Origin of the sequence: Streptomyces luteolus (genome assembly GCF_029968015.1) — a bacterium.
Lineage (GTDB): Bacteria > Actinomycetota > Actinomycetes > Streptomycetales > Streptomycetaceae > Streptomyces > Streptomyces luteolus.
The window spans coordinates 1-55,559 of the sequence record NZ_JASCIS010000028.1 but is presented as its reverse complement, the minus strand read 5'-3'; the positions used below and the strand labels follow the sequence as shown (position 1 = coordinate 55,559).

Genomic DNA, 55,559 nt, shown 5'->3' with positions numbered 1-55,559 from the left:
GCTGGTTGACCTCCCGCCAGGCGCGCTGGTCGCGCAGCTTTATGGGGCGGAGGACGACATCGCCGTCCGCGAGGCGCGCGGGCCAGGCAGGGCTGTTCAGCTCGGGCTCCCGGTGGCTCCGGTGCCGTGGCCGGCGTCGGGGACTGCGTCCGGTCTGGGGTGGTCGCCGCCGCGGATCTGGTCGACGGCGTGCACGAGCAGCGGTTCCAGTACGGCGAGTCCGTCCCGTACGCCGCCCGTGGAGCCCGGCAGGTTCACGATCAGGGTGCCGCCCGCGAGGCCGGCGAGGCCGCGGGAGAGGGCGGCCGTGGGCACCTTGTCCCGGCCGTACGCGCGGATGGCCTCGGCGATGCCGGGGACCTCGTGGTCGAGGACGCGGCGGGTGGCCTCGGGGGTGCGGTCGGTGGGCGAGAGGCCGGTGCCGCCGGTGGTGAGCACCACGTCGTACCCGGCGTCGACGGCGGCGCGCAGGGCCTGCTCGACCGGGTCGCCGTCGGGCACGATCTGCGGGCCCTCGACCTCGAAGCCGAGCTCGCGCAGGCCCGCGGCGAGGATCGGGCCGCCCTTGTCCGCGTACACCCCGGCGGAGGCGCGGTTGGAGGCGGTGACGACGAGGGCCGTCATGCCCCGCTCGGCCTTCATGCCCGGCTCGGCCTTCATGCCCGGCTCGGCCTTCATGCCCGGCTCGGCCTTCATGCCCCGCTCGGCCTTCATGCCCCGCTCGGCCTTCATGCCCCGCTCGGCCTTCATGCCCGGCTCGGCCTTCATGCGCGGCTCCAGTCCCCGGACTTGCCGCCCGTCTTCTCCTCGACGCGGACGTCGGTGATGACGGCGGCCTTGTCGACCGCCTTCACCATGTCGATCACCGTGAGCGCGGCGACGGTGACGGCGGTCAGGGCCTCCATCTCGACGCCGGTGCGGTCGGTGGTCTTCACGGTGGCGAGGATCTCCACCGCGTCGTCGGCGACGGCGAGTTCGACCTTCACCCCGGAGACCGCGAGCGGGTGGCAGAGCGGGATCAGGTCGGGGGTGCGCTTGGCGCCCATGATGCCCGCGATCCGGGCGGTGGCGAGGGCGTCCCCCTTGGGCACGCCCTCGCCCCTGAGGAGTTCGATCACGCGCGGTGACACCAGGACCCGGCCGCTCGCACGCGCGGTGCGCGCGGTGACGTCCTTCTCCGATACGTCGACCATCCGGGCGGCGCCCGCCTCGTCGATGTGCGTCAGTCGGTCCTGCGTACTCATCTGCTGTGCGCTCCCCGGTCAGGGCTCGGGCGGGCCGTGGTGGGCCTCGTGTGGGCAGCCACGGTACCCGCACGGGGCGGGGCTCAGCGGAGCAGGATCACGTCGAGCTCGGTGCCCGGGGCGACCTCGGCGGTGTCCTCGGGGACGACGATCAGGGCGTCCGCGTGCGCCAGGGCCGCGATCAGGTGGGAGCCGGAACCACCCACGGGGGCGACGGTGCCCTTCTCCTCGTCGTACCTCCCGCGCAGGAACTGGCGCTTGCCGGAGGGGGAGGTCAGCGGCTCGCGGCTGTCGAGGGCGGCGCGGACGGTGGGGCGGCTGACGTCCTTCAGGCCCATGAGGGCGCGGATCGCGGGGCGGACGAACAGCTCGAAGGAGACGTACGAGCTGACCGGGTTGCCGGGGAGGGCGAGCAGCGGGGTGTGGTCGGGGCCGATGGAGCCGAAGCCCTGGGGCTTGCCGGGCTGCATGGCGAGCTTGCGGAACTCGATGCCGCTGCCGGACTCGCTGCCCTCCTCCCAGTCACCGGCGCCCTGGAGGGCCTCCTTCACGACGTCGTACGCCCCTACGGAGACGCCGCCCGTGGTGACCAGGAGGTCGGCGCGGATCAGCTGGTCCTCGATGGTGGCGCGCAGGGTCTCGGCGTCGTCGGCGACGGCGCCCACGCGGTAGGCGATCGCGCCGGCGTCCCGGGCGGCGGCGGTGAGGGCGAAGCTGTTGGAGTCGTAGATCCGGCCCTCGGTCAACTCCTCGCCGGGCTGGGTCAGTTCGCTGCCGGTGGAGAGGACGACCACGCGCGGGCGGGGGCGCACCCGGACCGTGCCGCGGCCGATGGCGGCGAGCAGGGAGATCTGCGGCGGGCCGAGCACGGTGCCGGCGGCGAGTGCGCGCTCGCCGGACCGGACGTCGCTGCCGCGCGCGCGGACGTGGGCGCGGGCCTTCGCGGGGCGGTGCACGCGGACCTCTCCGGAGGCGCCCTCGGGGGCCAGGCTGTGCGGCGTCATCGTGCCGACCGGGCCCTCGCCGAGGCCGCCGTCGGTCCACTCCACCGGGACGACGGCCTCGGCGCCGGGCGGGAGCGGGGCGCCGGTCATGATGCGGGCGGCCTGGCCGGGGCCGACGGTGAGATTGCCGGGGGCGCCCGCGGCGACGTCGCCGATGACCTCCAGGACGGCGGGGAACTCTTCGGTGGCGCCGGCCACATCGGCGGTGCGGACCGCGTACCCGTCCATCGAGCTGTTGTCGAAGGGCGGCAGCGAGACGGGCACCGTGACGTCCTCGACCAGGACGCAGCCCTGGGCGTCGAGGAGTTGCAGCTCGATGGGGTCCAGCGGGTGGACCGTCGCGAGAATGTCCTCAAGGTGCTCGGACACCGACCAGATGGGGGCCCGGCCGGTGTCCTCTGCCGTCGTGCTGCTGCTCAAGGTGCTACATCTCCTCGGTGACGTAACTGCGAAGCCAGGCCCGGAAGTCCGGGCCCAGGTCTTCACGTTCGCACGCGAGTCTGACAATGGCACGCAGATAGTCGCCGCGGTCTCCGGTGTCATAGCGGCGGCCCTTGAAGACGACGCCGTGCACGGGGCCGCCGATCTTCTCGTCCGCGGCCAGTTGCTGGAGCGCGTCGGTCAGCTGGATCTCGCCGCCGCGGCCGGGCTCGGTCTTGCGGAGGACGTCGAAGACGGCGGGGTCGAGGACGTACCGGCCGATGATCGCGAGGTTGCTGGGGGCGTCGGCGGGCTCGGGCTTCTCGACGAGGCCGGTGACCTTGACCACGTCGCCCTCGCCGGTGGGGTCGGCGGCGGCACAGCCGTAGAGGTGGATCTGGGCCGGGTCGACCTCCATGAGCGCGATGACGCTGCCGCCCTCGCGGGCCTGGATGTCGACCATGCGCTGGAGCAGGGGGTCCCGGGCGTCGATCAGGTCGTCGCCGAGGAGGACCGCGAAGGGTTCGCTGCCGACGTGCGGGGCCGCGCAGAGGACGGCGTGGCCGAGGCCCTTGGGGTCGCCCTGCCGGACGTAGTGCATGGTCGCCAGGTCGCTGGACTCCTGGACCTTGGCGAGGCGGCCCTGGTCGCCCTTGCGGCGGAGGGCCTCTTCCAGCTCGTAGTTGCGGTCGAAGTGGTCCTCGAGGGGGCGCTTGTTGCGGCCCGTGACCATCAGCACGTCGGACAGACCGGCTGCCACGGCCTCCTCGACCACGTACTGGATCGCCGGCTTGTCGACGACCGGCAGCATCTCCTTCGGGGTGGCCTTCGTGGCCGGGAGGAAGCGCGTGCCGAGGCCTGCTGCCGGGATGACAGCCTTGGTGATCGTGGGGTGCGACTCAGTCATGCCCTGCACCCTAACCGGTGCGATTGTTCGGAACATGTGCGTCCGGTTAATTGATTCGCTTAGGCCAGGATATGAGGGGTTTGTGAGTTGGCTGTGAGCCACAACAGCACCGGCGACAAGACTGACAAGGCTGACAAGGCGACGTTGCGCGGAGAACTCCTCGAAGCGAGGCGCCGGTTGACAGCAGATGACGCGCAGGAGGCGGCGGCGGTTCTCGCCCGGCGGGCCCTCGAACTCGATGAGCTGGCTCAGGCGCACACGGTCGCCGCGTACGTGTCGGTCGGCCGCGAACCCGGCACCCGCGCGCTGCTCGATGCCCTGCACGCGCGCGGGGTGCGGGTTCTGCTGCCGGTGCTCCTGCCGGACAACGACCTCGACTGGGGCCTCTACGCGGGCACTGAGCACCTCGTACGCGCGGGGCGCGGGCTCCTGGAGCCGGACGGGGCGCGGCTCGGGCCCGACGCCGTCCTCGGCGCCGACGCGGTGCTGCTCCCCGGTCTCGCCGTGGACGGCCGCGGGATGCGCCTGGGGCGCGGCGGCGGCTCGTACGACCGGGTGCTCGCCCGGCTCTCGCACGCGCGCGTGCAGCCGCCGCTCGTCGTACTCCTCTACGACGACGAGGTGGTCGCGCGGGTCCCGGAGGAACCGCACGACCACCCCGTGCACGCGGTGGTGACCCCTTCCGGGGTCCGGAGATTCAGGTCCTGATCGGAACGGGGTCGGTCACGGCCTGAGCACCAGGTCGTTCTCCGCCTCCGCCTCGACCGCCTTCTCCGAGTAGGCCCAGTCGAGCAGCTCGCCCTTGACCCACTTCTCGGTCTGGTCGGTGTAGTTGGGGCTGTACGCGTGCCCCGACGCACCGGTGAGGTTGATCCACTTCGACTTGTCGAAGTCGCCGAGGTTCACCACCATCCGCATCGACGGGACCCAGATCACGCTGTACCCGCCGGCCGCGTTCCAGCCCGTGGCGTTGACCGCGGCCTCGCCGCCGCCGAGCTCCCAGGGGCCGCGGTTGAGCAGCCACTGGATGAAGCCGGGGCCCTCGGTGCCGAGGGTCTGGTTGTCCAGCTGCAGGCGGTGCAGACGGCCCCAGCTCCAGCTGTCGATGTCCTTGCCGAGCTTCGCGGTCAGCTCCCAGCGGGCGTCCTCCATGGCACGCGCGAAGAGCTGGTCACGGGTCTTGGTCTCGGAGTCCGTACGCGTGGAGGGCGACTGCCACCACTCGTTGTCCTCGTCGTCGAGGATGGAGCGGACCACCTCGAACCAGCGGTCACCGCCGTCCGGCTGCGCCGCGTCCGCCGCCCGCTCGCCGCACTCGCGCACGCGCTCGTCCGGGTCGTCGACCGGGCCGGTCTTGTCGGCGGGCGGCACGTTGATGCAGGACCCTTCGACGCGCAGCTCCTTGGGCAGCTTGTTGCCGAAGGACAGCTTCAGGATGTTGCGCCAGACCGCGTTGAAGTACGCGGCCGCCGCCGAGTCGGCGTCCTGGGTGTAGTCCCAGCCCTCCAGGAGCTGCTGCGCCTCGCGGACGTACGGGTCGGACACGTCGATCTTGAGCAGCTTGGGCGTGAGCATCTTGGCGATCTCACTGCTGTTGTCCAGCTGCATCGTGCGCATGTCCTCGGTCGAGATCTTGCCGCCGTTCTCCAGCTTCGACTCGATGAGGTCGTTGATGCGCTGGCTGCGCGCTCCGTAGCCCCAGTCCTTGGTGAGCTCGTAGGGGTACTTGGAGTCGGTCACCGCCTGGTTGGCCGTCACGATGTACCCGCGCTCGGGGTTGTACTCGTACGGCAGGGCGCTCTGCGGGATGTATCCGGTCCAGCGGTACGCCGGGTCCCAGCCGGGGGCGGGGAGCGTGCCGTCGTGGTTCTTCGCGCGCGTGGGGATCTTTCCGGGGGCCTGGTAGCCGATGTTGCCCTCGGTGTCGGCGTAGATCAGGTTCTGCGAGGGGACCTCGAAGTCGGCCGCCGCCTTGCGGAAGTCCTGGAAGTTCTTCGCCTTGTTGAGCGCGAACACGGCGTCCATGGACTTGCCGGGGCTCAGCGCCGTCCAGCGCAGGGAGACCGCGTACCCGTCGGCGCGGTCGGGGGCGGAGCTGCTCACCGGCGCCTCCTGGCCGACCTTGCCCAGCTCGTCGTTGCGGTCCGAGACCACCGGGCCGTTGTTGGTCTCTCTGACCACGATGTCCTTGTCCTCGCCGCCCGCGACCTTGATGGTCTCCTTGCGGGTCTTGAACGGCTCGACCTTGCTGCCGTACTGGTAGCCGTCGCCCTGGATCTTCTCCAGGTAGAGGTCGGTGACGTCGGCGCCGAGGTTGGTCATGCCCCAGGCGATGTCCTGGTTGTGGCCGATGACCACGCCCGGCATGCCGGAGAAGGTGTAACCCGAGACGTCGTACTGGCACTTCGCCGAGACGCCGCGGCAGTGCAGGCCCATCTGGTACCAGATCGACGGCAGCTGGGGCGCGAGGTGGGGGTCGTTGGCGAGCAGCGGCTTGCCGGTGGTGGTGTGGTCGCCGGACACGACCCAGGAGTTGGAGCCGATGCCGTTGCCGTTCGGACCTATGGCGTCGGGGAGTTTGTCGAGGACGTCGGAGAGGCCGGACATCTGCGTGGTCAGGCCGCCCGCCGTACTGCCGCCACCCGCGATGCCGTTGCCGGTTCCGGTTCCGGTGCCCGCGCCGGTTCCTGTGCCTGTGCCTGTCCCTGTCCCTATGCCTGTCCCGGTTTCGGTTCCCGTGCCGCCCGCGGCGGACTGCTCCTCGACCGAACTGCCCTCGGGGTCGTACGTCTTGGAGTCCCCGGAGAGCCCGCCCTCTTCGACGATCGGCTTGTGCAGGTCGTACGGGTAGTCCGGGTACAGGTCCTGGATCTGCTTCGGGCCGAGGCGGCCGTGCATCAGGGAGCGGTCGATCTCGTCCTGCATGTTGCCGCGCAGGTCCCAGGCCATGGCCTTTAGCCAGGCCACCGAGTCGACCGGGGTCCACTCCTCGATCTTGTAGTCGTTGGTGAACCCCAGGGCCGCGTACTCGACGGAGACGTCGGCACCGTCCTTGCCCTTCAGATAGGCGTTGACCCCCTTGGCGTACGCCTGGAGGTACTTCTTGGTCTCCGGGTTCAGCTTGGTGTCGTACTCCCGCTGCGCGACGTGGTGCCAGCCGAGGGTGCGCAGGAATTCATCGGTCTCGACCTGGCTCTTGCCGAACATCTCGGAGAGCCGACCGGAGGTCATGTGACGCCGGACGTCCATCTCCCAGAAGCGGTCCTGCGCCTGCACATAGCCCTGGGCCATGAACAGGTCCTCGTCCGACGAGGCGTAGACCTGCGGGATGCCGCTGCTGTCACGGCGGACGTCGACCGGTCCCGCCAGGCCGTCGAGCTGGATCGAGCCCTTGGTCTGCGGCAGCGAGGCGCGCACCGTACTGATGCTCCAGTACGAACCGAAGGCCACACCCGCGACGACGGCAAGGACCAGTGCGATCACGACGAGGCGGGCACGTCGCCCCTTCTTCTTGCCGGTCTTCTGGCCGGAAGAGGCGCTTTCATTGGCGGGCATCGCTGTCCTTGCTGTCCTTCGAGCGGCTGGTCGGCCGAGCTGGCCGTGCGGTCCGGGAAGTGCTGGGAGCAACCATAGGACGAGGGCATGACGGCCATGGACGCGGTGTGGATAACTCAGGCCCGCGACGGCTGTTGAGCCCGGACCGGCATCAAGGAAGCGTTAACGATTAGGTAAGGTAACGAAGTACCCGCTCTTCCGCGCCTTGTCTCGCGCCCCTGAAAGGAACAGCCACTGACTGTCCATCAGCTCAACGAGCTCCTTCTCGTCTGCTCCCTCGTACTGCTCCTCGCGGTCGCGGCCGTGCGCGTCTCCTCGCGCAGCGGTCTGCCGAGCCTGCTCCTGTACTTGGGGATCGGCATCGCGATCGGTCAGGACGGATTCGGCAACGTCGTCTTCGACAACGCCGAGTTGACCCAGGTGATGGGCTACGCCGCGCTTGTGGTGATCCTGGCCGAGGGTGGTCTGGGGACGAAGTGGAAGGAGATCAAACCCGCGTTGCCGGCGGCGGCCGTCCTGTCGCTGTTCGGTGTCGCGGTGAGCGTGGGCATCACGGCGGCGGGCGCGCACTACCTCGTCGGGCTCGACTGGCGGCAGTCACTGATCATCGGAGCGGTCGTCTCCTCGACCGACGCCGCCGCCGTCTTCTCCGTACTGCGCAAGGTGCCGCTGCCCTCGCGCATCACCGGCGTCCTCGAAGCGGAATCCGGCTTCAACGACGCCCCCGTGGTCATCCTGGTCGTGGCGTTCTCCACCACGGGCGCCATCGGCGAGTGGTACGTCCTGGTCGGCAAGATCGCCCTCGAACTCGCCATCGGCGCCGCCATCGGGCTCGCGGTGGGCTGGCTCGGCGCGTACGGCATCCGGCACGTCGCGCTGCCCGCCTCCGGCCTCTACCCGATCGCCGTGATGGCCATCGCGGTGTCCGCGTACGCCGCCGGCGCACTGGCGCACGGAAGCGGATTCCTCGCCGTCTATCTGGCCTCGGTGGTGCTCGGCAACTCCAAGCTGCCGCACTGGCCCGCCACCCGCGGCTTCGCGGACGGGCTCGGCTGGATCGCGCAGATCGGCATGTTCGTCCTGCTCGGCCTGCTCGTCACGCCCAGCACCCTGCTCGACGACATCTGGCCGGCCATCCTCATCGGCCTGGTCCTGACCCTCTTGGCGCGGCCCGTCTCGGTGTTCCTCGCCCTGGTGCCGTTCCGCCTGCCCTGGCGGGAGAGGGCCCTGATGTCCTGGGCCGGACTGCGCGGCGCGGTGCCCATCATCCTGTCGACCATCCCGATGGTGACCGGCGTCGAGGGCAGCGAGCGGATCTTCAACCTCGTCTTCGTCCTGGTCGTCGTCTACACCCTCATCCAGGGCCCGACCCTGCCCTGGCTGGCCAAGGCTCTCGGGATCGGCCGGGGCGAGGAGGCGGCCGACCTGGGCGTGGAATCCGCGCCCCTGGAGCAGCTGCGCGGGCATCTGCTCTCGGTGGCGATCCCCGAGGAGTCCAAGATGCACGGCGTCGAGGTCGCGGAACTGCGACTGCCCGCGGGTGCCGCCGTCACCCTCGTCGTCCGGGACAACGAATCGTTTGTGCCGTCCCCGACCACCGTGCTCCGGCACGGCGACGAGCTGCTCGTCGTCGCCACGAACCCGGTGCGGGACGCCACCGAGCGCCGCCTGCGCGCGGTCGCCCAGGGCGGCAAGCTGGCGGGTTGGCTGGGGACGGGCGGGTCTTCCTCGTAGAGGTGGTCCTCCTCGTAGAGGTGCGGGTTTTCCGGGTGAGGGGGTGCGGGTTTACGGGTGAGGGGTGCGGGTTTTGCGGCCTGCCCCGGCAATCACAGGTGGCTGGTGTGTGATCCCCCTCATTCGGAGGCGTACGTGACCACTTCCCCGTACAATCGAGGGACAACGAATAGAACCACCTCTGTCTGACGCAGAGCTGGCGCGACCGCACGGCGGCCGCGGTCCTCGCAGTGGGCCGGGTATCACCGACGTTCTTCTGCGCAAGAGGACAGCTCTCGGCGCCGCCACACGGGCCCGCCACCAGGCAGCAGAAAGGCAAGGACCGTGGAGTCCGCGGTCAACTCGACTTCCCGCCCCGGGTACGGGCAACTCCTGCGCACGCCCCGTGCCCTCTCGTTCGTCCTGCCCGGCTTCGCCGCGCGGCAGCCGTTCGCGATGCTGACCATGTCGATCGTGCTGCTGGTGCAGCACACCACCGGCTCGTTCGGCACCGCGGGCGCCGTGGCCGCCGTCGCGGGCGTCTCCATGGCGCTGTGCGCGCCGCAGAGCGGCAAACTCACCGACCGCTTCGGCCAGGCCGCCGTCCTGATCCCCGGCGTCCTCGTGAACGCCGTCTCGGTGATCGCCCTCGCCGCCCTCGCCCTCGCCGACGCCCCGCTGTGGGCCCTTTTCGTCGCCGCCGTGCCGGTCGGCGCCTCGGTGCCGCAGGTCGGGCCGATGGTGCGGGCCCGCTGGGCGGCCGTACTGGACCACCCCGAGCGGCGCGCCCTGACGCCCACCGCGGCGGCTTTCGAGTCCGTCACGGACGAGTTCACGTTCGTCGTCGGCCCGGTGCTCGCCACCGCCCTGTGCACCTGGGTGCACCCCGGTGCCGGCCTCGCGACCCAGGCCGTGCTGACCCTGGCGGGCGGCCTGCTCTTCGCCGCGCAGCGCGACACCCAGCCCAAGGCGCACGGTGCGCTCGCGGGCCACGCGCGCGTGGAGCACGTTTCCGCGTTCTCCGTGCCCGGGGCTCGCGTCCTCGCGGTGGCGTTCCTCGGCATCGGCTCGGTCTTCGGCGGCATGCAGGTCGCCCTCACCGCCTTCGCCGAAGAAGTCGGCCAGCCCGGGGTCAACGGCCTCCTGTACGGCATCTTCGCCGGGGGGAACATGCTCGCCGGTGTCGCCTGCGGAGCCATCGCCTGGAAGGTCGGCCCGCGCCGCCGCCTCCTCGTCGGGTACACCGCCCTGGCGGTCACCGCCTCCATGCTGTGGACCGTGCACTCGGTGGCGCTCTTCGCCGTACTGGGACTGCTTATCGGCATGTGCATCGCGCCCGCGCTGATCTCCGGGTTCACGCTCGTCGAGAGCCTGGTTCCCGCCTCCGCGCGGACCGAGGCGTTCACGCTCCTCACGGGTGCGGTCGCGCTCGGCCAGGCCGCCGCCGTCACGCTGACCGGCCGGCTTGCCGACGCCCACGGTGCGAGCGCCGGATTCCTGGTGCCCATGGCCGGTACGGTGCTCGCGCTGCTGACCCTCGTGGCGCTGCGCTCCCGCCTCGCTCCGCTCGCCAGGAGCCGGACCGTGGCACGTGGCGTCGGTCACCGCTCGCCGGTGGCAGTGGACTGATTCCGAGGAATACGTCACTATGGACCGTCGTTAGCACTCATCGAGTGAGAGTGCCAGGAGGAAGCAAGTGCCGACCTATCAGTACCAGTGCACCCAGTGTGGCGAGGGCCTCGAGGCGGTGCAGAAGTTCACCGACGACGCCCTGACCGAGTGCCCCAGCTGCGACGGACGCCTCAAGAAGGTGTTCTCGGCGGTCGGCATCGTCTTCAAGGGTTCCGGCTTCTACCGCAATGACAGCCGCAACTCGTCGTCGAGCAGCACGCCCGCGTCGTCCGCGTCGAAGTCCGCCTCGACGACGTCCACGACGTCCTCGGCATCTGACTCCTCGTCCTCGTCGAGCGCTTCGAAGGCCGGTTCCTCGTCGTCCTCCAGCTCCTCCGGAAGCAGCAGCTCCGCGGCCTGACCGGCCGCACGGCACCTTCGCACTTCCCGGAAAGCCCCGCAGTCGCGCGCGACTGCGGGGCTTTCGGTTATGTGCTGCGGGCCTTCGGTTGCGTAATGCGGGGCTTTCGGTTCTGTGACGGTCGCGGCCGCGGACCGAACAGACCGAACCCGGAAGTCAGGGCTCGACTACGCTGCTGCGCATGGCGAACCCACACAACGGTGGCGCTGCGGCGTCCGCGGACATAGGCGTGATCGGCGGCTCGGGGTTCTACTCGTTCCTCGACGACGTCACCGAGATCCAGGTGAGCACCCCTTACGGCGAGCCGAGCGACTCCCTGTTCCTCGGTGAGATCGCCGGACGGAAAGTGGCGTTCCTGCCCCGCCACGGCCGAGGCCACCACCTTCCGCCGCACCGGATCAACTACCGCGCCAACCTGTGGGCGCTGCGCTCCGTGGGCGTGCGCCAGGTGTTCGGCCCCTGCGCGGTGGGCGGGCTGCGCCCCGAGTACGGTCCGGGGACGCTGCTGGTACCGGACCAGCTCGTCGACCGTACGAAGAGCCGCGTACAGACGTACTTCGACGGGGTGCCGATGCCCGACGGCAGCATCCCGAACGTGGTGCACACGACGTTCGCCGACCCGTACTGCCCCGAGGGCCGCAGCATCGCCCTGAAGGCCGCCCGCGCACGCGACTGGGCCGCGGTCGACGGCGGCACCATGGTCGTCGTGGAGGGCCCGCGCTTCTCCACCCGCGCCGAGTCGCAATGGCACGCGGCCGCCGGCTGGTCGGTGGTGGGCATGACCGGTCACCCCGAGGCCGTGCTCGCCCGAGAACTGGCGCTCTGCTACACGTCGTTGTCCCTCGTGACCGACGTGGACGCGGGGGCGGAGACCGGCGAGGGCGTCTCCCACGCGGAGGTGCTCAAGGTGTTCGGCGAGAACGTGTCCAGGCTGCGGGACGTGCTGTTCGACGCGGTGGCGGGTCTTCCGGCCACCGACGAGCGGGACTGCCTGTGCACGCGGGCGCACGACGGGTGGGACTTGGGGATCGAGCTGCCCTGAGCTGAGAGGTCGGGGCCGCGCTGTGGGGCGGAGTTTCCGGTTCGGGTGAGCGGAAACACCGGTTCGGCTGAGCGGAATCTCCGGTTCGGGTGAGGGAGTTGTCCACAACCGCGAGGTTGTCCACAGGGCTGAGCGGGATCGGCCGGGACCGTGGATCGTGAGGGGCGTTCAGGCGAATTCCCCCACGGCAGGCGGTGGTTGCCATGTCCTCGCGCTCCAGCGCCCACACCTCTCCCCCGGGCTCTCCGCCCTCCGTCCCTTCCGTCCCCTCCATCCCCTCCACTCCGACGCCGGTTCCTCCCCCGTGCGAGGTTCCGGCCTTCCCTCCCCTGCGTGTGCGCGGCGGGCGGCTGCGGTTCCGGGGTGCGCTGCGCCACGGCCGTAACCGCCGCACCGTGGCCGCCGGGCTCGCGATGGCCGCAGCCGCGCTCGCGGCCGCGGGACCACAGGGCTTCGCGGGCTCGACGGGCCCGACGAGCTCCGGAAGCGAAGCGGAGGGCGAGCACACCGCGTCCCCGGCGGAGCCGGACGATCACCCCGGGTCCGTACGACAACTCGTGCGCGCCCCCGTACGCATCGCGGACGCGGAGACCGTACGGCTGCTGCGTCCCGGCGACCGTGTGGACGTCATCGCGGCCCCACCGTCCGGGGCTCGCGCCCGCCGGATCGCCGCAGGCGCACGCGTCGTCGACGTCGCGGCCGGCGGGCAGGCGTCCATGGAGAACGGCGCGCTGATCGTGCTCTCCGTACCGCCCGCGGAGGCGGTGCAGTTGGCCGGCGCGAGCGCCAACTCCCGTCTGGTGGTGGTCTTGTGCTGATCCGTACGGACTTCTTGTCAACTCACCTGATCGTGTCGGCGAATTGGACGCACCTGACCTGTGCCGGGCCTAATGACACGGTCAATCGAACGTACGAGGAAGGGCTCCCTGGTGAGCGAGGAGAAGAAGCCGGGCGTGTGGGAAGGCTTCAAGGCGTTCCTGACGCGCGGAAACGTGATCGATCTGGCCGTCGCGGTCGTCATCGGTGCGGCGTTCACGAACATCGTGAACGCCGTGGTGAAGGGCGTCATCAACCCGCTGGTCGGCGCCTTCGGCACGAAGGACCTGGAGAGCTACCGGTCCTGCCTCAAGGGCCCGTGCGAGATCGACCCGGCGACGGGGGAGGCCACCAGCGGCATCCCGATCAGCTGGGGCACGGTCCTGAGCGCCACGCTCAGCTTCCTGATCACCGCGGCCGTCGTGTACTTCCTCATGGTGCTGCCGATGGCGAAGTACCTCGCCAAGGCGGAGGCGCGGCGCAAGGCGAAGGAGGGCGCGCAGGAAACGATCGAGGTCTCCGAGCTCGAGGTACTCAAGGAGATCCGGGACGTGCTGGTCGCCCAGCGCGGTGGTGCCGGTGGTCCTGGTGGTCCCGGTGGTGCCGGTGGTCCCGGTTCTGGGACCGGCGATGCCGGGGACAGCGGTGGTTCCGGCGGCGGCCCCGTGGACACCGGCAAGTAGCGGAAGTTCAGAGGTGGTGGGGCGGCTTCTCGTCGAGGAAGCGCGCCAGGTCGGCGGCGCTGTCGCCGCCGCTGGGCCGCTCACCCCACCCTCGGTCCGTGTCGTCCGCGGACTGCTGGTCCAGCGGATCGTCGAAGTTCAGGGCCGGGGCCGGCTTGGCCTTCGGTTCGGGCCCGGTCTTCGCGTCTCGCGGTCCGGGTGCGGGGGCGGCGCTGCTCATACCTCCAGGATACGGCGCCTGCGACCTGCCGGGCTCTGCCCCGGATGCGGCCCTGGAGGCGGCCCTGGCTCCGGGTCCGGCTCCGGCTCCGGCTCCGGCTCCAGCGGCAGCGGCAGCGGCTCCGGGGGCAGCGGCAGCGGCAGCGGCTCCGGGGGCAGCTCCTCCACCTCCAGGATCACACCGCTTTCAGGCCATGGGCCTCGAAGATCTCCTTCGCCAGAGTGACCTGCCCGGGGGTGGGCGACGGGGTGTCGTGCAGCGTGAAGTTCCTGCCGAGCGCCTGCCACTTCCCCTCGCCCAGCTTGTGGAAGGGCAGCACGTCCACGCGCGAGACGTTGCCGAGCCCGCCGGCGAAGGCGGCCACGCCCTCGATGTTCGCCGGATCGTCGGTAAGCCCGGGGACGAGCACGAACCTGACGTGCACCTCCTTGCCGAGGTCGGCGAGGCGCCGGGCGAAGTCCAGGGTGGGCTGCAGAGGGCGTCCGGTCACCTTCTCGTACGTCTGCCGGTCCCAGGACTTGATGTCGAGCAGCACCAGGTCGACGTCCCGCAGCAGGGCAGCGGTGGCGCGGACACCGAGGAAGCCCGAGGTGTCCAGGGCGGTGTGCAGGCCGAGTTCGTGCTTGAAGCGGTGCAGCAGTTCCCCGGCGAAGACGGGCTGCAGCAGCGGCTCGCCCCCGCTGACGGTGGCACCGCCACGAGCCGCGGCGATGAAGCTGGTGTACTTCGCGGCCTCCTCGACCACGTCGTCCGCCGAGGTGCGCTTGCCGTTGCGCATCCGCCAGGTGTCGGGGTTGTGGCAGTAGAGGCAGGTGAGCGGACAGCCGGAGAGGAACACGACGAATCGGCTGCCCGGCCCGTCCACGCCGGTCGACAGGTCCCAGGAGTGCACCGTGCCCTCGATCGGACGGTGCATGGCGGCTCCCGCGGGGGTGGCGGCACCGAGGGGGGCGAGATTCTGGTCCAGCAGAACGGTCATGGCGTAACTCCGGTGTTCCTCGCGGGAGTCGATGTCCGCGGCGCCCGGAGCCGGGGTGAGGGCCCGGCTCCGGGGCCGCAGCTGAGGGGCGGCTCCCCGGGACGTGCTCGGCACCGGGGAGCCGGAGGCTCACAGGGAGCCGTGGAAGGTGCGGTTGATGACGTCCAACTGCTGCTCGCGGGTGAGGCGGACGAAGTTCACCGCGTAGCCGGAGACCCTGATGGTCAGCTGCGGGTAGTTCTCCGGGTGCTCCATGGCGTCCCGCAGGGTCGCCTTGTCGAGGACGTTGACGTTCATGTGGAAGCCGTCGCTGGCCATGAACCCGTCGAGCACGCCCGCGAGGTTGTCGATCCGCTCCTCAGGAGTGCGTCCCAGGGCGTCCGGGGTGATGGTGTTGGTCAGCGAGATGCCGTCCTCGGCGTCGTCGTAGTCGAGCTTGGCGACCGACAGCGCGGAGGCGATGTAGCCGTGCTGGTCCCGTCCGTTCATCGGGTTGGCACCGGGGGCGAACGGCGCTCCGGCCCGGCGGCCGTCGGGGGTGTTGCCGGTCTTCTTGCCGTAGACCACGTTCGAGGTGATCGTCAGGACGGACTGCGTGTGCACGGCGTCGCGGTACGTCGGGTACTCGCGGATCTTCCGCATGAACCCGGAGACGATCCTCCGCGCGATCTCGTCGGCGCGGTCGTCGTTGTTGCCGTAGGCCGGGTAGTCGCCCTCGATCTCGTAGTCGACGGCGAGGCCGGTGGCGTCGCGGATCACCTTCACGCGGGCGTGCTTGACGGCCGAGAGCGAGTCCGCGGCGACCGAGAGCCCGGCGATGCCGCAGGCCATGGTGCGCAGGATCGCCCGGTCGTGCAGCGCCATCTCGATGCGCTCGTAGGCGTACTTGTCGTGCATGTAGTGGATGACGTTGAGGGCGTGGACGTACGTCCTGGCCAGCCACTCCAGCATCGCCTCGTACTGCGCGGCGACCTGCTCGTAGTCGAGGTACTCACTCTCGATCGGCTCGAAGCCCTCGACGACGAGCGCGCCGGTCTTCTCGTCGCGGCCGCCGTTGATCGCGTACAGGAGGGCCTTGGCGACGTTGACGCGGGCGCCGAAGAACTGCATCTGCTTGCCGACGGCCATCGCCGAGACGCAGCAGGCGATCGCGGTGTCGTCGCCGTACTTGGGGCGCATCAGCTCGTCGGACTCGAACTGGAGGGCCGAGGTGTCGATGGCCACCTGCGCGGCGAAGTCCTTGAAGCCCCGCGGGAGTTGCCGCGACCAGAAGACGGTCAGGTTCGGCTCGGGGGCCGGGCCCAGGTTGTAGAGGGTCTGCAGCGCGCGGAACGTGGTCCGGGAGACCAGCGGGCGGCCGTCCTCGCCGATCCCGGCCATGGACCAGGTGACCCAGGTCGGGTCGCCGGAGTAGAGCTCGTTGTACTCGGGGGTGCGCAGGAAGCGGACGATGCGGAGCTTGATGACGAAGTCGTCGATGAACTCCTGCGCCTGCTCCTCGGTGAGGAGGCCGTTCTCGATGTCGCGCTGCAGGTAGATGTCGAGGAAGTTGTCGATGCGGCCGATCGACATGGCCGCGCCGTTCTGCTCCTTCACGGCGGCGAGATAGGCGAAGTACAGCCACTGGACGGCCTCGCGGCCGGTGGCGGCGGGGCGGGAGATGTCGTAGCCGTACGACAGGGCCATGGCCTTGAGTTCGCCGAGGGCCTTGATCTGCTCGGAGGTCTCCTCCCGTTCGCGGATCACGTCCTCGGTGGGCCACTCGGCGTCGAGTTCGGCCTTGACGGACTTCTTGTCCTCGATGAGGCGGTCGACGCCGTAGAGGGCGACGCGGCGGTAGTCGCCGATGATGCGGCCGCGGCCGTAGGCGTCCGGGAGGCCGGTGATGATGCCGGAGGAGCGGCAGGCGCGGATCTCGGGGGTGTACGCGTCGAAGACACCGTCGTTGTGGGTCTTGCGCAGGTGGGTGTAGATCTCGCGGACCTCGGGGTCGGCCTCGTAACCGTAGGCGTTGAGTGCGCCCTCGACCATGCGCCAGCCGCCGTTGGGCATGATGGCGCGCTTGAGCGGGGCGTCCGTCTGGAGGCCGACGATCAGGTCCTTGCCGGGGTCGATGTAGCCGGGCCGGAAGGCGTCGATGCGCGAGGGGGTCCTCACGTCGACGTCGTGGACGCCCTGCTCGATCTCCTGCGGGAACATCGCGAGGAGCCGGTCCCAGAGTGCGGTGGTGCGCTCGGTGGGGCCGGTGAGGAAGGCGCCGTCACCCTCGTACGGGGTGTAGTTCTGCTGCACGAAGTCGCGGACGTCGATGGCGTCGCGCCACAGCCCGCCCTTGAAGCCCTCCCAGGCCTCGCCGTTCGCCGTCTTCTCCAAGGGAGTCGCGGTCATGGTGCACACCTTCCGATCGCTGTGCCATCGCTCCCTTCCATTGCACTCCCGCTGATCGATCATTTACGTCGGCGATGGTCCCCTGTTTCGGACCGGAGGGCCCGAGCCCCTCCCTCACCGAGTCGTCACTACCGCCCTGACCTGCGGGTTCGCCGAGGACTTTAGACCCAGGAGGCTTTGTGAAGGCATTCACAAAATCCTTTTCGGCGGTCTCGCTCGTCGGCCGAACAGCGACGAGGCGAGCCCCCGAAGGGACCCGCCTCGCGGCTGAAGGCGCTGAGGTCAGGACGGCGACTCGGCACCCTTGCGGGCGTAGAACCACCAGGTGACCACGATGCAGCTGGCGTAGAAGGCGACGAAGCCCCACATCGCGCTGGTGACCTGGAAGTTGGCGAAGAGCGCCGGGATGAAGAAGAAGCCGTAGGCGGCGATGGCGGCGGTGAAGCCGGTGACGGCGCCGGACTCCATCTCGGTCTGCTTCAGAGCCTTGGCGTACTCCGGGGTGCCTTCGGTCAGGCCCTTCAGGTGCTGGTTGCGGAAGATCACCGGGATCTGGCGGAAGGTCGAGCCGTTGCCGATGCCGGAGAAGAAGAACGCCGCGAGGAAGCAGAGGAAGAAGCCGGTGAAGTTGCCCGAACCGGAGCCCGCGGGCAGGAAGTTGATGACACCGATGATCGAGAGGGCCATGCCCACGAAGGACAGGATGGTGACGCGGGCGCCGCCCAGCTTGTCGGCGATCCAGCCGCCGGCCCAGCGCGCCAGGGCGCCGAGGGCGGGGCCCATCCAGGCGTAGGTGGCGACCGAGTAGTCCGGGAAGGTCGTCTTGATCAGCATCGGCAGGGCGGCGGCGAAACCGATGAAGGAGCCGAAGGTGCCGATGTAGAGCCAGGTCATCAGCCAGTTGTGCTTGCGCTTGAAGATGATCTTCTGCTGGCTGAAGGAGGTCGAGGCGGACTTCAGGTTGTTCTGGCCGAACCAGGCGACAAGGGCCAGGACGATCAGGACCGGGACCCAGACGAACGCGGCGTTCTGCAGGTACACCGGCGAGCCGTCCGCCTTGTGCTGGGCCGAGCCGATGGCGACGACCGAGCTGGTGATGACGATCGGGGTGAGCAACTGGACGACGGAGACACCGAGGTTGCCGAGGCCGCCGTTGATGCCGGTGGCGTTGCCCTTCTGCGACTTCGGGAAGAAGAAGCCGATGTTGGCGAGGGAGGAGGAGAAGTTGGCTCCGCCGACACCGCAGAGGGCGGCGATCATCGCCATCTCCGTGAAGGAGGTCGAGGTGTCCTGGATCGCGAAGCCCAGCCAGATCAGCGGGACGATCAGAACGACCGTGGAAAGGGCGGTGAAGGTGCGCTGGCCGATCTTCGGGCCGAGGAAGGTGTAGAAGATCCGGGCCGTACCGCCAGTCAGACCCGGGATCGCCGTCAGCCAGAACAGCTGCGAAGTGCTGAAGCCGAAGCCGACGTCCTTGAGGTTCGTTGCGGTGACGCTCCACACCTGCCACACCACGAAGGCGACGAGAAGAGCGGGGACGGCTATCCACAGGTTGCGGGTGGCGACCCGCTTGCCGATGGACTTCCAGAAGAGTTCGTTCTCCGGCTCCCAGTCGGTGATGGTGCGTCCGGGCCGGTATTGCGCGGGGTCGTAGGACCGACCTGCGCTGGTGGCCACTTCTTCCTTTACGTCAGGACTCATGGCGTCGTTCCTGGGGGTGAGGAGGATTCCTTACTCATCCAGGGTGTCTGCGAAAAAGGAGAGGAATCAGAGTAATTGGTCGCCATTGTGGCTTGCCTTAGGGCCCTTTTATGGCGGCGCCTTTGGTCCCGACCCCGGCTCGGTCGGGCCCGGCCCAGCTCGGCCGGCCCCGGCCACAGCTCGGCCGCGGCCCCCTCGGCGTGCGCCTGCCGAGGCACGCGGGAGGAGCGAAGACGCGGCCCTCAACTCCCTTGATCCGTAGGGTGCGTCCATGGACTCCAGGGATTCCTCAAGCAGCTCGAAGACCGCCGCGGGCCGGATCGGCGGCAAGGATTCGCTCACCGATGTGCCCGGTCTCCGGGTGGGACACGCGACACGGGACGGAGACGGCTGGCTGACGGGTACGACCGTCGTCCTCGCTCCGGCAGGCGGGGCGGTCGCGGCCGTGGACGTACGCGGTGGCGGCCCCGGCACTCGGGAGACGGACGCGCTCGACCCGCGCAACCTCGTGCAGCGCATCGACGCGGTGGTGCTCACGGGCGGCAGTGCGTACGGGCTCGACTCGGCGGCCGGCGTCATGGCGTGGCTGGAGGAGCAGGGGCGCGGCGTGCCGGTGGGCGGGCCCGACCGGGTCGTACCGGTGGTGCCCGCGGCCTGCCTCTTCGACCTCGGCCGGGGCGGCGACTGGCGGGCCCGCCCGACTGCGGTGCTCGGCCGGGAGGCGGTGGAGCGGGCGACAGCGGAGGTGGCGCAGGGCAGCGTTGGCGCGGGTACCGGGGCCGTGGCGGGTGGGATGAAAGGGGGCGTGGGCACGGCGAGCGTGCGCCTGGCGTCGGGGCACACCGTCGGAGCGCTGGTGGTGGTGAACGCCGTCGGTTCGGTGACCGATCCGAAGTCCGGTTTGCTGTACGGGCGTCATTTCGAGGACGGCGACGGCGCGGAACCCGTCGAGCGCCCGACCCCGGAGGTGCACGCCCGCGCGCAAGCCCGGCTCGCGGAGGCGCAGGCGGAGACCGCACGCCGACAGAACAGCGGCGGCGAGCCGAGCATCGCGACGGCGGGACCTGTAGGAACAGTGGGCCCAGTAGGCCCAGTAGGCCCAGTAGGCCCAGCAGGAACAGCAGGAACAGCAGGAACAGCAGGGCCAAGGCTCAACACCACCCTCGCTGTCGTCGCCACCGATGCCGGGCTCAGCCGCGCCCAGGCGCAGAAGCTCGCGGGCACCAGCCACGACGGCTTCGCCCGCGCCATCCGGCCGGTGCACCTCCTGCACGACGGGGACACGGTGTTCACCCTGGCCACCGGCGAACGCTCGTTGCCCGAGGGCGAGTTGGTGCAGATGACCGTGGTCAACGCGATCCTGGCGGCGGGCGCGGACACGGTGACCCGAGCGATCGTCCGGGCGATCGAAGCCGCGGAGACGGTCGACGGCGCGGGCGGGGTGTTCCCCTCGTACGGGGATCTCTACGGGGATCTCGGAGGGAATCTCGGAGGGAATCTCTGAGGGGACCTCCAAGGGCAGAGGATCTCCCAGGGCAGGAGTAGGGGGCGCACGGGGCTCCTGTGGGCGCAACGGCCGGCCGCGGGCGGCGCGAACTGCCTGTGGGGCGCGGGAACTTCCAGGGGCGCCCGGGCGTTTTTCAGAACCCCGGGCACGATGTTCCACCGAGGGGCTACGGTGAGCGGTCACAAGGTGACATGCAGCGACGCGAGCGACGCCGGGAGTATGCCTTGAGCGTTCCGTACGAGACGCCGAAGACACCGGAGGAGCACCTCGAAGGGCTCCTCGGTCGGGCTCTGAACTCCTTCGAGCTGCCCGACGAGACGATAGCCCTGCTCGAATCGGCCCTCACGTTCGACAGTTCGCTGCGCTCCGCCCACCACAGCGCCGGCCTGCACCGCGAGACGCATCGGCACACTTTCCTGCTCGCCGACGGCCACGCGCTGACGCTCTGGGAGTTGCGGCACAACACCGGGCCGGGCGGCAATCGGAGCGAGGAGACCCTCCACGAGCTGTACGCGGACGAGGAAGAGGCGCACATCGCGGCGTCCCGGCTGCTCCCCAGCGGCACCTGCGGCCCCGAGTGCCCGGACTCGACGGGCGCCCGCATCCCCGGCTGCGAACCCCTCGCGCTCGACACCGTCCGGCTGATCGTCTCCCCCGCTCCGCTCCAGCGCTCGTACGCCCCGGACGACTCCGCCGACCACGCCAGGCGCCTCCTGCGCCGCGCGGAGAACGCCGACCAGCCGGGCACGGACACGGCGTCGCTGCTGCGCACCGCGCTGGCGCACCAGATCACGCAGGCCTTCGGCAACCCGTGCCGGACGGGCACGGCCGGCCTGTGCTTCGCGCTCTACGAGCACGCGTTCCTGCTCGCCGACGGCCGCGAGATCAGCCTCTGGGAGGTCGAGCACACGGCCACGCCGGACGGCCGTCACATGTGCGAGGTGTACGTGAGCGAGACGACGGCGCGTGCGGCTATGGAGCGGCGGGCTTCCCGTACGAGCTGAGCGGATCGGCGTACGAGCTGAGCGGCTCGGCGTACGAGAAGAGCGGATCGGCGTACGAGGCTCAGCCGCGTCGGCTCATCAGCTGGCGGACCAGGTCGGCGAAGGCGTCGCGTTCGGCGGCCGAGAGTTCCACCGTCTCGCCGGCGTGCGAGGGCTGTCGGGGCACGGCGTGCAGGGAGGCGCCGGACACGTACGGGAGCGTCGGCTCCGTGCGGTCGCGGTGCAGCATGCGGACCAGCCGCACGGCCCAGACGGCGCCCGCCGCGGCGAGCACGGTCAGGCCGACCTGCTGAAGGGGCGATATCTGCTCGAACATGCGGGTCAGTAGACAACACGGAGCAGGCCGCACGACACCCCCAGAAAGGGACTTAGGTCCCGAAGTGACCTATCTCGCAGACCACCCGCTCCCGCGAACCACCCGTTCCCGCAGACCGCCCGTACGCCCTGCACGCCACCCGCAACTCCCCCGCCCCCTCCCCCGCCCACTCCACCGGCCTCACGCGAAAGCCCTTGCTGCTGCGGTGCGATGCGCACCGCAGCAGCAAGGGCTCTCCTGGACCGGGGCCGGGACCGGGACCGTTCAGGCCGAGCCGTCAGGCCGCCGCCACCGGCTCCTTCTTCGACTCGGCCGCCTTCGCGGACACCGCCTCGCCCGCCTTGGCCGGAGCCTGCTCGGGGCCGGTCCGGCGCATCCCCTTCAGGAGGATGACCAGGCCCGCCGTGACGCACGTACCGGCGACGATCGCCACCAGGTACAGCAGCGGCTGGCCGATCAGCGGGACCACGAAGATGCCGCCGTGAGGGGCCCGCAGGGTCGCGCCGAAGCCCATCGTCAGGGCACCGGTGACCGCGCCGCCCGCCATCGAGGCGGGGATGACGCGCAGCGGGTCGGCCGCGGCGAACGGAATGGCGCCCTCCGTGATGAACGAGGCACCGAGCACCCAGGCCGCCTTCCCGTTCTCGCGCTCGGCCTTGGTGAACAGCTTGCCGCGCACGGTCGTCGCCAGGGCCATCGCCAGCGGCGGCACCATGCCGGCCGCCATCACGGCCGCCATGACCTTCAGGTTGCCCTCGGTGGCGTTGGCACCGAGGCCGCCGACAGCGAAGGCGTACGCGACCTTGTTCAGCGGACCGCCCAGGTCGAAGCACATCATCAGGCCGAGGATGACGCCGAGGATGATCGCGTTGGCGCCGGTGAGGGACTCCAGCCAGTCGCTGAGGCCGCTCTGCAGGGAGGCGATCGGCTTGCCGACCACCAGGAACATCAGGAAGCCGACCACCGCCGAGGAGATCAGCGGGATCACCACCACCGGCATGATGCCGCGCAGCACGGCCGGTATCCGTACCTTCTGGATCGCCATGACGGTGGCGCCCGCGATGAGACCGGCCGCCAGACCGCCGAGGAACCCGGCGTTGATCTGCACGGCGACCGCGCCGCCGACGAAGCCGGGCACCAGACCCGGCCGGTCCGCCATGCCGTACGCGATGTAGCCCGCGAGCACCGGCACCAGGAACGAGAAGGCGAGCCCGCCGACCTGGAACAGCAGCGCGGCCCAGCTCGCTGCCTCGGTCCAGACGAAGTGCTCGGCGACGGACTGGGCCTCGCTGATCTCGTAGCCGCCGATCGCGAAGCCGAGGGCGATGAGGAGGCCGCCCGCCGCGACGAACGGGACCATGTAACTCACACCGGACATCAGCCACTTGCGCAGCTTCGTGCCGTAGCTGTCACCCTCGTCACCCGCCCTGTCGACGGGGGCCGCGGCGGCGCCCGAGGAGACCTCGCCGCGCTCGGCCTTGCCGCGCACCTCGGCGATCAGTTCGGTGGGGCGGTTGATGCCCGCCTTCACACCGACGTCGACGGTGGGCTTTCCGGCGAACCGCTCCTTGTCCCGTACGGGCACGTCGTGCGCGAAGATCACGCCGTCGGCGGCGGCCACGACGGCAGGGTCGAGGCGGGTGAACCCGGCCGAGCCCTGGGTCTCCACGACGACCTCGACTCCGGCCTCGCGACCGGCGTTCTCCAGGGACTCGGCGGCCATGTACGTGTGGGCGATGCCGGTCGGGCAGGAGGTCACGGCGACGATCTTGAAGGGGGTGCCCCCATCCTCGCCGGTCGGCTCGTCAGCCCGTTCGCCCGCCCGCTCGTCGGTCGGCCCGTCGGTCGGCCCCTCGGTCAGCCCGCCGGTCACCTCGTCCGTATAGGCCGCCTCGGCCGCCTCGGCCGCCTCGGCCGCCTCGGTCACCTCGTCCGCCTGCTCCGCCACCTCCGCGTCTCCGCGGATCAGCGCCGCGGCACGTTCCGCGTCGTCCGCCGACCGGAGGGCGCCCGTGAACTCGGCGTCCATCAACTGGCGGGCGAGCGACGACAGGATCGTCAGGTGGTCGCTGTCCGCGCCCGCGGGTGCGGCGATGAGAAAGACCAGGTCGGCGGGGCCGTCGGCGGCGCCGAAGTCGATGCCCTGGGCCGCGCGCCCGAACGCCAGCGTCGGTTCGGTGACATGGGCGCTGCGGCAGTGCGGGATGCCGATGCCGCCGTCGAGACCGGTCGGCATCTGCGCCTCGCGGGCGGCCACATCGGCGAGGAAGCCGTCAAGATCCGTGACCCGGCCCTGAGCGACCATCCGCTCGGCCAGGGAGCGGGCCGCCGCTTCCTTGGTGTCGGCGGACAGGTCGAGGTCGACCAGGTCCGCGGTGATCATCTCGCTCATCGCGGGCTCCTTCGCGCGCATATCACCCGACGGGCGGGGGTGGGGAGGGGGGACGGGGAGGTGAGGAGAGCGTTCGTACGCATCGGGCGCCGGCCCTGGACGGGGGTCATGAGACGGGCTCCGTCAGCGCACGGTCCAGCGGTACGTCGGCCGTGACGGTCACGGCGGACGGGTCCAGGTCGGCGGGCGTGGGCATCACGCTGCCGGGGAGCTGCACGGCGGCCGCGCCGTGCGCCACCGCGGAGGCGAGCGCCTCGGGGCCGCCGCCGCCCGCGACGAGGAATCCGGCGAGCGAGGAGTCACCCGCACCGACGTTGCTGCGTACGGTCTCGACGCGGGCGCTCGCGAAGTGCGCACCGGAGTCGTCGACGAGCAACTGGCCGTCGGCGCCCAGGCTGGCGAGCACGGCGCGGGCGCCGAGCTGCCGCAGCTCCTCGGCCGCCTTGACCGCGTCGCCGACGGTGGCGAGCGGGCGGCCGACCGCCTCGGCCAGTTCCTCCGCGTTGGGCTTGACCACGTCCGGGCGCTCGCGGAGCGCGGCGAGCAGCGCCGGTCCGGAGGTGTCGAGGGCGATCCGCGCACCCGCGGCGTGCGCGCGGGCCACCAACTCGGCGTACCAGGAAGGTTCGAGGCCGCGCGGCAGGCTCCCGCAGCAGGCGATCCAGGTGGCGCCCGCGGACCGGTCACGGACCGTGGCGAGCAGCGCCTCGGACTCGTCGGCGGAGAGCTCCGGCCCGGAGGCGTTGATCTTGGTGAGGGTGCCGTCGGGCTCGGCGAGCGAGATATTGGACCGGGTCTGGCCCGCGACGGTGACCGGCGCCACCTCGATGCCCTGCTCACCGAGGAGTTCGGCGACGAAGTCACCGGGCGTGCCGCCGAGCGGCAGCACCGCGAGGGTGCGCTGCCCGGCCGCGGCGACGGCCCGGGAGACGTTCACGCCCTTGCCGCCCGGGTCCATCCGATCACCGGTGGCCCGGATGACCTCGCCTCGATCGAGCATCGGGACCTCGTAGGTCCGGTCGAGGGAGGGGTTCGGGGTAACGGTGAGGATCATCCCTGCACTTGCTTTCTCGTACGGGCAGTGGGGCGCGGAGCGCGGTGCGGTACCGGAGGCGGGCGGTCCGGGGGCGGTCGTTCCGGGCCCGGGGGTTCCGGGGGCGGTCGTTTCGGGGGCGGTCGTTTCGGGCGCGGGCGTACCGGACGCGTGCGTACCGGACGCGGGCGTACCGGACGCGTGCGTACCGGACGCGGGCGTACCGGACGCGTGCGTACCGGACGCGGGCGTACCGGACGCGTGCGTACCGGACGCGTGCGGTCCGGGGGCGGGCGGTCCGGGGGCGGCAGGCGGGGTCATACGCGTATGACCTCCGTGCCGCCGCGCTCGATCGCGGCGGTGTCGTCGTCGCTGAGGCCCTTGTCCGTGATCAGCAGGTCGACGTCGGCGAGGTCGCCGAAGCGCGCGAAGTGCTCCTGCCCGTGCTTCGCCGAGTCGGCGAGCAGCACCACGCGGCGGGCCGAGGTGACGGCGGCGCGCTTGACGGCGGCCTCGGCGAGGTCCGGCGTGGTCAGTCCGTGCTCGGGCGAGAATCCGTTCGCCGCGAGGAAGACGACATCGGCGCGGATCTCCCCGTACGCCCGCAGTGCCCAGGCGTCGACGGCGGCGCGGGTGCGGTGCCGGACGCGGCCGCCGATGAGGTGCAGCTGCACCCCGGGGTGGTCGGCGAGCCGCGCCGCGGTCGGCAGCGAGTGCGTGACGACGGTGAGGCCGGACTCCAGCGGCAGCGCCGCCGCGAGCCGGGAGACCGTCGTACCCGCGTCGAGCACCACGCTGCCGTCGGCGGGCAGCTCGGCGAGGGCGGCCTGCGCGATGCGGTCCTTCTCGTCGGCCGCGGTGGACTCGCGCTCGGCGAGGTCGGGCTCGAAGTCGAGCCGCCCGGCCGGTATGGCACCGCCGTGCACCCGGCGTACGAGACCGGCGCGGTCGAGGGCCTTCAGGTCCCGCCGGATGGTCTCGGCGGTGACCTGGAACTCCTCGGCGAGCGACAGCACGTCGACCCGGCCGCTGTCGCGTGCGAAGCGGAGGATCTCCTGCTGCCGCTCCGGTGCGTACATGGGTTCAGCTCCGATTCATGCCCGAGCGTGTTGTTTCACGCCCAGAGTACGACTGGGTTTCCCTGAAGTAAACACATTCGGGCGCAGCTCGGGCAGAAACAGACTTCGGTCCCGCTGTATGCCGGACTTCCGTCCCCGGACTTCCGCGCGCGGCAGAGAGGGCGCCCAGGACCGGTCGCGGGCCCTGCGGGCACCCCCTCCCCCGCACGAAAGGGGATGGCTGGGGGAGGGAAAGGGGACTGGGGCAGGGCCTAACGCACCAGCTCAGCCTCGCGCGCGCCACCGACCGACGGCTCCCGGTCGACCGGCTCCCCGTCGACCGGCTCCCCGCTCGCCGAAGCCACCTCCGCTCCCGCCGCCCCCTCCACGTGCTGCGCAGGCCGCGCCGGCAGAGCGAACATCAGCAGGAAGATCGCACCGAGCACCCCCGCGACCCACCACAGCGCGTGCTGGAACGCGTCCGCGTACGCCGCGCCCACGGAAGCCGCGGCCAACGGCTCGTCGATGACGCCGAAGAACACCACCGACACCAGGCCGAGGCCGAGCGCATTGCCCATCTGCATCACGGTGTTGACCAGACCGGACGCCGAACCGGAGTGCTCGCGCGGCACCTCCGACAGGACCGCGTCGGTCAGCGGCGCCACGATCAGGCCCATGCCGATGCCCATCACCAGGAGCGGCAGCGCCATCTGCCAGGACGTGATGCCCTGCCCGTACCGCTCGGCCTCCCAGATGTAGAGCACGACACCGGCGGCCATGGTCAACGCGCCCGCCTGCAGCACCTTGCGTCCGAACCGGGGCACGAGGCGCTGCACCGATATCCCGGCCGCCACGGACACCGCGAGCGAGAACGGAATACCCGTCGCCCCCGCGCGCAGCGGGCTCCAGCCGAGGCCGACCTGCATGTACAGCGTCCACACCAGGAAGAACACCCCGCAGACCAGGCCGAACGTGAGCTGAACAGCAGCGCCCGCGGCGAAGCTCTTCACCTTGAACAGCGACAGCTCGATCAGCGGCGAACCGTCCTTGCGCGTCTTGTGCCGCTCGTACGCGACCAGCGCCGCGAACACCACGAGCGCGCCACCCATCAACACGTACCCCCACAGCGGCCAGCCCAGCTCGCGGCCGCGCGTCAGCGGGTAGAGCAGCATGAGCAGACCGGCCACGACGAGCACGACGCCGACCGGATCCAGGCGGAGCGCCTTCGGGGCCTTGGACTCGGTGATGAACTTACGGCCGAGAAGCAGTCCGGCTATGCCCACCGGCAGGTTGATCAGGAAGATCGGGCGCCATTCGAGACCGAACAGATTCCACTCGGTGAGCAGCGCGCCGAGCATCGGCCCCGACACCGCGCCGAGCCCGACGATCGCGCCGAACAGGCCGAAGACCTTGCCGCGTTCGTGCGCGGGGAAGGTGGCGTGCACGATCGACAGCACCTGGGGAACCATCAGCGCGGCCGTCGCCCCTTGCAGAATGCGTGAGCCGACCAGCATCTCCGGGTTCGCGGCGAATCCGCACAGCGCCGAGGCCAGCGTGAAGCCGCCTATACCGACGAGGAAGATCCGCTTCCGCCCGTAGATGTCGCCGAGCCGGCCGCCCGTGATGAGGCCCGCGCCCATCGCGAGCGCGTAACCAGCGGTGATCCACTGGATCTGGCTGAACGTGGCGCCCTCGTCCGCCCGGATCGAGGGCAGGGCGATGTTCACGATCGTCACGTCGACGAGGTCCATGAACGCCGCCGTCATCACGATGGCCAGCGCGAACCAGCGCCGCCGATCGCTCGGCACGGCCCCTGCGGCTGGTGAGGTGCGTGAGGTCTGCGAGGCGGATGAGGTGGGTGAGGTTTGTGAGGCGGGCAAGGTTCGTGAGGCGGGCAAGGTTCGTGAGGCGGGCGAGGTGGTCTTCATGCGAACGAAATTAGATCGGATATAGGACAGATGGTGGCCGCATTGGCGCCCATGATGGGTGCATGACGACGGACACTCCGGCACGACTGCTGCAGCTCCTCTCTCTGCTTCAGACCCCGCGCGAGTGGCCCGGCGGCGAGCTCGCCGACCGGCTCGGTGTCTCCCGGCGCACCGTGCGGCGTGATATCGACCGGCTGCGGGAGCTCGGCTATCCGGTCCAGGCGACGCTGGGCGCGGAGGGCGGTTACCGTCTCGCGGCCGGCAAGGCGATGCCTCCGCTCGTCCTCGACGACGAGGAGGCCGTCGCGATCGCCGTCGGCCTGCGGGCAGGCGCCGGGCATGCGGTGGAGGGCGTCGAGGAGGCGTCCGTACGCGCCCTCGCCAAGCTCGAACAGGTCCTTCCGTCTCGTCTCCGACACCGCGTCACCACCCTCCAGTCCGCCACAACTCCCTTGGTGTACGGGGCGGGTGACGGTGCGACCATCACGCCCGAGACCCTCACCGTGATCGCCTCGGCCACGACCGGCACCGAGAAGCTCCGCTTCCACTACCGCTCCGGCGACGGCACGGAGTCCCGCCGCCAGGTCGAGCCCTACCGCCTGGTCTCGACGGGCCGCCGCTGGTACCTAGTGGCGTACGACCTGGAACGCGAGGCCTGGCGCACCTTCCGCGTCGACCGCCTCACCGAACCCTTCGCTACGGGCGCCCGCTTCAGCCCACGCCCACTCCCGGAGGGCGACGCGGCGGAGTTCACCCGCCGCGCGATGCGACGCGGCGGCCAGCCCTCGTACGAACTCGACGTGACGTTCGCCGCCACGGCGGAGGTGATCACGCCCCGCATCCCCGCCGGTCTGGGCACCCCGACCCCGGAAGGCCCGGACAGCTGCCGTCTGCGCACGACTGTCTCGGACGCCATCGAGTGGCTGGCGGCCCGCCTCGTCCTGATGGGCGTGGACTTCACCCTCCACGGCCCACCCGAACTAGCCGACCAAGTACGTGAGTTGGGCGCCCGACTCAGCAGGGCGGCGGGCAGCGGGGTTGACTCTTCGGCGGGGTAGGTCGGTGACCGTCCCTCGGCGAGGCGGGGCCGCCGGGCCGGACCGCCGGGGAGGCGGGCTCCCGCCGGGGAGGCCGGTCCACCGGGGCGAACCGCCGGGCGAGCCCGTCCACCGGGGCGAACTGCCCGGCAAGCCGGTCCAGTTGGCGTCGGTCCGGCGCTGCCGGTCGGGTCGACCCCGGGCGGTCAGCCTGCCGTTCGACCAGTCCGGCGGTCGACCAGTCCGGCGTTCGACCAGTCAGGCCAACCCAACCGGGCCGGTCCGGGCCGGTCCGGTTGGGTTGGGTCAACTTCGGCACAGTTGAGCCAGACCGGTCGCCGCATCACCCATCGCCAGGCGGGCCGAGCCACGGCAGTCCCAGCAAGAGCGGTCCCGACAAGGGCGGTCCCGACAAGAGTGAGCCCCGGCGCCACGGGGGAACGGCGCCGGGACTCGGCCTTGGGGTGAGCGAGGCGGGTGCCCAGTGGGCCGTGGGCCCCCCGCTCTTCTCTCACGCCGCCGCGTCGAACCCCGTGTCCCGGGCGAGCCGCTTCAGTTCGAGGAGCGCGTGCTTCTCGATCTGACGGATCCGCTCACGCGTGAGGCCGTGCTCCTTGCCGACCTCGGTGAGGGTCCGCTCACGGCCGTCCTCTATGCCGTACCGCATCTTGATGATGGACGCCGTCCGCTGGTCGAGCCGGCCTATGAGGTCATCGAGCTCCTCACTGCGCAGCAGCGTCAGCACGGACTGCTCGGGCGAGACGGCAGAGGTGTCCTCGAGGAGATCACCGAACTGGGTGTCGCCGTCGTCGTCCACCGACATGTTCAGCGAGACCGGGTCGCGAGCCCAGTCCAGGACGTCGGAGACACGCTCCGGCGTGGAGCCGAGCTCGGCGGCGATCTCGGTGTGCTCCGGGTCCCGGCCGTTCTCGCGGTTGAACTCGCGCTGCACCCGGCGGATCCGGCCGAGCTCCTCGACCAGGTGGACGGGGAGGCGGATCGTGCGGGACTGGTCGGCGATGGAGCGGGTGATGGCCTGACGGATCCACCACGTCGCGTACGTCGAGAACTTGAAGCCCTTGCGGTAGTCGAACTTCTCGACGGCGCGCACCAGCCCGGCGTTGCCCTCCTGGATCAGGTCGAGGAGGGGCAGGCCGCTGCGCGGGTAGCGGCGGGCCACCGCCACGACCAGGCGGAGGTTGGAGCGGATGAAGATGTCCTTGGCGCGCTCACTGTCGGCGACGAGCGCCTCGAGTTCCTCGCGGCTCGCACCCTCGGCTGCCTTGCTCCGCTCGTCGACGTCGCCGTCGAGGATCTTCTGGGCGTAGACCCCTGCCTCGATCACCTGCGACAGCTCGACCTCGCGGGCGGCGTCCAGCAGAGGCGTGCGGGCGATCTCGTCGAGATACATGCCGACCAGGTCGCGGTCGGCGATCTCCCCGCCTACGGCGCGAACACTGCTTGCCGCGTCGGTCTTGCCGGCCGATCCGGCTGCAGACTTACGACGGGCGACGGCACGGGTTGCCATGCGTGCTCCCTTGCGTTGAGTGGGTCGGCAGTTCTGACGGGGCTCCGCGGTCCGGGGCGGGAATCCACGGCGGCCGTGGCGAAGAGCACACCGTCCGGGTGCCCTGCATCCGATGGAAACAACGACTGGAATCCGGACAGAATTCCCAAGCCGCTCAACAATTTTCCTGATCTTGCAGTACCCTGTGCCGCCACCAAGGAGGCGAGACGGCGATGGAGTCGACAGCGGTGCAGGTCAGGCCGGGTACTGAAGGCGACCTCGACCCCCTCACGGAGATCTACAACCACTACGTCCGTGAGACCGCCATCACGTTCGACACGGTGCCTTTCACGCCCGAGGAACGCCTGCCGTGGCTGCACTCCCACCCTGAAGACGGCCGTCACCGGCTCCTGGTTGCGCAGCAGACTCCGGGTTCCCCGATTCTGGGGTACGCAACCAGCAGCGCCTTCCGCCCGAAGCCGGCCTACGAGACCTCCGTCGAAGTCTCCGTCTACCTCACTCCGGACGCCGCCGGGCGCGGCGTGGGCACTCTGCTCTATACGTCTCTCTTCGACGTCCTGTCCACCGAGGACGTCCACCGCGCATACGCGGGCATCGCCCTGCCCAATGCGCCATCGGTCCACCTCCATGAACGCTTCGGCTTCCGGCACGTGGGGACGTACGCGGAAGTGGGTCGGAAGTTCGATCAGTACTGGGACGTGGCCTGGTACGAGAAGCGCCTCGGCCCCGACTGCTGACGAGCCTGCCACGGCCGACGAGCCTTCGGGGCGCGGAAACGGTTCGCCCTCACTCGAACGCGTGAACCAATTCCGGAAGTCTGTCGTCCGCTGCCGCGAGCCTCCTACGTTGCGAGAGCCGCTTGCTTCCCGAGCGAGCACTCCCCCTCACGACCGGAGGTACCGTCATGCCCACCTGCCTGCCCGCCCACCTGCCCGCTCGCTCAGCCGAACTGCACCGACCTCTTGGCCAGCCCCATCCAGAAGCCGTCGATGACCGAGCGCTGCACGCCGAGTTCGCCGGTCGCGTCGGCGACCCCCATCGCCACGAAGAGCGGGGCGAAGTGTTCCGTGCGCGGGTGCGCGAGCTGCCCCGCGGGCGACTTGCGCGGAAAGTCGAGCAGCGCGTCCACGTCCTGCGCGTCCAGCGCCTCGCGCCCCCAGGCGTCGAACTCCGCCGACCAGGACGGCACACCGCCCTGCCGAAGCGCGGCCAGATTATGGGTGAAGAACCCGCTGCCCATGATCAGGACGCCCGCGTCACGCAGCGGGGCGAGCTTGCGCCCGACCTCCATCAGGCGCTGCGGGTCGAGCGTGGGCAGAGAGATCTGCAGGACGGGGACGTCGGCGTCGGGATACATCTCGACGAGTGGGACATAGGCGCCGTGATCGAGGCCGCGATCCTCGATGTCCTGGACGGGCATGCCGGCACCACGCAGCAACTTGCGTACGGAGTCGGCGAGTTCAGGAGCGCCGGGTGCGGCATACCGCACCTGGTAGTAGTGCTCGGGGAAGCCCCAGAAGTCATAGACGAGAGGCACGGTCTCGGTGGCGCCGAGGGCGAGCGGGGCCTCCTCCCAGTGCGCGGAGACCATCAGTACGGCCTTGGGGCGCGGAAGGCCGGCCGACCAGGCGGCGAGCTGTCCGGGCCACAGGGTGTCGTCGGCGAGCGGCGGCGCACCGTGACTGAGATAGAGGGCGGGCATGCGCTCCGGGGCGGCGGCGTTCATGACGGCTCCTGACACTCGCGCGGACGTGATCGGCGGGACGGGTGAGCGCCCGGGTGGGTGGGCGTGCTCGTCAGGCTCGAAGCCAACAACCTTGAATATTCAAACTCCCACCTCGGACGGTACGTGATGTTTGTTGAAGTTTCAAGAATAGGGTTCGTAGAGTGGGTGTATGACGACGCACAACGAGGACACGCGCTGGCTCGACGACGAGGAACAGCGCACCTGGCGGGCCTACCTGCACGCCACCATGCTCCTCGAGGACCATCTCGACCGACAGCTGCAGCGCGACGCCAAGATGCCCCACGTCTACTACGGACTGCTCGTCCAGCTCTCCCAGGCACCGCGCCGTCGGATGCGCATGACCGAGCTCGCGCGGAACGCGAAGATCACCCGCTCCCGGCTCTCCCACGCCGTCGCGCGACTCGAACAGCACGGCTGGGTGCGCCGCGAGGACTGCCCCTCCGACAAGCGAGGCCAGAACGCGATCCTCACGGACGCGGGATTCGAGGTGCTGGAGCAGTCGGCGCCCGGGCATGTGGCCGCAGTACGCCAGGCGATCTTCGACCGGCTCACCGACGAACAGCAGAAATCCCTCGGCGAGATCATGCGGATCATCGCCGAGGGACTTCAGCCGAACGAGGCGGGTGCCGATCTGCCCTGGCTCAGGTGACGACCTGAGCCGTCGTGCCGGCCGAGCCGGTCAGTGGGCGATCACCGGGACGCGCACCTCGGCCTCCTCATCCGCACCGGTGGCGTCGCTCTTGGCCACCGGCGTGCTGCCCTGGTGCCCGGTGGTGATGAAGGTCAGAGCGATGCTCGCGGAGATCACGAGGATGCCGACCGCCCACCAGATCGCGCTGGTGTAGCCGTCCACCATGGCCTGCGCCTGGAGCAGCTTCTGCGTGGCCGGAGTGGTCGCGTCCGCCGCGTGGGCGGTCAGGTAGGCCGTGGTGGCGGAGGCGGCGATGGTGTTGAGGAGTGCCGTGCCGATCGCGCCGCCGACCTGCTGCGAGGTGTTGACCATCGCGGAGGCGACACCGGCGTCCCGGGCCTCGACCCCGTGGGTGGCCAGGGACATGGCGGGCATGAAGGCCGTACCCATGCCGAGGCCGAGCAGCAGCTGCGCAGGCAGGATCAGGCCCGCGTACGACGTGCCGATCTCCAGCTGAGTAAGGAGCAGCATGCCGAGAGCGGCGACGAGGAAGCCGGGGCCCATCAGCAGACGCGGGGGCACGCGGGTCATCAGGCGGGCGCCGATCTGCGTGGAGCCCGTGATCATGCCGACGATCATCGGCAGGAAGGCGAAGCCGGTCATCACGGGCGAGTAGCCCTTCACGACCTGCAAGTAGTAGGTGAGGAAGAGGAACAGGCCGAACATCGCGATCACGGCGAGACCCAGCGACAGGTAGACACCGCCGCGGTTCCGGTCCGTCAGCACGCGCAGCGGCAGCAGCGGCGCCTTGACCCGGGACTCGACCAGCAGGAAGGAGCCGAGGAGCACCGCCGATCCGACGAACAGGCCGATGGTCGTGGCGTCGGACCAGCCTTCGGACTCGGCGCGAGTGAAGCCGTACACCAGAGCCACCAGGCCGAGCGTCGAGAGGACGACGCCGGGGATGTCGAGAGGAGAGCGGTTGCGGGAACCGGCCGGTTCACGGATGACGAAGTACGCGCCCACGGCGGCGACGACGGCGAACGGAATGTTCACGAAGAACGTCCAGCGCCAGTCCAGGTACTCCGTGAGGAAGCCACCGAGGATGAGACCCACGGCGCCACCGCCACCGGCGATCGCACCGTAGATACCGAAGGCCTTGGCGCGCTCCTTGGCGTCGGTGAACATCACCGCGAGCAGCGACAGCGCGGCCGGCGCGAGCAGCGCGCCGAACACGCCCTGCAGGGCACGGGCGCCCAGCATCATCGCCTCACCGCTCGCGGCACCACCGAGCGCGGACGCCCCGGCGAAGCCGATCAGGCCGGTGACGAAGGTGCGCTTGCGGCCCCACAGGTCGGCGACGCGACCGCCGAACAGCAGCAGTCCGCCAAAGGCGAGGGCGTAGGCCGTGATGACCCACTGCCTGTTGCCGTCGGAGATGCCGAGGTCCTGCTGGGCGGAGGGCAGGGCGATGTTCACGATGGTCGCGTCCAGGACGACCATGAGCTGGGCGAGCGCGATGAAGACCAGGGCTCTCCAGCGCTTGGGGTCGGGGCCGGTATCAGGGATGCCGCGGTCAGGGATGGGGCGGTCAGTGATTCCGCGGCGGTCAGAGGTACCGCTCTTTGCGGATATGGAAGGTGCTGCTTCGGACATGGGGGTACCCACCTCGGGACTTCGGTGTCGACAGACCGGGGGAGACGTCCGCGCTCGTCACGCGGCGGAAGACGCCTACGCCCGTCGGATCGGAACCCGGCTCGGAGGGAGCCGGTGAAGGGACGAACAACTACGAAAAGCGTGCAACCTCAAGCAAACTCGAGGTCAAACTGCGATCTCGGGATCGAGGCCGGGCGGCCAAGAAGCCAGACGGGTCGGGAGGCCAGGCGGACAGAGGGTCAGAAGGTTCATGCGGGGCGGCGGAGGTCCTCCAACGTCGCGGCGCTGCCGGGCAGTTCGGAACGGGCCGGGGTCTGCAGACCGTCGAGGAACAGCTGCAGATGCCGGTGCACGAACTGGTCGAAGTCCGTACAGCCGCTGCCCGGCAGGGGCCTGGTGAGCTGGGAGAGCGCGACGAGCAGATCACCGACGGCGATGTCGGTACGCAACTGCCCGGCGGCGCGCGCCCGTTCCATGACCTCCTCGACCTGCCGCTCCAGGCGACGCCTGGAACCGTCGAGGTCGGGGTGGTCCTTGTCGAAGGTGCCGGAGAGCATCGGACACAGCGCGCCGATCCGCTCGTCCGCCGCGGCGTGCACGAAGCGGCGCAGCGCCTGGAAGGCGTCGGCCTCCTCGGCGAGCGCTTCTTCGGCCCGCTCGGAGGTGCGGTCCATCACCGAGCAGACGACCTCGCGAATCAATACGGAGCGGTCGGCGAAGTTCCGGTAGACCGTGGCGTTGCCGACTCCGGCGCGGCGGGCGATCTCGTCGAGCGGCACCTCGGGGCCGAACTCGACGAACATCTCCCGCGCAGCGCCGACGATCCGCTCCCGGTTCCGCAGCGCATCGGCGCGCGGGCGCGGCATGCGGCGCGGCTGCTTCGGCGCGGTGTCGACGTCCACGGCGGCACTCCTCAAGGTCGGTCGTTGCGGGGACGCTCTCCCCGTTTCGCGGAACACCTGTGTAAACGGGGAAGGGCTCCCCGGTTATTTCCCGCCTCGCATGTGACCCGCCTCACGCGTCATCGCGTCATCGCGGCATCGCGGCATCCCGGCATCCCGGCACTCTGGGACTCCGGCAGTCCGGCACTCCGGCACTACTCCGGTACTACTCCGGTACTACTCCGGTACTCCGGCAAAAGCACACGATCGGTCGCCCTCAGCGAGCGCCCACGCACCCCCCGACACAGGGTGATCGGACAGGGCGCAGCCAGGACCTGCCGGCTGCCACGGACCGGAAGGCGGGCGGATGCAGCTGTCCCGACACTGGATATCCAGGCCGCGGCGCAGGCCCGTACTCGCCGCACTCGCAGCCCTCGTCCTCGCCGTCACCGTGACGGCCAGCACCGGGCGCCTCACCGCGGACCCACAGGCGGCGGGCCCCGGCAGCCCCGGCCGAGCCGGAGCGCTCGCACCTTGCATGATCAGCGGAACCATGAGCATCCAGATGTCGGAAGGCGTCCCCACGCAGCCGGGCTACGCCCGCTCGACGGGCACCGTGCACGCCCTCAACCTCATGATCGACTTCTCGGACGCCCGCGGCCAGGGCCGCGCCACCGACCGCCTCGGCGAGTTCTTCCCGCAGACCCAGGAGTGGTTCCGCACCAGCTCCTACGGCCGCCTCGACTACCAGCCGCACGCCCCGATCAAGGACTGGCTGCGCATGCCGCGCTCGTTCGCCTCGTACGGGATAGAACGCGGCGCCCCCTTCGACCCCGGATACCGCCAGATGGTCGAGGACATAGTGGAGGCTGCGGATCCGGATGTGGATTTCCGTGAGTACGACCTGGTCAATGTGCTGATGACGCCCAACGCCGGGCCGTCGGCGCTCGATACGGTTCTCTCGGTGACGTTCGCGGGCAACCACGAGGCGCCCGTCGCGGACGGAGTGCCCGTCGCCAACGCGTCGTTCGTCTACTCCCGGCAGGACGACGGTTCGGGCTCGTACCGCGAGACGGGCTACCGCGTACTGCCGCACGAGAACGGCCACGTCTTCGGCCTGCCCGACCTCTACACCTCGGACGGCGGCGGGGCCGTCGGCCACTGGGACATCATGAGTGAGGACTGGGGCGCCAACAACGACCTCCTCGGCTGGCACAAGTGGAAGCTCGGCTGGCTCGACGACGAACAGATCCGCTGCGCCGCAGCACACGGCACGACCGACCTCACCCTGAAGCCCCTCGCCGCGAAGGGCGGCGGCACGAAGCTCGCCTTCGTCCCGCTCGACGAACGCACCGGCTACGCCGTCGAGGTCCGCACCCGCGACGGCAACGACGAGGCGGTGTGCAAGCCCGGCGTCCTCATCTACCGCGTCGACGCCGACATCGACACCGGCCAAGGCCCCGTCACCGTCACCGACTCCGCCCGCGACTCGGGCGGCTGCACCCGCCGGCCCAACGTGCACGCGGAACTCTCCGACGCCCCGTTCGCCTCCGGCCAGACCTTCACCGACAAGGAGAACGATCTCCGGATCACGGTCGGCCAGGCCGAGAAGGACGGCACCCACCACATCCACATCACCCGCACCTGACCCTCCCCTCCATTGATCGACAACCCCCGGCCCCGCCCTTCCCCCACCCGCTACACTGACGAGCACGCCTTGCCTTCGTAGCTCAGGGGATAGAGCACCGCTCTCCTAAAGCGGGTGTCGCAGGTTCGAATCCTGCCGGGGGCACTGTGCCTGACCAGGCAAAACAAGGCGAGAAGCCCTCCCGGAGAACGCTCCGGGAGGGCTTCCCCCATGCGTGCGGGGACAATGCGGGGACACAACTCTGCGTGACCGGCCTGTCACGGCACCAACTCCCGACACGGACGCGGGGACAATGCGGAGACACGACTCCGCCGTGACCTGCCTGTCACGGCGTCAACTCCCGGGGCGCCACGGCCTCATGCCGCGCCTTCACCAGCAGCCGACTGCTGCCCCTTCCACGGGACTACCGCGATCGGCGCATCCGCTGCCGCCTGCTCCATCTGCGGCAGCACACTCGTGTACGTGTCGGCGGTGAGCTTGAACGAGGAGTGCCCGAGCAGCGCCTGGATCACCTTCATGTGGACGCCGACGGCGAGGGAGAGCGTGGCAGCGCAGTGGCGCACGTCATGCGGGCGCACCGGTGGCAGGGCCAGCTTCTCGACGAGCCGCATGAAGACCTGAGGCAGGTACTCCGGGTGGTACGGGCTCCCCGTCCTCCCAGGTGAAGACCCGGCCAGATTCGACGTACGGGTGGGTCGTACCGCTTCAGCCTCTCCTTGCCCTCAGCGGTCCGCTCCGCCCTCCACTCCTCGTGCCTCTGCCGCCACTCCTCCTTCTCCACCTGCTGCCGGCGCCGCCAGAACAAGAGGAGTTCCCGGGTCTGTCCGTCCAGTAGGAACGTGCGTGCGCCGCAGGACTGCGGGTCAGACTCCGCCCAGGGAAGGCCCGCCGATTCCCCTCGCCTGAGGGCCCGGAAGACCATAAGGTGGAACATCGGGTAGAGGCGGTGATCCGCGACACCGTCAAGGAACTCGCCGGTCTGTTCCGGCGTCCAGACCATCACGGGGTCTGGCTTCTCTCCGATCTCACGCCAGCGGGCCACGCGCTCGTCGGTCCAGACGAGCGGCTTGGGCGGCGTGTACTTGGGCAGTACGACGTGCTGCGCCCAGTTCTCACTGATGAGCTTCTCGACGCGGTGCGCGTAGTCGAGTGCCGAGCTGAGCTCGTTCTTCATCTTCAGCTGGGCGCCTGGACCGGTGGTGATGTGCCACGGCTTCCGCCGCGCCTGGCGCAGCTTCTGCTTCACCTCGCTCCATCGCTGCCGCAGCTCCGGCGGTCGCGGTCTGGCGGCCTGCTTCCAGGCGCTGTGAGCGGCCTCGACTTCGTTCGAGGCCATCGGCCGCCACTTCGGCGTGCGAGAGCGTGGCCAGGTACCGCAGCACACGTATCTACTTTCAGGCGGGATCGCGAAGTGCGACTTGAGTGACACCTCGCTCATCTCACGATCGACCTCAAAGGGCGTCTGCGGCTATCAGTGGGGGACGGAAGGCTGCGGCAAGATCTGGATTTCAGCCACGCCACTCGATGCGTACGTCTCTGATCGAGCCCTGGTGCCAGGCTCTCCCGGCCCAACACTCTCGACAAGCTCGCCAAGTTGCGTGATGAGCTGAAGCGCAATGCAGAGGCAGCCACTGTCGAACTCGCTCAACTCGAGAAGAGAAGAGTCGAGTTGGCTGGCGAGCTGGGAGCCAACGGCCTGACGCTGCAGGAGTACAAGCAAGCGGGCGGCCAGGTCAGGGAACTCGGCCCCCTGGGGCCCGCGTATGAGCAAGGGTGGTGGAGCGCATCACGGACCGGCCGCACGCAGACCGCGCCCCCGACGTACGGCCGTTTTCGCGGCCCTGTCGAAGGAGGCGCAGTTCCTGGCGCAGCACACCACGAACATCCGCCCGACCCGGCTGAACACGACGGCCTTCACCCAGCGGCCGGTGTCGATGAAGTCCCGCGGCCTGCTGCGCCTCAACTCCCGCAAGGTGTCGACCGATCCGGCGTATCGCTACCAGTTCGACTACGGCGCCGAACTCCGCAGTTGGTCTCTCGCCGAGAGGTTTGAGCGATGGCGTGACCGGCACGGACAACGTGACCGGCACGGACAAGCAGAGGGACACAAGGGACCCGACCCGGGGACGTCTGGAGACGAACGTGAGGCCACAGGTGGGTGAGCCGCTCAAGCCCGGCATGGTCGAGGGGGACCCGCGCGACCTGACACTGCTGGACGTGAACGCCCGGTTCATGCGGCACGAGCAGTTCCAGCGGCTCGTCACGAACATCCGTGACGACGGGACCCTGACCTCCACACCGTTGGTGTGGAACGACGCCGACTCCGGTCGGCGCATTGTCCTGTCCGGCAACCAACCACCGCACCAAGGCCGCAATCGACGCCGACCTTCAGCGGATCTGGTGGATGGAGATCACCAAGCCGCTCCCCCTGCAGCGACAGATCGCGCTTCAGCTGTCGCACAACGCGATCACCGGCGAGGACGATCCCGCCACCCTCAAGGCGCTGTACGACGAGCTTGAGGACGTCTCCATGCGCCTCTACTCGGGCCTGGACGACAAGACCCTGGAGCTTCTCGACGAGGTCAGTGTGCCGAGCCTGGCCGAGGCCAACCTCGACTTCGCCACGGTGCAGATCGTGTTCCTGCCCGACGAGAAGGAGGCGGCGGAGCAGGCCCTGGAAGCGGCGAAGCCGTTCTCGGCACCCTGGACTCAGTGAAGGGCGCGCATAACATCGGCAATGTCGCGGCTGCCTTCGTGATCCTCCTCGCCGTCGTCGAGCGGCACCTCGGTGAACTCTCGGAGGGCTGGTACGACCCAGCCGATGCAGCGGCCGTCGTCCAGCAGGCCATCGACCGGATGGAACGGGACGGCGAGATCGAGACCGGGCACCGCTGACGCGCCCTGGAGCTGTGGGCAGCGGACTACCTCGGCCACTGGATGACGCGTACCGATGAGGTCCGTCCAGGCCAGGTCTGGATCGACAACTACAAGCCGATGGAAGGGCCGCTCGCTGCGGGTGCTTGCGGTATCCGCGCGGCACGCACAGTGCGTCGTCCTCACCTCTCCCGCAGCCGTTGGCCCGGTCGGCCACACCGTCAGGATCCTCCTGGAACGCATACGGCCCACGAGCACCGGTTACACCCTGCTCTACCGCCAGAACGGCACACGTGTGGAAGGCGACGCATGAACCCGGCTACGCGTGCGGAACAGCAGCTCTACGCCAAGCTGCTCAAAGAACGCTACGGCCCCCTGGACCAGCTCGAGACCGAGCGCTACCCCCGCGATGCGGTCTCCGCCGAGCGAGCACAGGGCGGCGCCAGCGAAGAGCAGTGGCGCAGGCAGGTCCGCGAGACAGCCACACGGTACGGCTGGCGGCTCCAGCACCAGACGGCCGACTCACGCCGTTCCGATGCCAGTTGGCCGGACGAGGTCTTCGGGCACATCAAGCAACGGCGCACGCTCTTCGTCGAGTTCAAGACCGACGACGGCCGCCTCCGCCCCGCACAGCGCGTATGGCTGGCCCACCTGTCCGACTCCGGCTTCGAGACCGCCCTGTGGCGGCCGAGCGACATCCACACAGTGCTGCGCGTTCTGGGTCCCGCCCGGCAGCGCGCCATCCTGCCGCCGAGCTTCCGGAGGCCCGCGTCGTGACCTGCCCGTATGTCGCTGAGGCCAACCGCCTGCATACCGAGATCGACCACTTGGTCACGGTCCACCGGGCCGCCGCCCGCCTGGCACAGACCCTGACAGTGCACCTCGCGGACGGCCTGCTCGCACTGCCAAGCAACTCGGTCGGCTCCTTGAAGGGGCCCTGGAACCCGAGGTCTTGGACCGGGAGGCCGGCGGATGAACCTGGCAAAGGACAACTCCAGCACACTCTCGGTTACGCCGCTGCCGGTCGAGGTACGTCGTAAGGCATCCCTGTAGCCAGCCGTGCCAAGGGCAGATCACCCACCCGACGCCAGGAAGACGTACGGGCCCTTCTCGACAAGCTCGGTCTCCTGGACCCCGAGTTGCACAGCACGGACACAGGCAGACTTTCCTCATGACGAGCAACGAGAGGTCCCCCTACGCGGCTGCCGAGATCGTGGAGGCTCGATGGCAGCAGGTGCTGTCTTCGGGTCACGTCGATCAGGAGCTGGCACAGGCGGCATACGAACGCCCCGAGCTACGTGAGCTGTACCCATGGACGGGCATGTGGGAGCTGCACTTCAGCCGCTGCACCGAGCAACGCTGGACCTGGGACATCCCTTACGTGGCCCCGGCCAAGGACGGCAGGTGGGCGGTAGGCGGCCCCGCACGCTCAGAGTTCGTCGGATGGGCCGACACCATTGACGAAGCACTGTCGATGGTGATCGCTCGGCTGCCACCGTCCTGCGGGCCGGCCTTCGCCGGGACCCCATCCGAATTGGCCGAGTACGAGGCGCAGCAAGGGCAGGAGAGCCACAGGTAGGAGCAGCACAGAGCCATGGCGGCGGACAGCGCCGAGGGGTGGGAGCGACAGCCAGGTGAGTCGGCCGCCGCGTGGGAGGCGTTTGCCTGCTACTGAGACCTCGGCCTCTCCCGCAGCCTCGGCAAGGTCACCGCCACCCTGCGCAAGACCCGTAGCCTGATCGAACGCTGGTCAGTGGCGCACCAGTGGGTGTTGCGCGCCGAAGCATGGGACCGCGAAGAGAACCGCCTCTGGCGCACCGACCGCAGCAAGCCGCTGGCGAGATCGCCCGCCGCCACGCCCGCCTCGCCTCGACCGCGCAGGCAGGGCTCGTCGCCCAGCTGCAGCAGCTCGATTCCGCCCGGCTCAGCCCGGCCGATGTGATCCGCTGGCTGGAGGTCACGGTTCGCATCGAGCGCCAGGCGTACGGGATCGACCTCACGGAGGCCGCCGCCAACAGCCCCTCCGCCACCGACGTAACAGACGTATCCGGTCTGACCGATGAGGAACGGCGGGCCCGCATGGAGCAACTCCGACGTGAACTCGAATCCCCTATCGGCGCGTTGGCCAGCGGCGCATCGTGACGGACAGCGACACCTCCCTCCCCGAACCCGGCCGATATGTCGGATGCCCAACTGCACTCCGAGATCACCGCGCTCCTGGAGGCCGACGCGCAAGCAGCCCGCCGCTGGGCCTACGACCGCCGGGGGTGCGACGGGCTCCCCCACGCAGGCTGGCTTCACCACCACGCCCGCGCCGCCGAGGCCGTACGAGACTGGCCTCGACGCCCGGCACGATGGTCGCGGTCGTCGCGACGAACGCCACGCTGGTCAAGGAGATCTGCTTCGAGTCCCCCAAGTCCGGCCTGCCCGCGGTCATCCCGCCCGAGGACATCCGCCGCTACAGCCCGGGAAACGGCCTGACGACCCTCCGACTGAAGACGGATCGGCGATCTACGGCTTCGGCGCCGAGACGCCCGACAACATGCGGGGCTTCGCCTTCGGCACAAGGGCTGGCTCGACGAGTACGCGGCGTGGAACCGGCACACTGCCCAGTCCGTGTACGACATGCTCTGGTTCTGCCTGCTTGAGGCCCCGAGCCCGCAGGTCGTCATCTCCACCATCCCCAAGCCGCTCCCCCCACATCCGGCGCCTGGTTGAGCGCGGCCGTACGACACCATCAGCCTCCCGTCCCGGCGTCGTCCTGACCACCGGGCGCACGGAGGACAACCGCGCCAACCTCTCCGCGGCCGCGCTCGCCGAGCTCGACTCCGAGTACGGCGGCACCCGGCTCGGGCAGCAGGAGTTGGACGGCGTGCTGTTGGAGGACGTCGAGGGCGCGTTGCGGAAGGAGTGGATGTTCCAGGTCGAGGGCTTTCGCGATGCCCGCGCAGCCGTCCCGCCGCTCGGCCGCCTGGTCGTCGCGGTCGACCCAGCCGTCACGACGGCGGGGGACGCTGACTGGACAGTGGCGCATTGCGGTGAACCATCCGTGTCAGTCGGCGTCGGGGCGCATCGCGGCCGCGGTGTTCGTGGCGACAGTGAGCGGATCGGCGAGGGGTCGGCCGAGTAGTTGGGCGAGGTCGGGGCTGGTGGTGCTGAGGAACCCGTGGCGGACGCTGGTCGCGATCGAGGCGAGCATCGGCGGCTGGAACGGCAGTAGCGTGTCGTCAGCGAGGAGTTGGGCCCGGTACTCCCCGAGCCCGATGGTCTGGTGGGCGACTCCGAGGGATTCGGCGATGTCGACGGCGGTGATCGGTTCGCCGACCAGGTCGTAGGTCTTGCCGGCGTGCGCGGTCGGATTGCTGGCCACGACGGCTGCGGCCTCGCCCAGGTCCGCCCGCGCCACAGCGGCGAGCGCTCCGTCGCCGAACGCCGATTCCACGCCGTCAGCGGTCCAGGTCAGGAGCGCCCCGAAGAGTTCGGCGTAGAGCCCGTTGCGCAGGACCGTCCACCCAAGTCCGCTGGCCTTGATCAGCTGCTCGGTTGCCCGATGGGCGAGGGCGAAGCCAAGATGGTCACCATCGCCGGTCAGGCTGGTGTACACGACGTGGCTCACGCCATCGCGCACCGCAGCGTCCAGAGCCGCCCGGTGCCGGGTGATGACCTGGTCGTCCTCGGCGTACCCCGCCGAGACGAGGACCAGCGTAGAAACGCCGGTGAGGTCGAGGCTCGTGGGGTCGTCGAAGTCGAGTCGCCGCTGCCCTTCTGCGGGCGATCGAGTGCCGCCCAGGGCGGGCACGTGGCGCTCGGCCAACTCCTTGAGCGTGAGAGAGGCGAGCTGTCCGTTCGCGCCGGTCACCATGATCATTGTGGTTCTGTCTCCCACCGTGGTTCTCTTCAGTAACTACGGTGAGATCTTCAACCGGCCCAGGTCGCCGCACAAGGAGGCAGTTTCGTGTCAGTGACGCACACCGAGGTAACCGCTGAACCCGCTGAACTCGAACCCTGCGGACAGCAGCACCACCCCGACTGCGGAATCCGCGATGTCCTCGACCGGGTCGGTGACAAGTGGTCGGTCCTCGTCATCGTCGAGCTCGCAGGCGGCCCGCGGCGCTTCCGGCAACTTCAGCGCGCCATCGATGGGATCTCCCAGCGCATGCTGACCCTTACGGTGCGACGGCTGGAGCGAGACGGCCTGGCCCTTCGGACCGTATATCCGACCGTGCCGGCCCAGGTCGACTACCGGCTCACCGAGACGGGCGCGAGCCTGACCCACCTCGTCAAGGCACTCGCCGACTGGTCACTCGAACACCGGGCCCACATCGCCCGCGCCCGTGAGACCTACGACAGCGAACACCCCGACAACGAGATCCGCTGATCAGGCAAACCTCATCAACCTCGTGACCCGCAACAGGTGGGGACTGCCGAGGCCGTCATCGCGCAGAGCTGCCCCTCCCAGTACCAGCTCAGGCCGACTATACAAAGGCGAGAGGTCGCCATGACTTGCGCTTGCTAGCCTTGCCGCCCTCCTTGACTACACAAACGCAGGTGCCACCGATATGACTCTTGCCACCCCCCACTCCCTATTCACCTACGGGACGCTGCAGATGCGCGACGTCCAACTCTCACGCTTCGGTCGCCTTCTTCAAGGCCACAGCGACGCGCTGCCCGGATACCGCACGACGGAGATCCGGATCACGGACCCTGACGTCGTCGCGGTCAGCGGCACCGACCGACACCTGCTCGTCATACCGTCGGACGATCCCGCTGACGCGGTCGAGGGTGCCGTGGTGAAACTGTCCGATAAGGAGCTGGCCGCGGCAGACGACTATGAGGTCGACGACTACGCGCGCGTCGAGGTGACTCTCATGTCCGGCACGAAGGCATGGGCCTATCTTGAGTCCGCCAGGAATGCCGTTTGAGGACAAGGACCTTCAGCCTGTGGACGACCGTTCGCACTGATGCCCCCACACGCAAGAACCGACATTCATGGCGCTACGCCTCAATCACCGACATTGACTCACCCGGCGTCGTGCTGCGTAGAGGGAGCTCGTGATCTCTAGCCCCCTCTGACGCGAGCCGATGGCCCGGAATCCGTTCCGTCGGGGCGAATCGAAGGCGTTGGCATGGCGTTCAATGTCATCCGCGGTCTGCTGGAGATAGAAGGCCAGCTCGCGCCACTTACAATATCCAATGAATGCTGCTGCCACGCCGACAGCGAACGTGATGCCATCGCCCAGCACTTGAGCGGCGGCGGCGTATCGGCAAGGGCCGTGACAGCCGTTCCGCTCAGCGATCCGACAATGATGACGGACTGGGCGACGTTGTGCTTCCTTCTGCATTTCAGCCCGTCCTTGCGCAGCCCGTCGAGCTCAACAGGGATCGAATCCTTGTAGGAGTACTGGCGATTCTGCACCGGGAGCCTTAGACACGCCGCGCCCAGAAGGCGCAACTCTTCCCCGCTGCGAGTTCCTGGACCCCGGCAACACGCTGCTGTACGTCGAGCGGGACGGACGCGGGCTTCGGCTCGTACCCTCACCGCCGCTACGGCCTCCACGGCAACCTGGACGGCCGCGGGCCGTACATCGAGGCCGACCTCTGCCAGATCATCCGCGACGTGTGGGCGTACGCGCAGGATCAGCCGGACGGTGACCTCGGCGTCATGGTGGACGACACCCGCTCGCGTACGAAGACGGGCACGTCCAAGTCCCCGTACGTCCTGGCGAAGTCCGAGGCACGCAACCTCGGCGAGGTCATCGACGAACTTGCCGATCTGGACGACGGCCCGGAGTGGACCGATTCGGTCCACTGGGGCGACGAACGCCCAGCACATCGCATCCACCTCGGCGGTCCCCGCTTGGGCCGCCACCGCGAGGACACCGTCCTCACGATGGCGGCATCAACATCGCCACCACCTCACAGGTAGTCCTCGACGCCGACGCATACGCGCAGACCGTTCGCCCTCGGCGCCGGCGACGGCCGCAAACGGCCTCACGTCATTGACACCGTTCGCGATGGCCGCCTGCGTCTGGAACACCGCCTGGAGACCTCGGACAAGGACGCCGCTCGACTGCGCCAACGGGCACGCGAACAACGCCTTCTCCACCAGGAGTTGACCACGCTCACGGAGCTCGACGTACGCGACCACCCCTCCGCCCCCTTCGGCTCGTGGGCGATCGGCGACGACGTACTGATCCGGCTACACGAGCCGCACATCACGTACGAGGGCAGGCACCCCATCACCGCATGGCGGGACGTCCCCCTCACCGGCGAAAGGACAATCCCGGACCCGTCCCGCAGACCGCAGATCCGGGTGACGCCACTCGACATGCTCGACCTCTCGGGCGTGATCGGCCTCGCCGAGGATCGCGCCTACGACAACACCCTGATCGGCCTGCTTCCCAAGGACTATCGACCCCAGGTACCGCGCACGCTCATCGCGCCCTCGGACAGCGGGCGCCTGCTGTACGTCGAAGCCACCCCGGAGGGACAACTGCTTCTACGGGTGCCCGGCCGCAGCCGGGTCAGGGCGTCAGTGCTCTCGCTGGACGGACCGACGTGCAGGTTGGACGCGCCGCACGGCCAATGACGGAACGACGCCGACTGCTGGGCTACCTGCGAGATTGAACGGCGGACAGCACCTGCCCTCCGGAGAGAACGAGGCTGTGGCGGTCGGCCCCTGTCGTCATCTGTCACCGCCAGCCATCCCGCACGGGCCCGCAGACGCCCCAGACCGTTCCGCGCCGGGCAGCGACCGGACTGGGGCGATCACTCGATCGCGATCCCCATTCGGTCGGCACGCCTCAGAGCCGAGGCGTCGGATCCTCCCTAGGGTCGCCCCATGAACGTTTCCCGGCTCCGACGTCACGTCAGGCTTCCATGGCCCGGGGTCGCCGCGGTGGTGGTGGGCATCGCGTTCCTCACCTGGGGCTGGTCGTGGATCGCCTCGGCCCTCCCCGACGGTGAACCTGTCCGGCCCGGCACCCATTTCCCCCTCGGGGACGAGGCGCGGGTGACCGTCCCCCACCGTGGCTGGGAGATGTCCGAGTCGGACAGCACCGCCGATATCTCGTACCGCCTCACCCGCGGCGAGGTCGACGTCATCTTCTCCTACGCCGTGCTGGCCGCGGAGGACTCCGACGCCTGGGCCGGGGCTGCCGCCCTGCTCCGCCTCGCCGACCGGACGCTCGGCCCCGCTCAGCCCGCCACGGTCGATGGCCTTCCCGCCCGCGTCGGGCGCGTCAGCGGCGGCGGCGATGTCGGCACCCTGACCGTCGTCGCCCCCAAGGGCGACCAGTGGTCGGTCACCACCGCCGTACTCGGCCCCCCGGACGCCGCTGCCGGGGACCGGGCCGCCGCCCGCGCCCTGGTCGGCTCACTCGACGTGAAGGAGGCGCCGTGACCACACACCCCGGCCCTGCCCCCACCGCCCGGCCGCGCGGTGCAGTCCTCCTCGCCGTCGCCGTCATCGCCGCGGTGGGCACGGCACTGCTGGCCCGCACCTTCGCCCGCTCCGTCATCGTCTTCCCCAGCCAGACCCTGACCGCAATCGCCGTATGCGCGGTGTTCGCCGCCATCGGCTGGTGGCTGCTGCGCCGGCTGAACCCCCTGGTACCCGCCGACCGCCGCAGCGCCGCCGCCTGCCTGGCCTGGGGGCTGCTGCCCGCCACCGGCTTCGCCGTGCTGGCCAACGGCGGCCTCACCTCGATCTGGTCCCGCGTGCTCGGCCTGGAGACCGGGTCCGCGTGGCGGGACGCCCTGTCCGCCCCCGTCAACGAGGAGCTGCTCAAAATCGCCGGAGTGCTGCTGCTCGCCCTGGCCCTGGCGCCCCGGGTGCGCGGCCCGCTGGACGGATTCGTCCTCGGCGCCTTCGCCGGATTCGGCTTCCAGGTCACCGAGAACGTCATCTACGGCATCCAGAGCGCCGAGGCCACCGGCGGCACGGGCACCACCACCACGGTGGTGACCTTCCTGTACGAACGGTTCCTCACCGCCCTGTCCTCGCACTGGGCGATGAGCGCCCTGGCCGGAACCGGCCTCGGCTATCTGATCGCCCGCCGCGCCCAGCGGTGGGCGGTGGTACGCGGGGTGGCCCTGATCGCGCTGGCCATGGCGCTGCACCTGTTCTTCGACTCGCCACTGATCGCCACCGGTCCGGGAGGCACGCTCCGCGCCCTGCTGGCCTTCGTCGTCGCCATGGCCGTCTACCTCTCCCTGCGCCACCGCTTCAGACGCGCGGCCGCCGACCATCTGCGTGCTCACGGCCACGACCCGGGCCTGCTGCGCCGCCGCACCCGGCGAAAGGCACGCCGTGCCCAGCCCGACCGTGCCGCCCGCCGCCGGACCGGTGAGCAACAGCGGCACCTGCTGACCGAGACCGCCGAGTACGCCCACCGCACCACCTAAACAGGAGGCGTGAAGGCTCGCTGCGGGTTGCACGCCAGCCGCAGCGAGACGAGCGGTGCGTCAGACGGAAGATCTGCAAGGGGGCGCCGCGCATGCTCGTGTACGAGCGCCGACCACGAAGATGCCCGGGCCGATAAGGTCGCCGCCAAGCAGCGGCAGGTGCACGCACATCGATGCCTGGTCCGAGACCAGCGCGACTGCCCGCGATCTGGAACGAAGACCCGAAACCCTTCATAGGACCTCGACGCTGGCCAGCACGGCGTCTACAACCTCCTCATCCGGAGAACCCAGCGGGTCGACGAGCCCGAGGACGAACGCGGACTGACTGCCGTCGAGGGCGACGATCGTGATCTGCAGGTGCACCTTGCCGCCCTCCCCGTCCTCCACGGCCGTGGTCACTGTGTGCGCGGGACGGCCGTCCACCGTGGTGGACTCCGACTTCTTCATGGTCGAGTCGCCGTTCGGGTAGAAGAACACCCCGTTGTTCCAAGCGGCTTCCTCAGTGGTCCGCTTCAGCTCGGCTTCCGGGATGGCGCCGCCGGGGCCGGCGATGACAGTGCTTCCTATCCCGTCCCCCTCGGGCTTCTTGCCGATGGTCGAGGTGAAGGGCTTGATGAGTTCCCCCTTCCGCTGCTTCCAGTCATCGGGGACGCCGTAGGAAATGCCTGCCGACTTATCCGTCACCCGCGGGTTTCCGGCCAGGGGGTCTTGCCACATCCACCACGCGACTCCCGCGGCAGCGAGAAGGACAAGGACCAGGCCGACGATGATGCCGACGCGCAGTGCCCGTTGAGGCTGCGGCGAAGGGGGAGGCGGGAACGAAGGGGCAGCAGGGAAGCTGGTGTTGTACGGAGGCGGAGGGAATCCAGAAGGCGGCGTGGGTACGGGCGGCGTTGTCATGGCCTCAGCTTTCGGCGCTCGGGCAGAGGCCGCATGGGAGGTCGTACTCAGCTCCCTACTCAATTGTCATCAACGACAACTGATGGTGGGCTGCTCAGCGCTCTGCCGTCGCCGCACCTCGCCGATGATGACGACCACGGCCGCTGGCGCCCGCGGCCATCGTGCCCGGTACGGCGAGGAGAGTGCGCTGGTCGACCGTCCGCGCTGCTTCGTATTCGCTGCGAGAGACCTCGACGTGACCGCGCTCGCCAGGCGTCGTGTCAAACACGAAGTACCGGCCATCCACGACTTCCGGAGACTGCCGGTCTCCTGACTGGACGGCGGTGAAGGTCAGCGCAAAGCCCGCGATGACCAGAGACCCCATTGCCAGGCGCAACTTGAGCGGCAGCTGCTGAAAGACAATTCCCGTCGTCCGCCGGTCGATGCTCCCACCGAGATTTCCGCGAATTACGGCTCCCGCGACCAGCGGAATCACCGGTCCCACAATCCCTGCCACCAGCCACGGAGAATCCGGCAGCACCAACGGCTGTGGCAACAGCGTCAGCGAGGCGAGCACCAGCAGGATCACGCTGTAACCGGCGGCGATACCGGCATGAATCTTGAAGCTCCGCCTCATGCCGCAACCTGCCCCAGGGCCAGCATCACGAAGAACAACATGCCAAGGACACAAAGGCCGATGGCGCCCGCCTTGACGCCACCGTCAGGGATCAGGAAGGCGACGGCCGCCGCCAAGGTGACCGGAAGCAGCACGTAACCGGACAGGAACTCGATCACTCCGGCGAACCGCATGGTGCGCACGCCGTCCTGGCAGCTGTCACACGCAATGGCCAGCAGCGGGCCGAACAACTTCACGGCGAAGCCGAATCCCAGGGTCAGCACAGCCAGCATGACCCGGGCAACCATGTCCACCGCGACCTCGTTATCCGAGGCCTCGGTCTCGGTAGGAGCGGCACCATCTGGGACTTCCGACTTCGTCATGCGGACGACGTTACGAATCTCAACCGCTGGTCCGCATCCGCTGCCGTACTCAGATTTCCGCAGGTAGTCCCCAGAGACGGCCGCCCCAGACTCCAGACCAACGAACAGGCTGAGACTCCGGGCACAACCGGTGACCCTCCACCCGTTGTACGAACCACCAGCTCACCGAGGGACCGCACCCGGACCACCCCGGGCCGCGGCCAACTACCCACCAGGCACTGGCTGAAGGCATGCGCAGGTGGCTGCTCCCCTCCCCGCGGACAAGTTCCTGTCCGCCCTCAAGAACGCGCACCTCGGCGTCGTAGAACACGGCAAGTGGCGCACCCGCAGCCGCAACACCCACGGCAACTGGGGCCCCATGAACGGGGTGATGATCCACCACACCGGTGGCTACTCCTCCGAGGACGACATGGTCGAGCTGTGCCGCAACGGCTACAACGACCTGCCCGGGCCCCTCTGTCACGGAGTCGTCGACCGCTCCGGCACCGTCCACCTCGTCGGGTACGGGCGGGCCAACCATGCCGGTATGGGCGACACCGGCGTCCTGCTCGCCGTCATGGAGGAGAAGGAGAAGCTCCCGAACGACAACGAGCCTGACGCAGACGGCAACCGGCACTTCTACGGCTTCGAGTGCATCAACTCCGGGCGCGGCCAGAACTGGCCTGCAGCTCAAGTCGACGCGATGGCACGCGCGGCTGCCGCGATCTGCAAGGCACACGGCTGGAACGAACACAGCGTGATCGGCCACAAGGAGTGGAAGCCAGGCAAGTCCGACACGCAGGACGCCTCCGACGACGAGCAGAAGCGGAAGCCCGCGAAAACCGACAGAGATGACGACCGCTTCTCCGGCGCTCGGCCACTCCGCAGCCCCGGTACGAACCGTTCCCCGGAGCAGGCCACTTCCGGCCAGGCCGCTCCTCGGCACTCATCGCCGCCATGGGAAAGCGCCTGGTCGCCGAGGCCTGTGACAGCTACCCGCAAGGGTCCGGCTCGAAGTGGAACGACGCCCAACGTCGCTCGTACGCCGCCTGGCAGCTCAAGTGCGGCCACCGGGGTGCCGGAGCGGACGGCATCCCCGGAAAGGACACCTGGGACAGGCCCCGCGTCGCCGATCAGGCCCCGTCCCCGGTCCCGGTCCCGGTCCCGGTGACAGCGACGCCCGTCGCCGCCCTACCGAACCGGCCACCAACTCACCCAAGGACCAGCAGCCCGACACGATGTCACAGACCCTCGCCGATGCCGCCGAGCGCACTCTGGCCACGTACATGCAGACGTTCCTCGGGCTCATCGCCGCCACGCAGGCCACCGACCTGGTGAACCTCTCGACGTGGCAGTCGGCCACGGTCTACGCCCTGCCCGCCGCGCTCGCCGCCCTGAAGTCCGCGCTCGGCGCGGTCCTCGGCCACTGGGGCACGGGCTCTGGGCTACCCAAGAAAGCCGACCCAGCGAACGGAACCAGGTGAGGCGCCGGTCAGCCACGTACGGAATCAAGAGCGGAAGGAGAAGTGGACGTGCCGGACAGTGAAGTCGCCCTGGCATTGGCCGAGTTGTGCCGCGCTTTGGAGCTCGGTCTCAGCCGCATCGACGGTCAGCTCGCCCTGCCCCTTCAGCGCTCGGACCAGACCGATAAAGAGCTAGCGGACCTTGAGGCACGTATGGCCTCCTTGGAAAAGAACCGCTGGCCGCTGCCCACGATCGCTGCGCTCGCGGCGATCTCGTCGGTGGTCATTGTGCTGATGCGGACGGTCGGCACCTGATCGACGTGGGCTCCCACGGAAACTCAATCGGCAAACGACCCTGCCCACCGGATACTGGTATCACAGCGAACTCGTAAGAGCACAAGGTCTGTTGATCGCCCTTGCAGAGGAGCTCCCAGTGGCCAACCCCTTCAGTGTCGAGCGGCTCCGAAATCTGGGAAGCAGTCTGCGCACCAGCGCAGCGCCGCGCCTGCGATCGGCGTGGGAATGGATCCGCGCGTCCGCCAGGAACGCCGTCATCACCGCGCTCGCGGTCGCGCTGGTCGGTGGAGTCGTACCAGTCCTCCTTACTCACTTGCTCACGCCCACGGAGCCCGAGTGCCCTGGCGCCGGGTGCGACGGCAAGAGCCCGCAGACACATGGCTGCGCGGCCGACGCGGTGACCTTTGAGCCGCAGCAGGACAACCCGGTGCGACTGCACCTCCGCTACAGCAAGCACTGCGGGGTGGTCTGGGCGCGGGTCCTGCAGGCGAAAGCAGGCGATGCGGTGACTCAGCGGGTGGACGGAGGCTCGGCCCAGAGTGCGGTGGTCGAATACGGGCAGGACCGCTTCACGGACATGTCTGTCGTTGAGGAGTCCTTCAGCGTCAACGCGTGCGCCGTACCGTCCACGCAGGAGTCACGCACGTGGGACAAGTACTGCATCAAGGCGACGGACAAGTCCGCTTGGAGCGAATGACGTCATCGGCCGTTGAACAAGGTCACCACGCCAGAAGGCAAGACTCGCTGGCAGCCGTCGGACATGACGGCGCCCCGGACCAGAGTGCGAGTCAGAATCCCGGGGCGTCACTTCCACAAAGGAAAGGGCCCAAGGTAGGTGAGCGCTCCGTCGTTCATCAACCACCGGACATGCGATCGACCCGCTCCGCGTGAGCTGCTGGCCCCCAGAAGGACCGCGCGCCGCCCGCCCAACTAAGCTTGACGCGTCAAGCCTTCAGCGGGAGCGTTCCCCTACCTGCTGGGGCACTCGGAGATCGCGTCCCTCTACGGCGTGGAACGGCAGACGTCGCAGCTGTGGCGGGCGCGTGGGGTTCTGCCCGACCCCGACTTCGTCGTCTCCGGGAACCCGTACTGGTTCCTTCCCACCGTTCTCAGCCTCGCAGAGCCGCACGTCCGTGAGGCCAGCACGCAGCGCCTCAAGACGTTCAAGGCCGAGCGGCGCGGCTGGTACGTCGTCGACAAGGCGGACGACTTCCCGCCGGTCATCGGCCTGAAGGAGATCCCCCTGGATCTTCGGCAAGAAGTACGGCGACATCTACCAGTGGCGGGCACGCAACAGCTTCGCCGCGGAGGACGCCGTCATTTCCGGGTCCCCGCTGCGGCTGCTCGACACGGTCCTGGAGGACGCCGAGCAACGCGGCCGGACCGTACTGCCTGACGCCATTGAGCGACTCCGCGCCGGAGAGCGCGAAGGCCTCAAGCCGCGAGGCCGCAAGAAGAGCACCGAGCCCAAGCCGGCGCCCCCGGCACTGCCTCCCACGCGGAGCTACAAGCCGAACGAAGCGGATCTGGACGAGGTGACCGCCTTCATCAAGGAGATCTGGGCCGTCGGCCTGACCGTATCGGTACACGCCCGTATGCTCCAAGCGCCCAGCCCGTAGCGCAGCGCCCGCGGCCAGCCGGCGCCGTGGACTCAGAGCCCGGAAGGCGCTACGGGGAACCCCACCAGCGTCCCGCCGCCCAGGCCAGCACGTACCCCGCGCTGTTCAGCGCAAAATGCAGCGCCATGGGCGGAATCAGGCTCCCCGACCGGCGGCGGAGCTCGCAGAACAGGACCCCCGCGAGGGCCGTCCCGACGACAGCCGCCACCACCGACAGGACCACGCCGACGGAACCAGCGCCGAAGACGGCCTCGGCCGCCGCGTTGGCGCGAGTCAACCCGCGCGACGGCAGGACGTGCCACAGGCCGAAGAGGAAAGAGGAGAAAGTCGTCGCCCAGAGATGACCCCACCGTCGTTCCACCATCGCCCACAGCACACCACGGAAGGCGATCTCCTCCAGCAGCACCGTGCCGAGCGGCACGCGGACCAGGACCCGGTACACCAGCTCGCCGACGGTCAGACCCGCGGCGCGCTGGTCCTGGAAGACATCCCGGGTGAACGGCACGGCGAGCCCCGCCAGGTACACCGCGACGAAGGCAGTGGCCACGATCAGCCCCCATCGCAGTCCGCGGCGGACGGAGCCCCTGCCAAGCCCCAGATCGTCCGCCGTCAGTCCGGAGAGCCGCGCGATCAGCACGAGCAGCGCCGCCGTGGTGACGCAGACCGGCACGTAGAGGCCGGGGGCCAACCGGTTGTTGACCGCGTTTACGACGGCGAGCACCAAGACGACCAGGAGCAGCATCCGCATGGTTCCCCAGGATCGCCGACAGGTCCCGGCGAAGGCCCTCCAACGCGCCCCGCTCCCTACTGCGATCAGGCTTCCGTTCCAAACAGCGGTGAACGGCCTCCTCGGAGTGGATTCTCACCCGAGGAGGCCGTTCTCGTGCGTGTACGCGTCGGCGGTGAGCTTGAACGGGGCATGCCCCAGCGGCGCCTGAATCACCCTCATGTGGGCGCCGCCCCGAGGGAAGCGTGAGCGCGCAGTGCCACCGGTCATGCAGCCGGGCGGGAGGCAGTCCCGGCACTTGTCCACGTTGACCGGTCCGGGAGAACGGAGAGGGCCCGCCCGGCGGTGCCGTCGCCGCATTGAGCCGCAAGGTCGTTCCTGAGCTGTCGGATGAGCTGTCGGAAAAGCCGGTGACCTGGGTTTTTATCGTAGCTTTTGCGGTGGACGCAGCGGATCCGCATCACATAGGTTCCCGTTGCGCGCGGGCCGTCAGGGAGAGGCGGCCGGTCGCGCGACCACACCGTGATCCCAAACCCGTGGGGGGTTTCCGCATGTCCGCCATGCCCGCAGCACCGCCGCCGCCCGGCCCGCCGTACCAGCCTGGCCCTTCGGCTGTTCTCCGTTCGCCCGTCGGGCTGTCGAAGGCGGTCTCGATGCTCTTGGCCGTCGTCATCGTCACCGACGCCCTCGCCGTCTGGGCGGGCTACCGGTCGATCGACGTGGTGAACCGGCTGGACACACCCGGCTCCGGCGCTGTGACCGAACGGGAGGTCAACAGCGTCGACCTCTGGTACGCGCTGGCCGGGATCGCGCAGACCGTGGCGCTGATCGCGACCGCGGTGGTGTTCCTCGTCTGGTTCTACCGGGTGCGGGTCAACGCAGAGGTGTTCGCCCCCGAGTACCACGAGAAGAAGCGCGGCTGGACGATCGGCGGCTGGTTCTGCCCGGTGGTCAACCTGTGGTTCCCGCGCCGGATCGCCCTCGACATCTGGAAAGCCAGCTCGGACGGGAACCGGCGCGGTGCCGCGCTGCTCAACTGGTGGTGGGCGCTGTGGGTGACCACCCTGCTCATCGGTTGGACGGCCAGCCGCCAGTACGCTCGCGCCGAGACGACGGACGAAGTCCAGAACGCCCTCGGTTCGGTCCTGCTCACCGATGTCCTCGACATCGTGGCGGCGATCCTCGCGATCCTCTTCGTACGCCGCCTCACGCGCATGCAGTACGAGAGGGCCCTGCGCCAAGCCCC

57 protein-coding genes, 1 tRNA gene and 1 pseudogene (1 of these 59 running past the window's edge) are annotated in these 55,559 nt (G+C 69.6%); 32 read left to right on the top strand and 27 right to left on the bottom strand.

Translation table 11 applies throughout. The annotated features are described in order from the left end of the window. The 5 genes from QIT00_RS25140 to galU form a co-directional block, all read right to left on the bottom strand. On the bottom strand, positions 1-100 hold the 5' end (the start) of the coding sequence (locus tag QIT00_RS25140; protein ID WP_282537691.1) for a GNAT family N-acetyltransferase. The gene continues 548 nt to the left of window position 1, outside the view; the window shows 100 of its 648 coding nt (coding positions 1-100); the start codon lies at positions 98-100; the stop codon falls past the left edge of the window. Next, the gene (locus tag QIT00_RS25135; protein ID WP_408909850.1) at positions 97-642 is read right to left on the bottom strand and encodes a MogA/MoaB family molybdenum cofactor biosynthesis protein; all 546 of its coding nucleotides are present in this window, start codon (positions 640-642) and stop codon (positions 97-99) included. The genes QIT00_RS25140 and QIT00_RS25135 overlap by 4 nt, the downstream gene beginning before the upstream one ends. A 122-nt stretch (positions 643-764) precedes the next feature. After that, positions 765-1,244, bottom strand: a complete 480-nt coding sequence (gene moaC / locus QIT00_RS25130) for a cyclic pyranopterin monophosphate synthase MoaC (RefSeq protein WP_282537656.1) — start codon at positions 1,242-1,244, stop codon at positions 765-767. 83 nt (positions 1,245-1,327) lie between these two features. Then, complete coding sequence (gene glp, locus QIT00_RS25125) at positions 1,328-2,668, bottom strand: molybdotransferase-like divisome protein Glp (protein ID WP_282537655.1); 1,341 nt, start codon at positions 2,666-2,668, stop codon at positions 1,328-1,330. Between the two features lie 4 nt (positions 2,669-2,672). Next, positions 2,673-3,575 carry a UTP--glucose-1-phosphate uridylyltransferase GalU gene (gene galU / locus QIT00_RS25120; RefSeq protein ID WP_282537654.1) on the bottom strand — a complete coding sequence of 301 codons (903 nt, stop codon included), beginning with the start codon at positions 3,573-3,575 and terminating at the stop codon, positions 2,673-2,675. A gap of 93 nt (positions 3,576-3,668) precedes the next feature. Here galU and QIT00_RS25115 point away from each other — a divergent pair, with 93 nt between their 5' ends. After that, on the top strand, positions 3,669-4,283 hold the full coding sequence (locus tag QIT00_RS25115; RefSeq protein WP_282537653.1) for a 5-formyltetrahydrofolate cyclo-ligase: 615 nt from the start codon (positions 3,669-3,671) through the stop codon (positions 4,281-4,283). 15 nt (positions 4,284-4,298) lie between these two features. Here QIT00_RS25115 and QIT00_RS25110 read toward each other — a convergent pair whose 3' ends face one another. Beyond that, positions 4,299-7,130 carry a penicillin acylase family protein gene (locus QIT00_RS25110; protein WP_282537652.1) on the bottom strand — a complete coding sequence of 944 codons (2,832 nt, stop codon included), beginning with the start codon at positions 7,128-7,130 and terminating at the stop codon, positions 4,299-4,301. 234 nt (positions 7,131-7,364) lie between these two features. Between QIT00_RS25110 and QIT00_RS25105 the strand changes: the two genes are divergently transcribed. The 6 genes from QIT00_RS25105 (at position 7,365) to QIT00_RS25080 (ending at position 13,416) form a co-directional block, all read left to right on the top strand. Then, positions 7,365-8,864, top strand: a complete 1,500-nt coding sequence (locus tag QIT00_RS25105; RefSeq protein WP_282537689.1) for a potassium/proton antiporter — start codon at positions 7,365-7,367, stop codon at positions 8,862-8,864. A gap of 324 nt (positions 8,865-9,188) precedes the next feature. Next, positions 9,189-10,472, top strand: coding sequence for an MFS transporter (locus tag QIT00_RS25100; RefSeq protein WP_282537651.1), 1,284 nt, complete (start codon positions 9,189-9,191; stop codon positions 10,470-10,472). Positions 10,473-10,539: 67 nt separating this feature from the next. Continuing rightward, entirely contained in the window at positions 10,540-10,875 is a 336-nt protein-coding gene (locus QIT00_RS25095) for an FmdB family zinc ribbon protein (RefSeq protein ID WP_282537650.1), read from the top strand. 181 nt (positions 10,876-11,056) lie between these two features. Continuing rightward, complete coding sequence (locus QIT00_RS25090) at positions 11,057-11,917, top strand: S-methyl-5'-thioadenosine phosphorylase (RefSeq protein ID WP_282537649.1); 861 nt, start codon at positions 11,057-11,059, stop codon at positions 11,915-11,917. Positions 11,918-12,252: 335 nt separating this feature from the next. Further along, positions 12,253-12,735: a CpaB family protein gene (locus tag QIT00_RS25085; RefSeq protein WP_349017203.1), complete on the top strand. Its 483-nt coding sequence runs from the start codon at positions 12,253-12,255 to the stop codon at positions 12,733-12,735. 72 nt (positions 12,736-12,807) lie between these two features. Next, the gene (locus tag QIT00_RS25080; protein ID WP_408909847.1) at positions 12,808-13,416 is read left to right on the top strand and encodes a large conductance mechanosensitive channel protein MscL; all 609 of its coding nucleotides are present in this window, start codon (positions 12,808-12,810) and stop codon (positions 13,414-13,416) included. A 7-nt stretch (positions 13,417-13,423) separates the two neighbouring features. Here the strand turns inward: QIT00_RS25080 and QIT00_RS25075 are convergent, their stop codons facing one another. From QIT00_RS25075 to QIT00_RS25060, 4 genes are all read right to left on the bottom strand, one after another. Then, on the bottom strand, positions 13,424-13,636 hold the full coding sequence (locus QIT00_RS25075; RefSeq protein ID WP_282537647.1) for a hypothetical protein: 213 nt from the start codon (positions 13,634-13,636) through the stop codon (positions 13,424-13,426). A gap of 175 nt (positions 13,637-13,811) precedes the next feature. After that, on the bottom strand, positions 13,812-14,615 hold the full coding sequence (pflA, locus tag QIT00_RS25070) for a pyruvate formate-lyase-activating protein (RefSeq protein ID WP_282537646.1): 804 nt from the start codon (positions 14,613-14,615) through the stop codon (positions 13,812-13,814). 129 nt (positions 14,616-14,744) lie between these two features. Next, a complete protein-coding gene (gene pflB / locus QIT00_RS25065) occupies positions 14,745-17,003 on the bottom strand; it encodes a formate C-acetyltransferase (protein ID WP_282537645.1) in 2,259 nt (752 codons plus the stop codon). 282 nt (positions 17,004-17,285) lie between these two features. Then, entirely contained in the window at positions 17,286-18,704 is a 1,419-nt protein-coding gene (locus tag QIT00_RS25060) for a NarK family nitrate/nitrite MFS transporter (RefSeq protein WP_282537644.1), read from the bottom strand. A 271-nt stretch (positions 18,705-18,975) separates the two neighbouring features. Between QIT00_RS25060 and QIT00_RS25055 the strand changes: the two genes are divergently transcribed. Next, positions 18,976-20,208: a P1 family peptidase gene (locus QIT00_RS25055; protein ID WP_282537643.1), complete on the top strand. Its 1,233-nt coding sequence runs from the start codon at positions 18,976-18,978 to the stop codon at positions 20,206-20,208. Between the two features lie 227 nt (positions 20,209-20,435). Continuing rightward, positions 20,436-21,215: a DUF6227 family protein gene (locus QIT00_RS25050; protein ID WP_282537642.1), complete on the top strand. Its 780-nt coding sequence runs from the start codon at positions 20,436-20,438 to the stop codon at positions 21,213-21,215. A 61-nt stretch (positions 21,216-21,276) separates the two neighbouring features. Here QIT00_RS25050 and QIT00_RS25045 read toward each other — a convergent pair whose 3' ends face one another. From QIT00_RS25045 to QIT00_RS25025, 5 genes are all read right to left on the bottom strand, one after another. Beyond that, the gene (locus tag QIT00_RS25045; protein WP_282537641.1) at positions 21,277-21,531 is read right to left on the bottom strand and encodes a hypothetical protein; all 255 of its coding nucleotides are present in this window, start codon (positions 21,529-21,531) and stop codon (positions 21,277-21,279) included. A gap of 277 nt (positions 21,532-21,808) precedes the next feature. Then, positions 21,809-23,923, bottom strand: coding sequence for a PTS fructose transporter subunit IIABC (locus QIT00_RS25040; RefSeq protein WP_282537640.1), 2,115 nt, complete (start codon positions 23,921-23,923; stop codon positions 21,809-21,811). A 106-nt stretch (positions 23,924-24,029) separates the two neighbouring features. Next, on the bottom strand, positions 24,030-24,977 hold the full coding sequence (gene pfkB, locus QIT00_RS25035) for a 1-phosphofructokinase (RefSeq protein WP_282537687.1): 948 nt from the start codon (positions 24,975-24,977) through the stop codon (positions 24,030-24,032). 296 nt (positions 24,978-25,273) lie between these two features. After that, on the bottom strand, positions 25,274-26,035 hold the full coding sequence (locus tag QIT00_RS25030) for a DeoR/GlpR family DNA-binding transcription regulator (protein WP_282537639.1): 762 nt from the start codon (positions 26,033-26,035) through the stop codon (positions 25,274-25,276). Between the two features lie 251 nt (positions 26,036-26,286). Beyond that, positions 26,287-27,780: an MFS transporter gene (locus QIT00_RS25025; protein ID WP_282537686.1), complete on the bottom strand. Its 1,494-nt coding sequence runs from the start codon at positions 27,778-27,780 to the stop codon at positions 26,287-26,289. Positions 27,781-28,004: 224 nt separating this feature from the next. Here QIT00_RS25025 and QIT00_RS25020 point away from each other — a divergent pair, with 224 nt between their 5' ends. Then, on the top strand, positions 28,005-29,000 hold the full coding sequence (locus QIT00_RS25020; RefSeq protein WP_282537638.1) for a helix-turn-helix transcriptional regulator: 996 nt from the start codon (positions 28,005-28,007) through the stop codon (positions 28,998-29,000). 490 nt (positions 29,001-29,490) lie between these two features. Here QIT00_RS25020 and QIT00_RS25015 read toward each other — a convergent pair whose 3' ends face one another. Further along, on the bottom strand, positions 29,491-30,507 hold the full coding sequence (locus QIT00_RS25015) for a sigma-70 family RNA polymerase sigma factor (RefSeq protein ID WP_282537637.1): 1,017 nt from the start codon (positions 30,505-30,507) through the stop codon (positions 29,491-29,493). 212 nt (positions 30,508-30,719) lie between these two features. On the opposite strand from QIT00_RS25015, the gene QIT00_RS25010 reads away from it, so the two are divergent. Next, on the top strand, positions 30,720-31,244 hold the full coding sequence (locus tag QIT00_RS25010) for a GNAT family N-acetyltransferase (protein ID WP_282537636.1): 525 nt from the start codon (positions 30,720-30,722) through the stop codon (positions 31,242-31,244). A gap of 203 nt (positions 31,245-31,447) precedes the next feature. On the opposite strand, the gene QIT00_RS25005 is transcribed toward QIT00_RS25010, so the two are convergent. Further along, a complete protein-coding gene (locus QIT00_RS25005) occupies positions 31,448-32,233 on the bottom strand; it encodes a dioxygenase family protein (RefSeq protein ID WP_282537635.1) in 786 nt (261 codons plus the stop codon). Positions 32,234-32,402: 169 nt separating this feature from the next. Here QIT00_RS25005 and QIT00_RS25000 point away from each other — a divergent pair, with 169 nt between their 5' ends. Next, positions 32,403-32,903: a MarR family winged helix-turn-helix transcriptional regulator gene (locus QIT00_RS25000; RefSeq protein WP_282537634.1), complete on the top strand. Its 501-nt coding sequence runs from the start codon at positions 32,403-32,405 to the stop codon at positions 32,901-32,903. Between the two features lie 30 nt (positions 32,904-32,933). On the opposite strand, the gene QIT00_RS24995 is transcribed toward QIT00_RS25000, so the two are convergent. Together QIT00_RS24995 and QIT00_RS24990 are read right to left on the bottom strand one after the other, a co-directional pair. Then, complete coding sequence (locus tag QIT00_RS24995) at positions 32,934-34,541, bottom strand: MFS transporter (protein ID WP_282537633.1); 1,608 nt, start codon at positions 34,539-34,541, stop codon at positions 32,934-32,936. A 248-nt stretch (positions 34,542-34,789) separates the two neighbouring features. Further along, a complete protein-coding gene (locus tag QIT00_RS24990) occupies positions 34,790-35,407 on the bottom strand; it encodes a TetR/AcrR family transcriptional regulator (RefSeq protein ID WP_282537685.1) in 618 nt (205 codons plus the stop codon). Between the two features lie 382 nt (positions 35,408-35,789). Between QIT00_RS24990 and QIT00_RS24985 the strand changes: the two genes are divergently transcribed. After that, entirely contained in the window at positions 35,790-37,070 is a 1,281-nt protein-coding gene (locus tag QIT00_RS24985) for a M6 family metalloprotease domain-containing protein (RefSeq protein ID WP_282537632.1), read from the top strand. Positions 37,071-37,141: 71 nt separating this feature from the next. Then, positions 37,142-37,214 (top strand) — tRNA-Arg (locus tag QIT00_RS24980). 212 nt (positions 37,215-37,426) lie between these two features. Here QIT00_RS24980 and QIT00_RS24975 read toward each other — a convergent pair. Beyond that, positions 37,427-37,681: a tyrosine-type recombinase/integrase gene (locus QIT00_RS24975; RefSeq protein ID WP_282537631.1), complete on the bottom strand. Its 255-nt coding sequence runs from the start codon at positions 37,679-37,681 to the stop codon at positions 37,427-37,429. Then, positions 37,585-38,316 (bottom strand): hypothetical protein, encoded by a 732-nt coding sequence (locus QIT00_RS24970; RefSeq protein ID WP_282537696.1) that lies wholly within the window; start codon positions 38,314-38,316, stop codon positions 37,585-37,587. The genes QIT00_RS24975 and QIT00_RS24970 overlap by 97 nt, the downstream gene beginning before the upstream one ends. 517 nt (positions 38,317-38,833) lie before the next feature. On the opposite strand from QIT00_RS24970, the gene QIT00_RS24965 reads away from it, so the two are divergent. From QIT00_RS24965 to QIT00_RS24940, 6 genes are all read left to right on the top strand, one after another. Continuing rightward, a complete protein-coding gene (locus QIT00_RS24965) occupies positions 38,834-39,232 on the top strand; it encodes a GNAT-like putative antirestriction protein (protein ID WP_282537630.1) in 399 nt (132 codons plus the stop codon). A 173-nt stretch (positions 39,233-39,405) separates the two neighbouring features. Then, entirely contained in the window at positions 39,406-39,786 is a 381-nt protein-coding gene (locus QIT00_RS24960; protein WP_282537629.1) for a hypothetical protein, read from the top strand. Continuing rightward, entirely contained in the window at positions 39,783-39,965 is a 183-nt protein-coding gene (locus QIT00_RS24955) for a hypothetical protein (RefSeq protein ID WP_282537628.1), read from the top strand. Before QIT00_RS24960 ends, QIT00_RS24955 begins: the two co-directional genes overlap by 4 nt. A 288-nt stretch (positions 39,966-40,253) precedes the next feature. Further along, complete coding sequence (locus QIT00_RS24950) at positions 40,254-40,721, top strand: VRR-NUC domain-containing protein (protein WP_282537627.1); 468 nt, start codon at positions 40,254-40,256, stop codon at positions 40,719-40,721. Positions 40,722-41,115: 394 nt separating this feature from the next. Beyond that, positions 41,116-41,523, top strand: coding sequence for a DUF6193 family natural product biosynthesis protein (locus QIT00_RS24945; protein ID WP_282537626.1), 408 nt, complete (start codon positions 41,116-41,118; stop codon positions 41,521-41,523). Between the two features lie 206 nt (positions 41,524-41,729). Then, on the top strand, positions 41,730-42,086 hold the full coding sequence (locus QIT00_RS24940; RefSeq protein WP_282537625.1) for a hypothetical protein: 357 nt from the start codon (positions 41,730-41,732) through the stop codon (positions 42,084-42,086). Positions 42,087-42,681: 595 nt separating this feature from the next. Here QIT00_RS24940 and QIT00_RS24935 read toward each other — a convergent pair. Continuing rightward, positions 42,682-42,978, bottom strand: coding sequence for a hypothetical protein (locus QIT00_RS24935; RefSeq protein ID WP_282537624.1), 297 nt, complete (start codon positions 42,976-42,978; stop codon positions 42,682-42,684). Positions 42,979-42,996: 18 nt separating this feature from the next. Beyond that, positions 42,997-43,812: an NAD(P)H-binding protein gene (locus QIT00_RS24930; RefSeq protein ID WP_282537623.1), complete on the bottom strand. Its 816-nt coding sequence runs from the start codon at positions 43,810-43,812 to the stop codon at positions 42,997-42,999. 87 nt (positions 43,813-43,899) lie between these two features. Between QIT00_RS24930 and QIT00_RS24925 the strand changes: the two genes are divergently transcribed. The 7 genes from QIT00_RS24925 to QIT00_RS24895 all read left to right on the top strand — a co-directional run bounded on the left by QIT00_RS24925 (position 43,900) and on the right by QIT00_RS24895 (position 48,350). After that, positions 43,900-44,322 carry a winged helix-turn-helix transcriptional regulator gene (locus QIT00_RS24925; protein ID WP_282537622.1) on the top strand — a complete coding sequence of 141 codons (423 nt, stop codon included), beginning with the start codon at positions 43,900-43,902 and terminating at the stop codon, positions 44,320-44,322. 181 nt (positions 44,323-44,503) lie between these two features. After that, a complete protein-coding gene (locus QIT00_RS24920) occupies positions 44,504-44,866 on the top strand; it encodes a gamma-glutamylcyclotransferase family protein (RefSeq protein ID WP_282537621.1) in 363 nt (120 codons plus the stop codon). 204 nt (positions 44,867-45,070) lie between these two features. Then, positions 45,071-45,340: a hypothetical protein gene (locus QIT00_RS24915; protein WP_282537620.1), complete on the top strand. Its 270-nt coding sequence runs from the start codon at positions 45,071-45,073 to the stop codon at positions 45,338-45,340. A gap of 221 nt (positions 45,341-45,561) precedes the next feature. Continuing rightward, positions 45,562-45,870, top strand: coding sequence for a hypothetical protein (locus QIT00_RS24910; RefSeq protein WP_282537619.1), 309 nt, complete (start codon positions 45,562-45,564; stop codon positions 45,868-45,870). 186 nt (positions 45,871-46,056) lie between these two features. After that, complete coding sequence (locus QIT00_RS24905; RefSeq protein ID WP_282537618.1) at positions 46,057-46,533, top strand: hypothetical protein; 477 nt, start codon at positions 46,057-46,059, stop codon at positions 46,531-46,533. 252 nt (positions 46,534-46,785) lie between these two features. After that, positions 46,786-47,346: a hypothetical protein gene (locus tag QIT00_RS24900; RefSeq protein WP_282537617.1), complete on the top strand. Its 561-nt coding sequence runs from the start codon at positions 46,786-46,788 to the stop codon at positions 47,344-47,346. After that, positions 47,343-48,350, top strand: coding sequence for a PrsW family intramembrane metalloprotease (locus QIT00_RS24895; protein ID WP_282537616.1), 1,008 nt, complete (start codon positions 47,343-47,345; stop codon positions 48,348-48,350). Before QIT00_RS24900 ends, QIT00_RS24895 begins: the two co-directional genes overlap by 4 nt. A gap of 231 nt (positions 48,351-48,581) precedes the next feature. Here QIT00_RS24895 and QIT00_RS24890 read toward each other — a convergent pair whose 3' ends face one another. From QIT00_RS24890 to QIT00_RS24880, 3 genes are all read right to left on the bottom strand, one after another. Beyond that, entirely contained in the window at positions 48,582-49,067 is a 486-nt protein-coding gene (locus QIT00_RS24890; RefSeq protein WP_282537615.1) for a hypothetical protein, read from the bottom strand. 277 nt (positions 49,068-49,344) lie between these two features. Beyond that, a complete protein-coding gene (locus QIT00_RS24885) occupies positions 49,345-49,866 on the bottom strand; it encodes a hypothetical protein (RefSeq protein WP_282537614.1) in 522 nt (173 codons plus the stop codon). Beyond that, a complete protein-coding gene (locus tag QIT00_RS24880; RefSeq protein WP_282537613.1) occupies positions 49,863-50,228 on the bottom strand; it encodes a hypothetical protein in 366 nt (121 codons plus the stop codon). Before QIT00_RS24880 ends, QIT00_RS24885 begins: the two co-directional genes overlap by 4 nt. Positions 50,229-50,466: 238 nt before the next feature. Between QIT00_RS24880 and QIT00_RS24875 the strand changes: the two are divergent. From QIT00_RS24875 to QIT00_RS24860, 4 genes and pseudogenes are all read left to right on the top strand, one after another. Next, positions 50,467-51,344 (top strand): annotated as a pseudogene (locus tag QIT00_RS24875) (peptidoglycan-binding protein); the annotation flags it as partial. A gap of 101 nt (positions 51,345-51,445) precedes the next feature. Then, the gene (locus tag QIT00_RS24870; RefSeq protein ID WP_282537695.1) at positions 51,446-51,691 is read left to right on the top strand and encodes a hypothetical protein; all 246 of its coding nucleotides are present in this window, start codon (positions 51,446-51,448) and stop codon (positions 51,689-51,691) included. A 48-nt stretch (positions 51,692-51,739) separates the two neighbouring features. Then, complete coding sequence (locus tag QIT00_RS24865; protein ID WP_408909849.1) at positions 51,740-51,985, top strand: hypothetical protein; 246 nt, start codon at positions 51,740-51,742, stop codon at positions 51,983-51,985. 118 nt (positions 51,986-52,103) lie between these two features. Beyond that, entirely contained in the window at positions 52,104-52,664 is a 561-nt protein-coding gene (locus tag QIT00_RS24860) for a DUF2690 domain-containing protein (protein ID WP_282537611.1), read from the top strand. A gap of 971 nt (positions 52,665-53,635) precedes the next feature. Here QIT00_RS24860 and QIT00_RS24855 read toward each other — a convergent pair. Further along, positions 53,636-54,334: a CPBP family intramembrane glutamic endopeptidase gene (locus QIT00_RS24855; protein ID WP_282537610.1), complete on the bottom strand. Its 699-nt coding sequence runs from the start codon at positions 54,332-54,334 to the stop codon at positions 53,636-53,638. Positions 54,335-54,966: 632 nt separating this feature from the next. Here QIT00_RS24855 and QIT00_RS24850 point away from each other — a divergent pair. Further along, the coding region (locus QIT00_RS24850; RefSeq protein ID WP_282537609.1) for a DUF4328 domain-containing protein at positions 54,967-55,559 on the top strand (593 nt) is incomplete at its 3' end.

Excerpts from the sequence above, each read along its gene's own strand:
- QIT00_RS25025 (WP_282537686.1), bottom strand. The coding sequence starts at position 27,780 with ATGACGGCGGCGTTCATGGACCTCGTCGACGTGACGATCGTGAACATC.
- QIT00_RS24950 (WP_282537627.1), top strand. The coding sequence starts at position 40,254 with ATGAACCCGGCTACGCGTGCGGAACAGCAGCTCTACGCCAAGCTGCTC.
- QIT00_RS25015 (WP_282537637.1), bottom strand. The coding sequence starts at position 30,507 with ATGGCAACCCGTGCCGTCGCCCGTCGTAAGTCTGCAGCCGGATCGGCC.
- pfkB (WP_282537687.1), bottom strand. The coding sequence starts at position 24,977 with ATGATCCTCACCGTTACCCCGAACCCCTCCCTCGACCGGACCTACGAG.
- QIT00_RS24945 (WP_282537626.1), top strand. The coding sequence starts at position 41,116 with ATGACGAGCAACGAGAGGTCCCCCTACGCGGCTGCCGAGATCGTGGAG.
- QIT00_RS25110 (WP_282537652.1), bottom strand. The coding sequence starts at position 7,130 with ATGCCCGCCAATGAAAGCGCCTCTTCCGGCCAGAAGACCGGCAAGAAG.
- QIT00_RS25055 (WP_282537643.1), top strand. The coding sequence starts at position 18,976 with ATGGACTCCAGGGATTCCTCAAGCAGCTCGAAGACCGCCGCGGGCCGG.
- QIT00_RS24920 (WP_282537621.1), top strand. The coding sequence starts at position 44,504 with ATGACTCTTGCCACCCCCCACTCCCTATTCACCTACGGGACGCTGCAG.
- QIT00_RS24870 (WP_282537695.1), top strand. The coding sequence starts at position 51,446 with ATGTCACAGACCCTCGCCGATGCCGCCGAGCGCACTCTGGCCACGTAC.
- QIT00_RS25045 (WP_282537641.1), bottom strand. The coding sequence starts at position 21,531 with ATGTTCGAGCAGATATCGCCCCTTCAGCAGGTCGGCCTGACCGTGCTC.
- QIT00_RS25135 (WP_408909850.1), bottom strand. The coding sequence starts at position 642 with ATGAAGGCCGAGCGGGGCATGACGGCCCTCGTCGTCACCGCCTCCAAC.
- pflA (WP_282537646.1), bottom strand. The coding sequence starts at position 14,615 with ATGACCGTTCTGCTGGACCAGAATCTCGCCCCCCTCGGTGCCGCCACC.
- QIT00_RS24990 (WP_282537685.1), bottom strand. The coding sequence starts at position 35,407 with ATGCCGCGCCCGCGCGCCGATGCGCTGCGGAACCGGGAGCGGATCGTC.
- QIT00_RS24915 (WP_282537620.1), top strand. The coding sequence starts at position 45,071 with ATGGCGTTCAATGTCATCCGCGGTCTGCTGGAGATAGAAGGCCAGCTC.
- QIT00_RS25060 (WP_282537644.1), bottom strand. The coding sequence starts at position 18,704 with ATGAGTCCTGACGTAAAGGAAGAAGTGGCCACCAGCGCAGGTCGGTCC.
- QIT00_RS24890 (WP_282537615.1), bottom strand. The coding sequence starts at position 49,067 with ATGTGGCAAGACCCCCTGGCCGGAAACCCGCGGGTGACGGATAAGTCG.
- QIT00_RS24900 (WP_282537617.1), top strand. The coding sequence starts at position 46,786 with ATGAACGTTTCCCGGCTCCGACGTCACGTCAGGCTTCCATGGCCCGGG.
- QIT00_RS24965 (WP_282537630.1), top strand. The coding sequence starts at position 38,834 with ATGAGCAAGGGTGGTGGAGCGCATCACGGACCGGCCGCACGCAGACCG.
- QIT00_RS25020 (WP_282537638.1), top strand. The coding sequence starts at position 28,005 with ATGACGACGGACACTCCGGCACGACTGCTGCAGCTCCTCTCTCTGCTT.
- galU (WP_282537654.1), bottom strand. The coding sequence starts at position 3,575 with ATGACTGAGTCGCACCCCACGATCACCAAGGCTGTCATCCCGGCAGCA.
- QIT00_RS25090 (WP_282537649.1), top strand. The coding sequence starts at position 11,057 with ATGGCGAACCCACACAACGGTGGCGCTGCGGCGTCCGCGGACATAGGC.
- QIT00_RS24885 (WP_282537614.1), bottom strand. The coding sequence starts at position 49,866 with ATGAGGCGGAGCTTCAAGATTCATGCCGGTATCGCCGCCGGTTACAGC.
- QIT00_RS24935 (WP_282537624.1), bottom strand. The coding sequence starts at position 42,978 with ATGCGCCACTGTCCAGTCAGCGTCCCCCGCCGTCGTGACGGCTGGGTC.
- QIT00_RS25040 (WP_282537640.1), bottom strand. The coding sequence starts at position 23,923 with ATGAGCGAGATGATCACCGCGGACCTGGTCGACCTCGACCTGTCCGCC.
- QIT00_RS25075 (WP_282537647.1), bottom strand. The coding sequence starts at position 13,636 with ATGAGCAGCGCCGCCCCCGCACCCGGACCGCGAGACGCGAAGACCGGG.
- QIT00_RS25080 (WP_408909847.1), top strand. The coding sequence starts at position 12,808 with ATGACACGGTCAATCGAACGTACGAGGAAGGGCTCCCTGGTGAGCGAG.
- moaC (WP_282537656.1), bottom strand. The coding sequence starts at position 1,244 with ATGAGTACGCAGGACCGACTGACGCACATCGACGAGGCGGGCGCCGCC.
- QIT00_RS25000 (WP_282537634.1), top strand. The coding sequence starts at position 32,403 with ATGACGACGCACAACGAGGACACGCGCTGGCTCGACGACGAGGAACAG.
- QIT00_RS24995 (WP_282537633.1), bottom strand. The coding sequence starts at position 34,541 with ATGTCCGAAGCAGCACCTTCCATATCCGCAAAGAGCGGTACCTCTGAC.
- pflB (WP_282537645.1), bottom strand. The coding sequence starts at position 17,003 with ATGACCGCGACTCCCTTGGAGAAGACGGCGAACGGCGAGGCCTGGGAG.
- QIT00_RS24930 (WP_282537623.1), bottom strand. The coding sequence starts at position 43,812 with ATGATCATGGTGACCGGCGCGAACGGACAGCTCGCCTCTCTCACGCTC.
- QIT00_RS25010 (WP_282537636.1), top strand. The coding sequence starts at position 30,720 with ATGGAGTCGACAGCGGTGCAGGTCAGGCCGGGTACTGAAGGCGACCTC.
- QIT00_RS25005 (WP_282537635.1), bottom strand. The coding sequence starts at position 32,233 with ATGAACGCCGCCGCCCCGGAGCGCATGCCCGCCCTCTATCTCAGTCAC.
- QIT00_RS24985 (WP_282537632.1), top strand. The coding sequence starts at position 35,790 with ATGCAGCTGTCCCGACACTGGATATCCAGGCCGCGGCGCAGGCCCGTA.
- QIT00_RS24975 (WP_282537631.1), bottom strand. The coding sequence starts at position 37,681 with ATGCGGCTCGTCGAGAAGCTGGCCCTGCCACCGGTGCGCCCGCATGAC.
- QIT00_RS24855 (WP_282537610.1), bottom strand. The coding sequence starts at position 54,334 with ATGCGGATGCTGCTCCTGGTCGTCTTGGTGCTCGCCGTCGTAAACGCG.
- QIT00_RS24940 (WP_282537625.1), top strand. The coding sequence starts at position 41,730 with ATGGGACCGCGAAGAGAACCGCCTCTGGCGCACCGACCGCAGCAAGCC.
- QIT00_RS25030 (WP_282537639.1), bottom strand. The coding sequence starts at position 26,035 with ATGTACGCACCGGAGCGGCAGCAGGAGATCCTCCGCTTCGCACGCGAC.
- QIT00_RS24880 (WP_282537613.1), bottom strand. The coding sequence starts at position 50,228 with ATGACGAAGTCGGAAGTCCCAGATGGTGCCGCTCCTACCGAGACCGAG.